Raw genomic sequence first — 57,671 nt, forward strand, 5'->3', positions numbered from 1 at the left:
CGAGGCGCACGTGCCCGAGGTGATCGGCGCCGCCCGGCCGGCCGTGGATGCGGCCACCACCGATCTCGACTTCGTCCGCCTCGACGCAGCCGCCTTCGCCGAGGCTCCCAAGATCTCGATCGACTACGCGGTGCTGGAGCGCACGACGCGCGCCGGCGTGCTGCCGGTGTCGTTCCCGTGGTCGGACCTCGGCACCTGGGACGCGGTCGGGCAGGTGCTCGACCGCGATGAGCAGGGCAACGCCTTGCGGGGCCGGGACGAGCTCGCCGGCACCTCGAACAGCCTGGGGCACAGCGAGGGCGAGGGGCTGACCACGGTGGTCGGCCTCGACGACGTGGTGGTGGTGGCGACCCCCGACGCCGTGCTGGTCGCCTCGAAGGCGCAGTCGGGCCGGGTCAAGGAACTGGTCGCCGGCCTGCGCAAGAAGGCCCACCCGGAGGCCGACGCGCACCGGCGGATGTACCGGCCCTGGGGCTGGTACCAGCGCATCGACATCGGCGAGCGCTTCCAGGTCAAGCGCATCATGGTGAAGGTCGGCGGACGGCTCTTGCTGCAGAAGCATTTCCACCGCGCCGAGCACTGGGTGGTCGTCAAGGGCACGGCCGAGGTCACGCTGAACGAGCAGATCATCCTCGTGCATGAGAACGAAGGGGTGTACCTGCCGATCGGCGCGCTGCACCGCCTGACCAACCCCGGCAAGATCCCGCTCGAGCTGATCGAGGTCCAGGTCGGCTCCTACACCGGCGAGGACGACATCGTCCGCGTCGAGGATGTCTACGGGCGGTAGCGATATCGCCGTACGTCTCGGCTGCGTGACGCCGCCAGCGGAGCGGCGACGACCGCACCACGCTCGCGATCGGGCTGCGAGCCCGTGCCACCCTTTCCGACCGCCCGTGTCGAACCACGCCGCATCACCAGCAACGAGCACGGTCTTATCTCCAAAAGAGCTACACGCTATTTGCCCGCTGGAGTGATCGGCTTGTTCCAAATAGACCGATACCCGCCCTGTCGTCCGACGATATTTGCGGACATCATTCTTTCACTTGTCGTCTTCGACGCCGCCGACGTGGCGTTGGCCTGGGTAACCTCACGAGAGGAGTCGGTACGATGCGCGTCGCCGTCATTGGATCAGGATATGTCGGTCTCGTCTCGGGCGCATGTTTCGCGGATTTCGGACACACCGTCGTCTGCGTCGATCGCGACGCCGACAAGATCTCCGCTCTGAGACGCGCCGTCCTGCCGATCTACGAGCCGCATCTGGACGGCATGGTCGCCAGCAATCTCGCGGACGAGCGCCTGAGCTTCTCGACGGATCTCGCGACGGCGGTGGCATCGGCCGAGGTGGTCTTCATCGCGGTCGGAACGCCGGCGCGCGCCAGGGACGGCCAAGCCGATCTGAGTTTCGTCTTCGATGCCGTCCGGGAAGTCGCCGTGGCGCTGAGCGGCTACGCCGTCATCGTGGTGAAGTCGACCGTGCCGGTCGGGACCGGCGACGAGGTCGAGCGCATCGTCCGGGAGCTGCGGCCGCAGCTCGATTTCGCCGTCGTCTCGAATCCGGAGTTCCTGCGGGAGGGGGCGGCGATCAACGATTTCAAGCGGCCGGACCGTATCGTCGTCGGCGCCGAAGACGAGCGCGCGCGGGCGGTGATGGAGGAGCTCTACCGGCCGCTGTTCCTCAACAAGGCTCCGATCCTGTTCATGGGCCGGCGCAGCTCGGAGATGACGAAGTACGCGGCCAATGCCTTCCTCGCCACGAAGATCGCCTTCATCAACGAGGTCGCGGACCTCTGCGAGCAGGCCGGCGCAGATGTCCAGGACGTCGCGCACGGCATCGGCCTCGACAAGAGGATCGGCGCCAAGTTCCTGCATGCCGGGCCCGGCTTCGGCGGCTCCTGCTTCCCGAAGGACACCCAGGCGATGATCGCCATGGCGCAGGCGCACGGGGCGCCCATGCGCATCGTCGAGACCGCGGCCGCCTCGAACGATCATCGCAAGCGCATCATCGCCCGAAAGGTCATCGCGGCCTGCAGCGGCGTGCGCGGGCGGACGATCGCGATCCTGGGGCTGACCTTCAAGCCGAATACCGACGACATGCGCGAATCGCCGGCGATCTCGATCATCACGGCGCTGCAGGATGCCGGCGCGCGGATCCGTGCCTACGATCCCGAAGGAATGGATCAGGCCCGCGCGATGATCGCCAACGTCTCGTACTGCCTCGACGCGTACGATTGCGTGGTCGATGCGGATGCCGTCGTGATCGTCACCGAATGGGACGTGTTCCGTGCGCTCGATCTCGATCGCCTCCGCGGCGCGATGGCCCGGCCCATCCTCGTCGACCTGCGGAACGTCTACGGCCCCGAGCGGGTCGAGAAGGCGGGCTTCCGCTACGTCGGCGTCGGGAAGGGCGATGCCGACGCCGGCAAGCCGGATCGCGTGGTCCCGCTGGCGCTTGCGGGGTGACGGCACGGCCCCGGTCGCGCGTCACGCGACCGGGGCGTCTCACGTCCGGTCGTTCCTCGTCGTGACCGAGCGGGCAACCATCCCTTCCGTTGTTCCGGCGCCCCGAGACGAGCCCGATTGTTCTTCCGAATTAACGGACCGGAGGCTGTGCGAACGGCGCAGCTACGCGGCCGTCAGTGCGATGGCCCGCTCGCGTTCTCGTCCGGAGCCGCTGCGCTGCGCACCATCGTCATGGCCTCGTTCCGTCGCCGCAGCTCGGTCGGCGACAGGCCGGTCCAGCGCCGAAACGCGACGACGACCGCGCTCGCCTCGCGATAACCCAGCAGCCACGCGATCTCCGTGATCGGCAAACCCTTGATCCGGATGTAGTAGTTGGCGAGCTCGGCCCGCAGCTCGTCCAGGACCCCGCTGAAGGTCTTGCCCTCCTCGCGAAGCCGGCGCGACAGCGTGCGGGTGCTCATCCCGAGGTCGCGCCCAATGTCGGCCATGGTCGCCGTCCGGTTCGAGAGCCTCGGCGCCATCGCCTTCTTGACGTCGGACCAGAGGAACTTCGGCTCCGCCTGCGCCGCCTCGGCCGCATGCTCGAACTGACGGACGAGCGACCCGTGGAGGTAGGGGTCGAAGCTCGGCAGGCGCGCATTCGCGATGTCGACCGCGAATGCGATCCGGTTCTCCGATGCGCCGAAGTCGACCGGTGCGGCGAACGAGGTCTCGGTGTCTTCGGCGGTCTCGGGATGGACGTGGACGAAGCTCACGCCGAGCGGCGTCGCCGGCGTGAACGACGTCACCAGTCGATAGAGCGAGAGCATCAGGAATTCCGAAAGATGCCGGCTGGGGGCCAAGCCGACGTCGAGGGGGCGCACGGCCACCGTGAGGGCGACGTCGGATTGGCGATACGAGGCGTCGAGCCCGGCATCCTGCGTGCGCACGTAGCGCTCGAAGCAGCTCAGCGCCTCGCCGACCGTTTCCGACGACGCCATCAGGTAGAAGAACAGGCCCAACCGGCGCAGCTCGTAATCCTGGGCGATGTGCAGGCCGAGCGACCGGTCCTGGAGCACGTCGGCCGCAGTATCGAGAAAGACGCCCTGCTTCTCGGCCGCGTCGCCGCGCACCGGCATGTCCGCATCCGCGCCGACGAGGCCGGCCTGACGAAGCAGCGGATCGGGCTCCAACCCGGCCAGGACGAGCCGTTCGACCGCGAGCGCGACGGCCGTGCTGCTCAGGGACGGATCTTGTGGCAGCGCTGCGCCGAGGTCCGTCATGCGACCGCTTCACGGATCGGGTTCACGAGAGGAACGAGAGCGGATGCAGCCGACGAAAAGTTCGTGGCCGGGATCGCTCGAGATCGCCGAGGCGCGACGTCGCAAATATCTGGCGCGAAAAGACAAGACAGCGAGTCCATGGCGGGCGTATCCAATGGTCAAGCCGGCTACATCGAGCGTCCGCGCAACCGCGAACGCAATACGGTTTCTCTCAGTATTGAGAGAAACTTAGACGTCGCTCGGCCTGCACGTCAACGAGAACCCTCAGCTGATCGGGAGCGCAATAGTGGCGTCACAGACCTTTGGGATTACTTCTACCAGCATGCCTGCAGGCGCCATCGTGGTGCCGGTCGGCGTGGACATCCAATCCGTCGTCGACTCCGCGCCTGCGGGATCGACCTTCTGGATCGAGGCCGGCGAGCATCGCATGCAGTCGGTCACGCCGAAGGACAACGACCACTTCATCGGTCAGGAAGGTGCGATTCTCAACGGTTCGCATCAGATCACGGATTTCACCAAGGAAGGCGCGAATTGGGTCGCGAGCGACCAGACCCAGGAGGGCATGCGTCTTTCGACCGACAAGGGCATTCCCGGTGCCGAGCGTGCGGGCTATCCCGAGACGTTCTTCATCGACGACAAACCGCTCTCGCCCGTCGATTCGCTCGGCAAGGTCGCGCCGGGCAAGTTCTACTTCGACTACGCCGCCGACAAGATCTACTTCCAGGACGATCCCGCCGGCCACAAGGTCGAGGCCGGCGTGAGCCCGTTCGCCTTCGCGGGCGGAGCCAAGGGCGTGACCGTCGAGAACCTGGTCATCGAGAAGTACGACCCGCCGGTGCAGCACGCGGCCGTGGGATGGGACCCGTCGGCCCAGGGATGGGTGGTCCAAAACAACGAGATCCGGCTGAACTACGCCCTCGGTGCCTACGTTGGAACGGACGGCAAGATCGTCGGCAACAACATCCACGACAACGGCCAGATGGGTCTCGGCGCGAATGGCACCGACATTCTCGTCCAAGGCAACGAGATCGGCCACAACGGATATTTCGCCGGCATCGATCCCGGCTTCGAGGGCGGCGGCAGCAAGTTCGCCCAGACGACCAACCTCCAGGTCTTGGGTAATTATGCCCACGACAACAACGGCTACGGCCTCTGGACCGATATCGACAATATCCACACACTCTACGACGGCAATACCGTCGTCAACAATCTCGCCGGCGGCATCAGCCACGAGATCAGCTACGACGCCACGATCCGCAACAACGTCGTGACGGGGAACGGCAGCCCGACGGCGCCCTGGCTGTGGGACGGTCAGATCCAGATCCAGAACTCGAAGAACGTCGAGGTCTACGGCAACCATGTCGACGCGACGACCGGCGGCAACGGAATCACCTTGATTCAGCAGGACCGCGGATCGGGCGCGTACGGCCCGCACACCACCACCGGCAACGCGGTCCATGACAACGTGATCGTCGACGGCACGCCGGGCGCCGGCGTCTCCGGCTCGGTCGCCGACTTCGACGAGGCCGGATTGCGCAACGGCGGAAACAGCTTCGCCAACAACGCGTACCACTACGCCGACCCCTCGGGGCAGCACTTCTCCTGGGTGAACACCGGCTACGATTTCAGCGGCTTCCAAACGACCGCCGGCGAGGATGCCGGTGCGACGATCTCGACGCAGATCCCGGTGGCGCAGACCGTGCCCGTCGGGTTCACGCCCGCCCCCGAGACGCCGGCACCAAGCGAGCCGGGATCCCAGACGCCTCCCGTCGCGGCCGACCCCGCCCTGCCCGCGACCACCGCCCCGGCGGCACCGGAGCATGCGGGATCCGCCGATCCGGCCTCGACGCCCGTCGTCTCCACCCCCGTCGCGACGGAGCCAGCGTCGCCGGCGACCGCGCAGCCGGCGGCTCCCGAGCAGACCGGCTCCACGGCTCCGGCGCCCGTGACCGCGCAGCCCGGCGCGGGGATCGGCGATGGGACGCCCCCCGTCCCGGCGGCCCCGGACGAAACATCCGCGACGGGGAGTGCGCCGCACACCGACCAGCACGACCCCGGTCGTGGCTTGGCGCACTGCCATGGGGGCACGGAGGCACGGGGCGGCGGCGCGACGCCGACGAGCCCCGTCTCGGCATCCAGCGACGCGCACCCGTCCTGGGCCGATCTGCTGGCCGACCATGGCGTCGACCCGTCCGTCGCCAGCGCCATCTCGGCTCGCCTGGACGGCCATGTCGATTGGCAGGCCGTGGCCGGCAACGCGCTGCAGCACTACGCCGGACTGGCCGAGCAGCACTGGGCGAATCACGCCGGGGCCGAGACCGCGACGCCGATCGACCACTTCCACCACGCCTCTGCGGGCGGCCATTGGGGCTGACGCCGTCGAGACGAACACGACGGGGGGCCGGTCATCGGATCGGCCCTCCCCGGCGACGCGCGCTGCATTTCCAGCGACCAAACGCCTGACCGCCCTCTCGCTCCGCTCGGGCAGAGGGGCACGGCGACGGGCGGCGCACAGCGCACCCGGCATCAGGATCGCTCCGATCCGCGGGGCGATGGCAGCTGACGCCGCCGGTCCCGCATACCCGAAATCCTCCTCCATCGACTGCAAGGACGGTGATGTGGTGTTCGTGAAACCGCAGCCTGCACATCCCCGCGCGGCGTCCCGGCTGCCGGCCGGGGGCTCCGAGATCGCCTCCGCGATCGTCGTTGCCCGCCGCGCCCTGGTCGGGCTTGCCGTGATCAGCGGCCTCGTGAACATCCTGTGCCTGACCGGATCGTTCTTCATGCTCGAGGTCTACGATCGGGTGATTCCGAGCCGCAGCATCGCGACGCTGGTGGGTCTGTGCCTGCTGGCGCTGACCCTGTTCGTGTTCCAGGGGGCCTTGGAGGTGTTGCGCGCGCGTGCGCTGGTTCGCGTCGGCGCCATGCTGGACGAGTCGCTCGGCGTCCGCGTCTTCGAGACCACCATCCGGGCGCCGCTGGTCGGGCGCATGCCCGACGACGGGCTGCTGCCGGTGCGCGATCTCGATGCCCTGCGCAGCTTCCTCAGCGGCCCGGCCCCGGGGGCATTGTTCGACCTCCCCTGGATGCCGCTCTACCTCCTGATCTGCTTCCTGTTCCATCCGCTGATCGGCCTCGCCGCCCTGTCGGGAGCCGGCGTGCTGGTGGCCCTGACCATCGTCACGGACCGCCTGATCCGGCGGCCGATGCAACGGGCGACGGAACACGCGGCCAGCCGCGGCAGCCTGGCCCAAGCCGGGCAGCGCAACGCCGAAGTGCTCGCCGCCATGGGCATGCGCGACACCTTCATCCGGCGCTGGTCCGGCGCCAACCGCCGCTTCCTCGACGCGCAGCAGGTCGTCGCCGACATCGCCACCGGCCTCGGCTCCGCATCCAAGGTCTTCCGGCTCGCGCTCCAATCCGGCGTGCTGGCGCTCGGCGCCTGCCTCGTCATCTCGGGCGAAGCCTCCTCGGGCATCATCATCGCGAGCTCGATCCTGGTTTCGCGGGCGCTGGCGCCGGCGGAACTGGCGATCGCGAACTGGCGCAGCTTCGTCGCGGCCCGGCAGAGCTGGCGCCGGCTCGACGTGCTCCTGACCGCTTTGCCCGTGATGCCGACGCCGCTGCAGCTGCCGGCGCCGCACCGGACCTTGAGCCTGCAGGCCGTCAGCGTCACGCCCCCTCAGATCCAGCGGCTGGTCCTGTCCGACATCAGCCTCGACCTGGAGGCGGGCACCTCGCTCGGCATCGTCGGGCCGAGCGCGTCCGGCAAGTCCTCGCTGGCGAGGGCGATCGTCGGCGTCTGGTCGCCGGTCAGGGGCAGCGTCCGCATCGATGGCGCCTCCCTCGACCAGTGGTCGAATTCGGCGCTCGGGCGCCACATCGGCTACCTGCCGCAGGAAGTCGAGCTCTTCGAGGGGACCATCGCCGAGAACATCGCCCGGTTCGACCCGAACGCGTCGGCGGACGCCGTGATCGAAGCGGCGCAGGCCGCCGGCTTCCACGACACCATCGTGCAGATGCCGGGCGGCTACGACGGCCCGATCGGCGAGCGCGGCGTCCGCCTGTCGGCGGGCCAGCGCCAGAGGGTCGGCCTGGCGCGGGCGCTCTACGGCAACCCGTTCCTCGTCGTGCTCGATGAGCCCAATGCCAATCTCGACGTGGCCGGCGAGACCGCGCTCGCGGCTGCATTGCACGGGGTTCGCGCGCGCGGCGGCATCTCGATCGTCGTCGCGCACCGTCCCAACGTGCTGGCGACCGTCGATCTCATTCTCGCTCTCGCGGACGGGCGCATCGCCGAGTTCGGTCCACGCGACGAGGTTCTCGGCCGGCTCCTTCGCCCGACCGCCGTCCCGACGACCGCTCCGCCGGCGAAGGTGCCCGCCCGGGCCGACGCGCCGAGGCCGGCCTTCGCCGCCGCACAGCAACGGTTCCGCGCATGATTCGGACTGTCCCAGGCCTAGCCCGCTCGCTCGAGCCGCGCCTTCGCCTCGCGCTGTCCCGTGCGCGCGCCGGCATCGGGACGGCGGCCGGACGCCTGCGCGCCCTGGCCGAGGTTTTCGTCCCGGCGCCGGGCGCCCATGGAAGCCCGAGCTACGATTCGCTGCTGCGTCAGCTGCGAGCCGCCGCGATCCTGTCCGGGATCCTCGTGTTCGGCATCGGTGGTTGGGCCTGCCTGACGTCGTTCTCGGGCGCGGTGATCGCGCCCGGGCAGGTCGTCGTCGAATCGGAGGTGAAGAAGGTCCAGCACCCGGTGGGCGGGGTCGTCGGCGCATTGAACGTCCGCGAGGGCGATCGCGTGCGATCCGGGCAGGTGCTGGTGCGCCTCGACGACACCCAGATCCGGGCCAACCTCGACATCGTCGTCAAGTCGCTCGACGAGACGACGGCGCGCCGTGCGCGCGACGAGGCGGAACAGCGCGGCGCCGACGGGCTGATCTTCCCGGCCGAGTTCCTCGAGCGCGCGAAGACCGACCCGACGGTGGCGAACCTGATCGCCGGAGAAACCGCCTTCTTCACCATCCGGCGCGCGACCCGCGGCGGCCAGAAAGCACAGCTCAACGAGCGGGTCGCCCAGCTCAACCACGAGATCACGGGCCTGAACGACCAGTCTCGGGCGAAGGAGGGTGAGATCGCGCTGATCCAGAACGAGCTTCGGGGATTGCGCGAGCTTCGCCAGAAGAACCTGATCCCCGTCTCGCGGGTGACGGCGCTGGAGCGCGAGGCGACCCGCCTCGACGGCGAGCGCGGCCAGCTCCTGGCGGCGATCGCGCAGGCGAAGGGCAAGATCAGCGAGACGGAGCTGCAGATCCTCCAGATCGACCAGGATATGCGCGCCGAGGTCGCAAAGGAACTCGCCGATATCCGTGCCAAGACCTCCGAGTACGTGGAAAAGCGAGTCGTCGCCGAGGACGCGCTGCGTCACATCGATCTGCGCGCGCCGCAGGACGGCATCGTCCACCAGATGAGCGTGCACACCATCGGCGGCCTCGTCACGCCGAGCGAGCCGGCGATGCTGATCGTGCCGCAAGCCGACGCGCTCGCCGTCGACGTGAAGATCCGCCCGGAGGACATCGACCACGTCCATGTCGGACAGCAGACCGTGCTCCGATTCACCGCCTTCGACCAGCGCACCACCCCCGAGATCAACGGCGTCGTCGACCGGCTTTCGCCCGATGTGACGAAGGACGCCAAGTCGGGCATGAACGTTTACACCGCCCGGATCGCGATCGGCGAAGAGGAGAGCAGGCGGCTCGGGAAGGCGAAGCTGCGCCCGGGCATGCCGGTCGAGAGCTTCATCAAGACGACGGAGCGCACCGTCATCTCCTTCCTGACGAAACCGCTCGCGGATCAGGTCGCCAAGGCTTGGCGCGAGAACTGAGCGCGCCCGGCCTAGGCTACGCGGATAGACCCATCGCCGGGCAGAAGAACCGGCGCGACCTGGCCGTGGCTGCCATTCGCCGCCCCTTCGAGATCGGAGGGCTCGCAGTCGGCGAGATGGTTGAGGGCCCAGATGGCGGCCTGGGTCCTGTTCTGAACGTGGGTCTTGCGAAGAATGGCCTTGACGTGAACCTTGACCGTGGCTTCGGCGATGTCGAGGTTTTGGGCGATGATTTTGTTGGACTCGCCCTGGACGAGGCATCGGAGAATGGCGAGTTCCCGAGAAGACAGATTGCAGTAGCGCGGCGCCTGCTCCGGCTTGCCGGGCTGATCGCCGTCCGGAAGAGGCGCATGAGCGGGCGTCGCCTCTCGACACTCGCCGGAACAGGCCGCGGACAGGGCGGCCGCGGGAAGCACGCGCTCTCCCAGCATCACCAGCTCGAGCGATCTGACGAAGGCGTCGGCGCCGATCGACCGCAACAGGACGCCGTCGGCGCCGGATTTCAGCAGGTCGACGCTCGCATCCGAATGATCGCCCTGGATCAGGCACACGATACGGCAATCCGGATACCGGGCCTTCAGCGCGCCGATGGTCGCGGTCGAGGGCGCGTCCACTCCCTCCATCGCCAGGATGGCCAGGCGCGGCGCCTTGTGCCCGGTCGAGGATGCCAGCAGAGCGGTGAGCGTGTCGGTCTTGGCGACGACCTGCAATCGCGTTCGAGCCAGGATGTGTTCCATCCCCTCTCGAAACAGGCTGTTCGGCTCGACCAGGGCCGTCTCGACGATCTCGTCCGTCCGACGGCGATTCACCGGCCGCGGCACGGAGGACCGCGCGCTTTTACGCTTCTCTACAGCCATGAGAGCCTGCCTAAGACAGTTTTGACATGTGACCGTCGAATATAATCAAATCGGTCCTTCTCCATATGTCTCAAAAGGCCAGCTTGGTCCTCCCAAAGTACTATGCGCCATGCAGCGCAGGCGGCGGCATCCGGATGCCGATGTCGATCCGTGTGCGATCCCGAGCACGTCCTGTGCCGAGCGTTCGATCCTGCGAATCGAGGAGGTTCGTAACTGTTGTCGAAACACTAGTTGGGGCGCCCGGGGCGACCATCATAAGTTACATTTCCGCCGCAAACGTTGTGCCCGATGCTCGGCCCTCGCTCTTCGGGGCATGCAAAAATTGCGACAACTGTTTTCTCATCCGCGATGTAGAGCCCTAATCGGATCTCGGTGGCTCCATTTTAGAATTGACTTATCCTCCAGGATTTCCATTCTCTTTCTTTATAGATGCCCGGTCTTTCAAATTCGCGAGGCGATGATGTCCGAAGGGCTACGACTCAGCCGAATCAGAGCGCCAGCAGCTGCGTCGGCACAGCGCAGGCTCAAGATCACCGACCAGCATCCAAGCCGGTCGATAGCGACGCTGATCATCGGACCGTCAGGATTTTACAGCGAAGGACTGCGTAGAATTCTCGAAGATCATCAATATCGGAACATCATTCAATTACCACACCTCGATTGCTCGAATCATCTGCAGGATACCAGCCCGAAGCTTATCATCTTCACGGATGCAGCACACGGCACCGAGCTGGCGGAGATCGTTTCGGCGTTGCGGTCCAGAAATTCGGCGGCGCGTATCGTCGTGCTAGTGGATGAGAACGATCCCGATCGCTATGCGGACGCGATGAGCATCCCGGCGCACGCCTTCCTGAGCGCCGGCATCAGCCCTTCCGCGTTGATCACGGCACTGGATGTCGTCTTCGGCGACGGTGGCGTCCTGTCGATCAACTTCGCCAAGTACTTGGCGTCGCGTCGCACGCCGTACGAGCCCAAGCCCCTGAAGGCGGCGCCGACGGAACAGCGCCTGTTCCTGTCCGGCAGGGAAGCGGACATTCTCAGATGCCTCACGGACGGCATCTCCAACAAGCACATCGCCCGGCAGTTCGGCATCGCGGAGTCGACGGTGAAGATTCACGTGAAGAGCATTCTGCGCAAGATCAACGTGCAGAACCGGACCCAGGCGGCGATCTGGGCCCTGGGCCACGCTTCCCGCCCCGAGCAGGCCGAACGGGTCGGTGCCAAGCCCGACCCGTCGCTCGCCGACGCTCACTGAGAGAGAAAGGCGCCCGCTTCAGCGGGCACCCGACCCGGCGATCATCGCCGGCACCGTGGCGAGCAGGATGTAGAAGTCGAGCCAGATCGACCAGTTGCGGATGTAGAACGTATCCTGGCTCTGCTGCACGGCCAGGTCGCCGTCACTGCGCGACGACACCTGCCAGAGCCCCGTGAGGCCCGGCGGGACGCTGCGCCGCAAAGCCTGGAAGCGGCGATCGAAACCGTCGGTGTGGTACGAAGGAAACGGCCGCGGCCCGACGAGGCTGAGCTCGCCCCGTATGACGTTCCAGAATTGCGGCAGCTCGTCGAGGCTCGCCCGCCGAATGAACTGGCCGATCCAGGGCAGGATCCTCGGATCGTGCCTCAGCTTGAAGAACCGCAGCCACTCGCTCTCGGCCTGCGGGTCGGCAGCGAGATGGTCCTTCAGTCGCTGCTCGGCATCGACGTACATGCTGCGAAGCTTGAGCACGCCGATCGGCCTGCCGTTTCGTCCGACCCGCTGCTGCACGTAGAAGGCGGGCCCCGGATCGGCCCACTTGATCAGCAGCGCGAGGAGAGCGACGACCGGTGCGATCAGAACGATGAGCGGCCAGGTCAGGACCAGATCCGCCAGGCGCTTCAGGCCGAGATTGCGCGGCCTGTAGAGATCCCGGCGGATCTCGAACCCGAAGGTGCTGCCGAGCAGCCTGGTCTGCATCCACAGGCTTTGGAGATCCTGCGATTGCTGGGCCACGACGACCCGCGGGAACGGCAGCGGGCCGGTTTGCGCCATGTCGCTCGCCGCGAAATCGGCGGAGGAGCAGAAGATCGCGACCTCGACGGACGATCGGTTCTGCACCTCCTCGATCGCGCCCAGGATCGGCAGGAGGGCGACGGCCTGCCCGGCCTGCGTCGCGTCGGTTCTCCGGGCGCCATCGACGAGGAAGCCGATCGGGTTGAAGCCGAGCTCCGGCTGCGCCAGCAGCGTCGTTGCCAAGCCGGTAGCGCACGCGTCGGTGCCGACGATCACGGTCCGCGCCCCCCAAACCCCCTTCCGGATCAGGAAGCCTCGGACGGCGACCTCCGCGTAGAAGCCCAGGGTGACCAGGAGCAGCGTCGTCACGGTCAGGCTCATCGCGGACCCTGCGGTGAGGCCGTATCCGCTCAGGAAGACCAGGGAACTCAGAGCCAGCGCGAGCACGCTGTAGGTCCGCAGGCGAAGGCGCTCGGCAGGGCTCGGGCCGTACCCGCCGTAGAGCCCCGACAGGGCGAAGATCGCGCAGGCGAGGATCGGGAGAACGATCACGTCCGAGATGCCGGCGGCATCGGCGAAGATGCTCTGCCGTGTCAGAAGCATGCCGCCGGCCACGGCCATGGCCGCCGCCGCGGCGTCCGCGGACACGAGAGCGAGCGCCACGCCGAGGCAGCGCGCCAGCGCGTCGGTCCTGCGCAGAGGTCGGCCGCTTCCCCGCAGCGTGACGAGGGGCGAGGCGGCGGCGGATTTGAGGTCGGACGTCGGGAGTGTCGTGGCCATTGAGCGCGATCTCGGTCTCGGAGAGGGGATCGACGGCAGCGCGACGAACCGGGCGGCTCGCCCGGTCCACGGCGCATGCCGATGCGGCGTGGCCGCGTGGGCATCGGGATCGATGCCCACGCGCGTTCCTCGCTACTCGGCGGCGACCGCCGGGATCGGGGCCTGCAGGCTGCTCTGAGCTTCGAGCTCGCCGGAGATCCAGCGGTAGGTCGGGACGAGCCCCTCCGCGAGGAGGATGCGAGGCTCCCAGCCGAGGACCTCCCGGAGCAGGCTGTTGTCGCTGTTGCGGCCGCGCACGCCCTGCGGGCGCGACGTGTCGTGACGCTTGGACAGCCGCTTCCCGGCGATCGACGAGACGAGATCGACGAGCCCGTCGACCGAGATCAGCTCGTCGGTTCCGAGATTGAGGGGCTTGTCGTAACCGGATCCCATGATCCGGTAGATGCCCTCGACACAATCGTCGACATGCATGAACGACCGGGTCTGGAGGCCGTCGCCCCAGATTTCGATCTCACCGCCGTCCTGGCTGAGCGCCACCTTGCGGCAGATCGCGGCCGGCGCCTTCTCGCGTCCGCCGTCATAGGTGCCGAGCGGTCCGTAGACGTTGTGGAAGCGGACAACGCGCGTCGCGAAACCATAGTCCTCGGTGAAATATTGGCACATCTTCTCCATGTACAGCTTCTCAAGCCCGTAGCCCTCCTCGGGATCGGCAGGAAACGCGTCGGCTTCCTTGAGCGGGGTCACATCGGGCTGAAGCTGCAGGTACTGCGGGTAGATGCAGGCCGACGACGAGAAGAGGAATCTTTCGACGCCGAAGTCACGAGCGGCGTCGATCATGCCGACGTTGATCTTGGTGTTGTTCAGCGTGATGCCCGCGTGGGACGAGGTGATGTAGCCGATGCCGCCCATGTCGGCGGCGAGGTGGTAGACGTCGTGGATGCCCTTGACCGCGGCTCGGCAGGCGTCGGGATCCCGCAAGTCGCGGACCTCGAATTCGTCGGCTTGCGACGTCTCGTATTCGGGCATCTTGATGTCGACGCCGCGAACCCAATAGCCCTTCGCTTTCAAGAACGTCACCAGATGGTGCCCGATGAATCCTCCGGCCCCGGTCACAAGCACGCGTCGGCTCGACATTGTCTCTTCTCCCAGCGAATGCAACGCCGAAGAGTATGTTTAACGATACGTCAACATCCATCTCTAACAGGTATTACTCCCTCTCGCCGTCCTGGAATGCTGGTACGGCAAGCGAAGATCCGCACCGCGTTGCTTGGCTTGCTATGGACGGTTTTCATGATTCATCGGGTCCGCGCGTCGCCGGACGACACCCGCGTGCGGCGACATCATCGCAGCATGGCTGCGGGCATGGTTCGGAAGTCCGAGGTGGACCAGGGCGCAGTAGCCAGGAGGGCTAGTACGAAGCGAACGCTTCTTGCTGCTTGGACGCTGCGATACAGTATCGGCAGGGAGTGTCGATCGCTCCCGTCGCGTGTCGCCGCTGCTCCGTCCGTGCTCGAGCTCCCAGCATGAACGGACGCGTTCCTGCCTGTCGATCATCATCGTCGTTCGAAGACATCACGACGCCGACCTCGGTTCGAGCCGCCCCGGACCTCGGTCGCGGGGGTCGTGACGCGGCATCGTGCCAGACCGTTCGACGGAGACGTCGAGCCGACAGGACGCCGGTCACCGCGTCCCGCACGGGTTCCAGCCATGCCGCCAGCATCCGATCCGTCCGCCTCCGCCGTCGGCGATACTTCAGCGCTTCACACCGGGCTTTCGAGGCAGACATGGCGATCGAGGATCGAGACGACCTGGATCAAGGCGCGCTCGACCGGTGCCGGATATCCTCTGATCGATCAGGCGATCGTCAGCTTGGGGACCTTCGTCCTCAACATCATGCTCGCGCGCCATCTTCCACCATCGGAGTATGGGCACGTTTCGATCCTGTTCGGCGTGCTGTTCCTGTTGCAGGTCGTGAACACGACGCTGGTCTTTTATCCGATGACCGTCAGATGCAGCGTCGCGCTCCCGGACAAGAGCAGGGCGCTGATCCATACGAGCTTGTTGATCCTCGTACCGCTCAGCATCCCGCTCTGCATCGGCCTCGCGGTCGTGAACCTCGCCAACGGACGTGCGGACCTGGCCCTGGCCGCCATCGCCTACTTCCTGTGCTGGCAGTTCCAGGAGTATTGCCGCCGCGCCCTGTTCGCCGAATTGCGGTTTCGAGACGCCATCCTCGGTGACGCGATCAGCTACCTCGGCCAAACCTTGGTGGTCGTATCGCTGTTCTGGTACGTCGAATCCCTGTCCATGTCCGCGATCTTCTGGGTGATGGCGCTGACGTCGGCCGTCGCGGCTTGCGTTCAGGCGCGCCAAGCGCGGTTGACCATGCCGAATGCAGCGGGGCTCGCCGGGACCTGGCAGGATTTCTGGCAGATCGGGCGGTATTCGCTCACCAGCAACGTGCTCGGCATCACGCGCTTTCAGATCTTGAGCTGGACGCTCGCCCTCGCCTACGGTGCCGGCTCGACGGCGTCGTATCAGGCGGCGCTCAACGTCCTGAACGTCGCAAACCCGGTCCTGTTCGCGCTGCTCAACCTGATCCCGCAACTCGCGGCGCGGGCGCACCTGTCCGGGAGATCCAGCGCCTGGAACGCGGCACGCAACTGCGCCCTCCTGGGTGCGCCCGTCATCTTCGCCTTGTACTGCAACGCGCTGATCGAGCCGCGGCTCATCCTGTCGGCGTTCTACGGTGCCGGCTCACCCTATCTCGACCTCACCGGCCCTGTGAGGGTGCTCGTCCTGGCGTTCATGGCGGGTTACGCGACCGAGGCGGTGTGCTCGTTCCTGCACGGGATCGATGCCCCGCGAACCGCTGTCGTGATCAACGGCATCGGCGTGGCGATATCGATCGTCGTCGGCCTCCCGCTGATCATCCTCTACGGCGTGATGGGTGCGGCCGCGGCGACGCTGATCTCGGCAATCGCGCGCCTGGTCGCCAGCCACATGATCCTGAAGAGGATGCTCCTCGAGGACCGTGTCGGACAGGTCATCTGACGAGACACGGGCCCCTGCCGAAGCCGGCCGAGCCGCCCCATGGGCGGTTGCGAACTTGACGCTTGCCGCGACCGGCACCGTGTCCGGCGCTCTTTGGCAACCCCGCCGCTCGCCGACGCGGTGTTGCATTGGTGCCGGCGGGGGACGCCCTTCCCGGCGGGACGCCTTCTCTCGTCCGCAGGCACCGCAGCAAGCGAGGATCGGCGCTTCCTATCCGTCGGCAAGGGTCAGACGGGGAGACGCTTCAGCTCAACGCCGTCCTCGTCGCGGATCACCAGCTCCCAGGTCTCGCTGGAAGGCGGCATCTCACCGCTCGCCCGCATCTCCTCGATCCCAGCCTCCGCCTGCTCGATCGCCTGATCGAGGCTGTCGGCTTCCACGCCGGCTTCGTCCCGGATCGCGATGTGGCTGCTCTCAAGATCGAAGCGAAAGCGTTGCGGCAAACCGACCTCCCGAGTTTCAAATTTTTTGGCCCCAGGCTCGTTACCGAGTCGTAAACAGCCGACTTTGCCGCGTTGCGCATCAGGACGGCTTAACCATGTCGCCATCCGCATTTGCACAAGCGCGCATCCGACAGCGGCCTACGTATTTTGATGAAATTTTTGCCCGCAAGTTAGCGTATCTATTGTTGCCTGCGCCGAACGGCTTAGGCCGTAGTCGTCGCGACCTGTCTCCATATGAGGACGTGAAAATCGTGCCCACTGAAGCCGCACCGCAGGATGGGCCTCGGTCAGAGGCCGACGACATCAGATGCAGACAGGTTCGAGAGCACGTTCGGGCCGTGCTTCGCAGGCTCGTTGAGTATCGCATTCGAACGGACCCGACCAAATAGGGAGAGACGGCTTCCGCGCGCGCCGGAGGCATGAATTCTGATTTGTCGAACGCGATGAGCTAGACAGAGGACCACTCTGGTACGACGCGCAATACTTACCGCAGAACGCGGAAGCGATGGAGTTGGGCTTTGGGAGTACCGCTCGACCGGATCGGCGGGCTTTTCCGGGCCGATCGAGAAGACCGGCCATGGCTCGCGGACCGGGGTACTCTGCCGAGGCGACGCGTCGACCTCGTCCGCCACGCAGGCGGGAAAGCACGGGTGGCCCTCACCGGGACGTGGGCGCCCGGCGCGACTCAGCGCGATCGGAAAGGGCTTCACATCGCCGATCGCGAGCGTGATCCGCTCGCGAACTCCTCCGGTCCCGACGTGACCCGGCAAACCTGAAGCGAGATCGCGCCCGGCGTCACAGTCGCGGTGACGCTCAACATCCCTCCCCGCCTCGAGCTTCGGCCTTTCGCATAGAGCGACCGCATGGCTCGAGCCCGAACAGCGGAACGCGGGAGGACGGCTCACACCGTGCTGTCCTGCACGCGCGAGGAGGTCGGTTTCCGTGATGGGGCAATGGCGGAAGCGTCGCCACACCGTCCGTCCGCATGCGTCGCCGAGCCACCCTTCGCCTTCGCCCGAGCTCATCCTCCGACCAGCCGAACCAAGCGGCTCCGTGCCATCCGCTCGCCCCGCCCTCGCCGCGCGACCACGAATGAGTTTTCAGCTTCCGAGTCTGTCGGGAACATCGATCGCGCAGACGGAACCGCTAGTTTGCCGATGCAACCGACGTCGAACATCCATGGGCGCCGAGCGTTGACGAGAAAATCTCAGGCGAAGGACCATCCACGATGGATGCAAGCAACATGAGACGCGCCCTATCGATCCTTTGCCTGACGCCGCTGTTCGGATCCGCGGTGAGCGCACAGCCGATCGATCAGCCTGTCGCGCGGCCCGCCCCGATCTACGCCTCGGCAGGCTGGCCGGAGCCGGGCATCATCGACCTGCGACCGCTGCAGCGTTCGTGCTGGAACGGCAGCCGATGGTACGGTCCCTACGGCTACATCTGCTATCGGACACGGACGACACGGCAGGGATTTCCTGTCGATGTCGCCCGAATCGGATACTGACGTTTCGGGCCGGAATCGGTTTCGGCCGCCCTCGTCTTCCTCGAGAGCGTGGTCGGTGGCCTCACCAACCGAACGGCGGGGGGGTCGGCCCGCGATAGGCTTGCGCCGGAAGGTCCGTCGACAGGGCGTCGCGTCGACTGGGGGGCGGTTGCGTCGCCGGGGCGCTCGAGGATGGGCGTGCCGGCGCAGGATCGGTGAGGTAGCGCGGCTGATCGAGCGCCTCGGATCCGGCAGCGCCCGGCCTCGGCACCACCGGGCGACCGGAATCGACAGCATAGTCCGCGGTGCCCCGATCCGGCGGGATGCTCACGAGGGTCCGGCTGCCATTGACGGTGACGAGCGGGCGGGCGACCGCGGGCGGCGTCATCGTGGCGACGGGGTCCGGCGTGCTGGAAACCTGCACCTTCTCCGGCGCCCGTGCTGGGCGTGCGCGTCGCGGCGCCCGGGCGAGCCGTTCGGGAAGAGCCGCGCCCAGGCGCAGGCGGGACAAGTCGCGGATCAGGGATTCGGACGAGCCGCGGCTGCAATGATGGACCCTGAGCGACGCGGAGATGCGGCCCGGCATCTCCGACGTGTCGCCCAATCCGATGCCGTGCAGGTCCTCGATCCATTGCCACGCGAACGCGCAGCGCCCGTTCAGCGCGACGCCCACCGGGCCATAGGCGTTGCGCGCCGGCTCACGCGACACGCGGTACGGCCCGTCGGGCAGCTGGGCGAGTTCGGCGGCGATTCCGAGCCGCGTCGGCTTGGCCATGCCGGAAATGCCCGAGCCGGCGGTCCCCAAGCTCAGGTCGGCCCGGCTGCTGCCATCGCGGCCGAAGACGATCTTCTGATGCAGGGCGCCACGGCCGCGGGACTCGTCGACGAGAACGGCCGACCCGGCATCGGGGAGCGACACGAGCGGCACGCGCTGGGGCGATCCTTCGCCGGAGGCGTAGGCCGTCGCGACGAACGCGACCCGCCCGCGCGCCTCCTGCGCGGTGTTGCAGGCCGCCAGAAGACCGGTCAACAGCAGGATGCTGCCGGAGCGGCGCAGAGGCCGGCCGACACCGGGGAATAAGAACGGGATCATCGGTCCAGTCCCGTGCTGCGCGAATCGGTGCGAGATCTGTCGGACGCGGCGTCGAAGGGACCGAACCGATCGCCGTCGTGCGCCTCGGCGGTGCGGGATGGGTCCCCCTGCGTCAGGTTCGGGGCATCCGCATGGGCCAGCGTGCCGGCGGGCGGCAGCGGCAGCGCAGCCTGCGATGTCGGACGGTCCATGCCGTTCCAGGCCGGCAGCAGGGTGAAGCCGTAGCGTTCGTAGGGCATCGCCGGGACACCGGGCACGCGACGAGCAATCAAAGGTTGTAGCGCCTTGGCGTCGCGCAGAAAGTCCGCTTCGCGGCCACGTTCGGACGGCTCGGGGAAGCGGAACGGATTCTCGGCGGCGACGGGCAAGGGAAACTCGCCGCGCCGCACGGGCAACGCCCGGCCGAGGACCGCCGCCGGGACCGGCTTGGGGACGCGAACCTGAGCGGCGGCGGCTGCCCGCGCGGCCGGCGGGTCGCGGACGGGGTCGCAGGGTCCCGATGCTTGGGCGTCGGGCGCCGGCAAGACCAGATCCACCACGGTTGGGAACAGGCCATCGTAGCGGTTCACCACCTCGAGGAACTCGCGGGTCTTCTTCAGGCGGCTCAGGGTGAGCGCGTAGCCCAGAACGGCGGCTTCCTGGGGCTTCCACGCGCTCGCACGCTGGAACCAGTCCGCGGCGGCCTCGAACTGGCAAGCGTTGTAGGCGTACCAGCCCAACGCCTGCGCACCCTCGCCGGAGGTCGTCATCAGAACGAGCTTGGCGAAGCGGTCGAGGCGCGCGGGATCGACGGCCGCGACCGGTGGCCGTGTCAGCCGGCGTCCCATCATGTCGAGGTAGAGCGCCGCGTTGGTCACGGACGGGCCGCGCCACGCATAGGCGACTTCCTCGGCTTCGCGCTCCTGCCCCAGCTCGCGAAGCGAGAGGGCGAGGCCGGTCGCGATCCGCGCATCGCCCCCGCGGGCGATGGCGGCCTTGAACCAGTCGAGCGCCTCGCGGAACTGGCGGCGGTGATAGGCATACCATCCGAGCAGGCTGAGCTCGGCGGGGTCCGCCGCCTTCCGCACGGCGTCGCTCAGCGCAGCGAGGTCCGCCGGTTCGATCTTCCCGGCCGGCTCCTCGTGCAGCACGGCCGCGATCCGTGCCCGCGTGACGTCGGGGCGAATCGCCTGGAACTCGCTGCTCCCGTCGGCGGCGGAATGGCCCATGGCGAGCAGCGGCTCGACCTGTGCCATCGGCAGGTTGGCCATCGCCTTCTGGATGGTGGCGAGCCGCAGGGCGGTGTCGGTTTGACCAATCAGGATGGTGCGGTAGGCGTTGACGGCCTGGGCCGTGTAGCCGGTGCGCGCGTAGGCCTCGGCGACGGTCCAGGCGATGTCGATGTCGAGGTTGCGCAGCGTGTCCGGTGCGGCGTCGACGCGGGCGCGGATCCGGTCCCAATCACCCTTCGCCTCAGCGGCCTTGACCTCGCTGCGCAGGGTCCCGCGGTTGAGCTTGCGCGCGAGGTCGTCCGAGGGACGCCATTCGGGATCGGCCGCCTGCCGCGCGGCGATCGCCGCGCGCACCTCGTTGACCCGTCCCGCGGTGAAGAGGTCCCAGAGCGGAGCCTCCTCCGGGGGGCTCGGCTTCAGCGTGTCGAGGTCGGTCGGCACGGTCCAGTTGGGATAGCGCCGCCGCAGGCGGGCGATCTCGGTCTGCACCCGCTCGTTCTGGCGCTGCGCGGCGTAGTAGCGAAGCCCACTCTCGTCGACGATCTCCGACGACGGTGCGCTGGTCGCGCCGAGGATCACCGGCGCGCGCCGGTCGTCGCGCAGGACGGTGCTCGCCGCGTCCGGCGCGCCCTGTGCCCGCGCCTGGGTCGCCGTTCCCGCCACATCGAGGCTCAGGCCCGCCAGCAGCGACAGGGCTGCGCCGCCTCGTCTCAGCGCCCGAGACATGAGCGATACCTCGTGTTGGCGGCGGCGAGCGCCAGGAGATGGAGGGTGGCGGGGTAGTAGTTTTCGGAGACGGCCGGCTCGGCGAAGCTCGGCGGCAGCGCGGCACCGGTCCCGGCGCAGGCGGCCAGGGCGGCCACGGCCGCGTAGCCGGGCTCCTGAAGCTGGCCCACCGTCTGGTCGCTGTTGATGTCGAGGATCGGCATGCCCGCGGAACCGGATGCGGACCAGAGCTTCACGAAGGGTTCGTAGGCCTTTCGGTCTTCGTATCCCGCCATCGCGAGATAGAGCGGCACACGGACCGCGTTGTAGGAGAAGGTCGCCGGAAAGCCCTCCGCCGGCTTCGGCACGCCGCCGCGCATCGCGATCCATTCGGTCGGCAGCCTCGACGTGCCGAAGCGGGCGCGCGTCATCAGGTCGAGCCCGGCGGTATTCAGGCGTGCCCAATCGAACTCCGGCGCGAGCGCGGCGAGCCGCGGAAAGGCCGGGAACACCCAGTACGACAGGTTCACGACCGGGCCGTCCGCCCGGTCCTCGGCCGAGAAGCCGGCGATGGCCGGCAGAAGCAGGGGCCCGCCTTCCGCCTTGAACAGGACGGTGCGCCGCGCGACGTCGACGGCGATGCGGCGGCCCGCGAGGCGGTACCCCTCGTCCGACCAGGCCTCGGCGGCCTCGGCCAGGGCCCAGGCGACGAGGATGTCGCCATCGGTGGCATCGTTGACGTCGGCCACGCCCGGCCGCTTGTCCGGCTCCCAGCGCCAGGCGAGCAGCGCGTCGGGACGGACCATCAGGTTGGCTCGGGTCCAGCCCCAGATGCGCTGGAAGGCGTCGCGGTCTCCGGCCGCGACGGCCAGCAGCATGCCGTAGCCCTGGCCCTCGCTGTGGCTGATGCGGCCGTTGCCGGTATCGACCACGCGGCCCTCGGGCGTGACGAAGCGGCTCCGGTAGCTGCGCCAGGCACCGATATCGCCGATCGCATTGAACATCGTCGGCGGTCCAGCCGGGCGGGACGATGCCTCACCGACGCCGTCCGGCGGCGCGGGCGCCTGCGCAGCCGCCGGCAGCGCGAGGAGAGGAACCAGGAGAAGGGCGGCGAGGCGCCGGCGCAAGGGGCTCATCGGTCGGCCTCCCGGTCGTCCCCGTCGGCGTCCCGCCGCGCGTCGGGGATCGGCTGGCTCCTGCGGCCGACTCCGCGGAGCATCGCCTGCGTGCTGAGGCCGAGAAGGACGGCCGCCGCGAGCAGGGTGAGGACGAAGGTGTTGGGATTGGTCGAGAACCACCCCGCCAGCACGAGGCGCGTGTTCTCGAAGGTCCGCGGAACGGTCTCCACGATCTGGCCCTGGCGCGCGGCGAAGGTGGTCAGGGCACCGTCGTTGGCGTCGAGGGCGGCGACGCGTCCCTCGAGCTGGTTCCACACGACGGGAGCGCTCAGGCAGATGGCGGAGGCTTGAAGGGCGGTACCGTTGGGTGCGGTGAAGACGGTGATCGCCGTGTCCGGATCGTGGCCCGCCATGCCCTGGCCGACGACGAGGGATGCTCCGATGCCGATCGTCACCGGATCCTCGCGCACCTGATCCGTGAGCCACCCCGTCGCCGCGGCCATGGTCTCGGTTGCCGCGCTGCCGAGCCTGCCCGTCGCGTTCGACAGCATGTCGCCGACGGAGTCGCGGTTGCGCACCGCGGTGCTCCAGGACGAGACGAGATCGCGGGTCTCGCCGTCGCTGTCCGCGTCCCGGGCGCGGCGCGGCATCACGAGAGCGGTCCGCGAGGCGGACGCCGGCAGGGCGCAGGCCGGCGGCACGTCGTTGCGGAGACGGTCGAGGCTGAGGCCCGGGGTCGCATCGGGCTGGGCGGGCGCCGGCAGCGCCGTCGCCCGCGTCTCCCAGATCCGCCGGATCTGCTCGGGGTCGAGCCCGACCGCGCGCAGCACCTCCGGATCGAGGGCGCGGGCCGGCGCCACGACCACCGTCGGCGCCCTGCGCAGAAGCGCGTTCTCGTTTCCGATCTCGAAGTCGATGGGGCGACCTGCGGCGAGCGCGAGACGGACCGCGATGGTGGCGGCGGCCGACATCGATTCGCGGTCCGGCGTCGGCACCACCAGCCGCGGCCGTTGCGTGGTCCGAAGGTAGGGCAATCCACCGCTGGCGGTCGCCGCGAGTTCCGGCAGGCGCAGCGCGCGCGCGAGGGGGGGAAGCGTCAACGTCGTGTCGTTGAGGAACAGGAAGCGCTTCGCCTCGACCCCGCTGTCCTCGCAGGTCCGGTCGGCCCGCGACGGCAGCCGCGCCGTGATCTCGATACGGTTCCGGCCGGGTCGCCAGCGGCCGAGCGGCAGCGGCATCGCCAAGCTGCGGAAGACCTCGCCCTCGGCGCGGGGGAGCGTGTCGCTCGCGACGTTGCGCCCGTTGACGTCGACGATGACCTGCGCGCCGGTCTCGAGGCCGGCCGCATAGCCGCCCGCCATCGACAGGATGGCCTTGCCGTAGTCGGCCGGGATGAAGTCGACGGGGAGGGTCACGTCGAAGCCCGTCCGGAACAATCGCCCGGAGAACTCGCGATTCTGCACGCCGAAGCGGGACAGGGGCACCGTGGTGCCGCCGCCGAGCTCCAAGCCGCGGGCGAGCGCGAGCTGGCGCAGGCCCTGCGGGCTGCCTTCGGCGACGCGCGAGGCGGAGGCGGTGAGCACCCCACCGGCGGATTCGATCTCGGCCGCTCCGCTTCCGGGCACGATCAGGGTCGCACCCCGCTCCGCGTTGGCCGGGAGGAAGACGAGCGCCTGCCCCGTCGCGGCTTGGGCCGCATCGATGCCGGGCAGATCCCGCAATTCGTCGGCCGAGCCGATGACCAGGTTGAGGCCCGCAGGCCCCTGGAGCGGTGCCCCGAACTCGACGGAGACGTGGGCGTAGCGGCCCGCGAGGGCGACGCGCTGCACCAGGGCGATGATCTTCTCGAAGGTCGAGAACCCCGGCTTGCTCCGGAGCACCACACGCAGCGGCACGAGGCCGCGCGCATCCGGTGCCACCGCGGGCAGGTCGCGCAGGGACCGCACGGTTTCGACGCCCGCCGGCATCACGAGACCGGTCCAGGACGGGTCGATTTGGGTCCACAACTCGTAGGTTGCGGCCAGCGAGCAATCCACACGGTGACGCTGGACCGCCGAGATCGCGATCGCATTGTACCCGGCCTTGAGCACGCCCGCGGGGATGTCGAACTCGATCACCTTGACGGCACCGGGCGCCTTGATCGGCGTACGGCCGAGGACGACGTCGTTGACCGCCGCGGTCAGGAACGAGGCTTCCGGGACCACCGAGATGGCGGCGAGGTAGCCGACGCGAAGCCGCAGCCGCTCGCGTGCCTGCTCGGCCGTGACGTAGACCGGCCATTGCAAGGCGTCCTCCTCGCCGCTGAGCCGCAGGCTCTCGCCGGTCGCGGGAAGCGGGCGCTGGGGCAGCGATACGGCGGCCTGCGACACGGGGACCGGCGTCCCGGCCTCCGGGCCGTCCGGCGACGGGCCCTCGGCCCGGCGCGGGGGGCGTGCCGCCTCGTCCGCTCCGGGAATCGTCAGGGCGTGCGGAGCCCCGCGACCGAGGAAGCTCTGCGCCCCGGCGCAGGGGGCCAGGAGCAGGCCGGTCGCCAGCACCATCGCGGCCCGGAGGCCGCGGAGCGAACGCGCTGCGATCGCACGGGCGGAGGGGAGATCAATCTGAGCCATGTCTCAGCCGGCGCTTGGGTGGGGCGAGTCCGAATTGCGCCGGCGGTCGCGGACGAGCGCGGCGTTCTCGGCGTCCAGCATCATCTGGAGCCAGCCCGGCGTCGCATCCTCGACCTTCGGCACCGGCTTCGCGCTCCGGACGGTGATCTCCGACGATCCGACGTTGGCGGCCGGCTCGGCGCGGGCGCCGTCGACGAGCCGGCGATGCATCGTCACCGTGCGGGGAAGCGGCACCTCGACCTGGGGTGCTGCGGCGGGGACCGGTGCCGGGTTGCCCTTGAGCAGGTACGCCGCCGCGCGCACCGGGCCGACGACTCCCCACCAGACGAACTGCAGGATCCCGGCGAGGAGGTTCTTGTGACCGCGCCGGCGCTGCTGGAACCGGGCCATCGCGTCCGCGTCGCCGTACATGAGGTCGGCGAGGACGAAGTACGCCTCGGGCGGCAGGGTCTCGAAGTCGAGCCGCCACACGGATTCCTCGCCGGACGCCGTCATCGCCGTGAGCCGCACCGGGATCGCGGCCCGGACGGCCTCCGCGGACAGCCCGTCGCGCGGCGGGACCGAAAGCAGGCCCGCGTTGGTGTCGGTGCTCCGCTGCATCGGAACCACGGCATCCATGCGGACTTGGCAGCCGGCGCTCGAGATGCGCTCGGCGGCCACGTCGACCGCCATTCCGTTGAGGGTGAGGACGGCGCGGCGGTCGACGGCCAGCGACGGGCTGGTCTCAGTCTGGCGCCGCTCGGCCGCAACGCCCAGAGCGGCACCGGCGGTGATCAGGTTGAAGCCGTTCCACAGGCCGACCACGAGCATCAGGTTGGTGACGCCCGGCTCGAACAGGTAGCGATAGCTCGCCACGCAACAGCCCGTCAGCAGGACCGCGAACACCAGGAAGAAGGGCAGCGCCAGGGGGGAGAGCTGGTCGCGGTCCAGCGTCACGTTCTTGGCCGTCACCTTGAACTGAGGCCTGCGCGGCGACAGGATCACCGCCGCCGTCGCCCGGATCAGGAACAGGCCCTGGACGTATTCGTACAGCTCCGACACGAACGGCCAGCGCACGCGGCCATAGAGATAGTTCTGCATCATCAAATTGACGAGGATGTAGGTCGCCGTATAGGCCACCGCCTCGTCCACGTTCGCGATGACGATCTTCATATCGAGGAAGATGTACAGCAGCGGCGCGATCATGAAGATCAGGCGCGGAATTGGGAAGAACCAGAACGTCATGCTCGACAGGTAGCACAGGCGCTGGATCGGCTTGAGGCCGCGCTTGAACATCGGGTTCTTCAGAAGCATGATCTGGAGCATGCCCTGGCACCAGCGCGAGCGCTGGCCGATGAAGTCCGAGAGCGTCGCCGGCTGAAGCCCGGCGATCAGCGTCTTGTCGACGTAGACGCTGGTCCAACCGCGCGAATGGAGCTCGAAGGCGGTCTCGCAATCCTCGGTGATGGTCACGCCCGAGAAGCCGCCGGCCTCCTCCAGGGCGGTCCGGCGAAGGAGCGCGGCCGAGCCGCAGAAGAACGAGCCGTTCCACTTGTCGAGGCCGCGCTGGCCGATCGCGTAGAACATCTCGTTCTCCGACGGCATGCGATCGAAGGTGGCGAGGTTCCGTTCCACCGGGTCGGGATTGAGGAAGGCGTGCGGCGTCTGCACGAGGAACAGCTTCGGATCCTCGGCGAAGTGGCCGACGGTGTCGCGCAGGAAGGAGCGGAACGGCACGTGGTCGGCGTCGAGCACCACCACGACCTCGCCGCTGGAATTCTGGAGACCGTTGTTGAGGTTGCCCGCTTTCGCGTGCAGGTTGCGCCGCCGGGTCAGGTAGGAGACGCCGAGCTCCGCACAGAGCGTCTGCAGGTCCGCCCTGCGCGTGCGCGCCTCCTGCGCGGCCGCCAGATCGGAATCGGTGCATTTCTGATCGGTCCCGCCGTCGTCCAGAAGCCAGACCGTGAGCTTGCCGGCCGGGTAATCGAGGGAGCGGGCCGCCGCCAGCGTCGTGGCGAGGATGTGCCGGTCCTCGTTGTAGCTCGGCACGAAGATGTCGACGGTCGGCAGGTCCGCATCGTCATCCGCCGGCACGAGGGCGCGCGTCAGCGGATCGGCGTTCACGATCAGGCTGACCATGAGGATGTAGAAGCAATAGACCTCGGCCAGCGCCAGCGTCACGCCCGCGGCGAAGCCGAACGGATCGGTCGTTGGCGGCAGCGTGCTCGACAGGCGCCAGTAGAGGTAGCGCAGCACGATGAGGCTGCCGACCGCCAGGAACACCGAACGCCCGACCTGGCCCCGCGCGAACAGCCAGAGGAGGATCATCAGACCGATCGCGCCGAGGCTCATCTCCAGCTGGATCGAGGTTCCGACCGGCTGTGCCAGCAGAAGCAGCACCACGGCAGCACTCACAAGCCAGACTGCACGCACGAGGACGGATGTCACGGGCTCGATTCCTCGAATCAAAGAATGTCGCGCATCGCGGAAGTCTCGGATGCAGGCACGGTTACTGCCGGATTGCGGCGCTCAACGGTTGTCTTTCGGCCGGAGGTTCATCAGAAGGCTGCTCGACCTTCGACGCTGGTGTAATAACCACCCTTTTGGATCCGATCATATGCGTAGCCGGCGCCAACGGAGAACTTCATTGGCCCGATGGTGAATCCGGTAAGATGAGCGCCCAATCGCCACTGGTTGAAGAACGCATCACCCAGCAGCGTCGCCTCCGGGCCGACGAAGACACCATCGGCCACGGCAAAACCCGCCCGCATGCGGACATAGTAGGCGCTGAACAGCGTCGAATAAGAGGCGTTGGCGGCGAACAGAGTGTTCGCCGTCGGATTGAGATAGAGATCGGCGGCGACCTTCGCGCCGATGCCGGTTCCGAGCACGGGATTGTTCGGATCGATGACGGACAGCGAATTGCTGCGGATGTTCACGCCGACGTAACCGGCGAGCGCGGCCTGCTGCCAGATCCATTCATAGCCCAGCATGGCGGTGCCCTCCTCCTGCTCGCCGCGCACGGTGCGGCCGGTGGAGGACGGATAGGAATACGTACCGGCCACGCCCTGCAGCCGGATGCGCGGACCGCTCTCGTTGAGCGGGGTCACGGGCGCGATCGTCGCGGTGACGACACCGAACGCCGAGCTGTTCGAGGTCACGGTGGCTGCGGAGTCGATCGCGACGATGTAGTCGTCCTGCACGGATTCCCGTTCCGCGCCGGTGTACCAGTCGGCCGCCGCGACGACGTTCGGCGTAGCCAACGTCGCAATTGCTCCGAAGACACAGAGACCAGCGCGAATTTTCGTCATGATTTCGTCCGAGGGTGCAGGCGGATCATCGCGGCGCGCCGATGTCCCGCGGCACAAAGAGCTTCATAAGGATTAAAGGATGGTTAACGCCCAATATCTGGGACCTCTAAATGTGCTTTGATTATTCAACCATTGGTTGTAGTGGCGATATATTGCCCAGATCTGCAGTCTAAATTTGCTGACTTTGTAGGCTTTCTGCGCGGATCACGCTGCTGAATTGAGGCCGTGCTGCCTATAGAATGTCTCAGGCGATCAGGTGCAACGTTTCAGACGGGAAGCTGTCGGTAAGTCAATCTTCGAGCTGGAACACGCACAGGTAAGACCTGCCCGGAGATCCGGAACCAAGAGCTGGCGACACCGGTCGCAATCGACTCCGTGACATCGGTGCGCTCGTCGGCGGTGACGACGCCGATAGAAGGTTGGACGCCGATCCGGACGGGCTCACGATCCAAAGCTCCGACGGCAATACGCTATGTCGCCCCCCCTGATCGACGAGAGAGGGACGATGTTTCCTTCCGGCTGGTCCGCGACAGGATGCGCGTCGCGAATCTGCGCCGGCCGGGCAGGACGCCCTGTGGCCTTTTTCCTACACTTAGGAAATTCCGTGCAACACGGCGCTTCGACGCGGCGAAGGGAACCTCGCGCCGAAGCGGAGATCAAGACCCTCCACGCGCTCGATCAATGAACGGGCGTGAAAAGGATCGATCGCCTTCATTCGGCGCGATAGATCGACGTCGTCAGGAACCGAAGACCGTGCAGCCCGCCGCAACGCGGAGCTGTGTTCCGGTCGGGAGACGGACAACTCCAGATCAGCGCAAGCGATCGGGACGTCGACTTCGAGCGAACCGGCGTCCCCGTGCCCGGTCAGGCATCACGCTGCATCGGCGCGGCGCGACGGCTTGGTCGCGCCGGCGAGGGCATCGACGAGATCCTGCGAGCTGAACGGCTTGCGCAGTGTTTGGACCGCAGCGTCGCCCCGGAGAGGGATCGCGTCGGGTGCCATCAGCACGATGGCCGTCGCCGGATGCGTGCGCGACACGACGTCGGCCAGAAAGACCCCGTCCACCGCCGGCATCGCGTGCGCGCACAGCAGGACCGCGTAGGCGCGGGACTCGGCGAGAGCCTCGCTCGCCTCCTCCGTTGACGCCACGGGCGTCACCGCATAGCCGCGACCGATCAGGCTCTCGGCCGTCGAGGCGCGAAGGACGGCATCGGGCTCGACGAGCAGGACCTGTTCCGCCTCACGGGCGGGATCGGATGGCACAAGGCTCTCCCGTGCGATCGGGAACGTCAGGGTGATGGTGATGCCCGCGTTCGCAGTCGCGACGCCGATGGCCCCACCGATCGCGTCCATCTGGCCCCGGACCGCGGCGACGCCACGATCGGCCCGGAAGCCGTCCGGGGCCGAGAATCGGGCCCGCAGGCCGATCTGGGCGTCGCCGTGATCAGACGCCTCCTCGACCGAAAGCGTCACGATCGCATCGGTCGGGAGGGAGGCGCGTGCATCGCTGGCGACGTTGAGCAGGGCGACTTCCAATTCGCGAATGCCGCATGCGAGCTTCGGCAGGGTGCCCGCCCACGGCGTCAGCACGAGCCCGGGCAAGATCGCCGCGCGGATGAAGTCGACGGTCTCGGTCACGACGCGCGCGGCGTCGCCGTTCTGCACGACCGGGCTGTCGGGTTGGACGAGCGCCAACATGCGCTTCAAGAGTGCGGAACCACGGGCGACATCGCGCCGTGCGGTCTCCATCGCGTTGTCATCCGCGAAGGCGGCATCGTTTTCGATGTTGCGCAGGTCGGCCCAGATCGCGTCGAGGGCGCCGCCGATGTCGTGCGCGATCCCCGCGACGATCGCCTGTGCCGGGAAGGCGGCCGGCGGTTCACCGACCTCCGCCAGCACGGCCCCCGGCGCGACCGATCCGGTGGACGGCGCGGGAAGGGCGACCTGGGCGATCTCACGCGTCAAGGCGTGGAGACGGACCGGTTGCCCGTTGAGCGCGACGGCGGTGAGGCGCAGGACCAGGCGGCGGCCTGCACTGTCATCGGGACCGGCGAAAGAACGAATGACCGCCTCTCGGATGGAGCCGGGCTCCTCGCACACGGCGCGCATCGTGTTCTTGAGCAGCGCGCGGTCGTCGACCTCGATCCGCGCGAGCATCTCCTCGAGCGTACACGCCCGCTCGGCGGCATTCTCGACCGCGGCGGCCGCGCCGTCTGCCCAGGTCACCTGCCCGTTCCGCAGGTCGACCTCCCAACTCGTGAAGCCCCCGAGCAGCCTCGCCGAGCGGACGCGGTCGCGGCTGCGTGCCAGGGCTCCCCGGGACTCCCCGAGCAGGCGCTCCCGTCCTTGGCTCCGTCCGATGCAGGCGCCGACGGCATCGGCCAGGTTGGCGAGATCGGCGGTGGGCACATCACGACGGAGCAGATCCACCCGGTCCTGACGGGCCGCGTCGGCGATCCGTTGCACGTTGCGGCCGAGCCGTCCCCCGACCGCGCCGCCGATATAAGCCGCGCCGAGGGCCGCCGCGGCGAGGGCGAGGAACGTGGCGGGGCCTGCGCCCGCGGCGTCCTCGACGGGATCGCGCTGTTTGACCGAAACGATCCACCCGAGCCCGGCGCCTTCGGCGATGGCTGCGGTGGCCTCATGGGTTCGACCCACCTGCGCCAAGCCGGTCGACCGATGAAGCGTACGCCCGCCGGCATTCATGACTTGAATGGCGGAGTCGCGTGCCGCACCCCCGAGGTTGCGGCGCAGGGCGGCGACCACCTCCTGGATCCAGTCCGGCTTGAGCTGGACCGCGAGGACGCCGATCTCCGTTGTGCCGCCGGCGCGAACGGGCGCGCCGATGATCACGTTCGGCGGGACGTCGCCGCCCGTGCGGGTGCGATCGCTCGCGTCGCCGATCACGATCCCGGATAGGCCGCGCGAAAACCAGGTCGTCCCGGACACGTCGGCGCCGGCGAGCGATCCGCTCGCGGTGACCAGCACGCGACCGCTCCTGTCGGCGACGAGGATGTCGGCATATCCCGGATGAAGAGCACGCCAGCGTCCGAGGACTTGCTGGACCGTCGTCCCGTTCCCATCGCGCCCGAGCACCGTGTTTTCCGCAGCAAGGCTGACATCACGCCCGACCGTCGCCAATTCCTCGCTCAGCCTTTCGGAAATCAGGTTCGCCGTACGACGGACGTCCGCTTCGCTCCTGCGCGCAGTCTCCGCAGCATCTTCAGAGCCGACGAGCAGCACGCAGGCACCGCCGGCAAGCACCGCGACCACGAGGATCGCGGCCAGCAGGACCCGAAGCGAAATCGATCGTCCCATATGCATCATCTGCGCCCAAAGAGGCTTGTCGCCATCCGGTCAAGCAGATCAGCAATTCGATAGACATGGTTAAAGAACGGTTAATGATCTCCCACATCTAAGAAAATAGACCTTTCGGCAAAAGTTCCGATCGGCGCGCCCCTGGGTTGCAAAGTTGCGGCAGCAATCCGGTCCATCGCAGTGACGATGGCCGAAACCCTTTTCTGCCGATCCAAATCCAGCAGCCCGAACGATGAGCGGATCAATTCACCCTCGGCAGGATCGCGATACCGAAATGTGAAGGCCAAGCCCATGCTGCTCAGAGGATCACCGCGTGACATCACCGGCCTCGCGTGGATGGCCAGAGGTCGACCGGCAGGCGAGATCCGAGTGACGCCGTAGGACCTGGCGAGCATTCTCAGCGCTCTCTTCATGGGACGGAATCAGGTGACTGATTGGCTCCGTCGGGGCGGCACTTCCATGGGAACCTGGCACAGAACGCGGCCTTCGCAGCGCAGCATTTCCAAACATTATCAAAATCTTGAATAAAATCATGTCGCGCGCGCAGACGCTTGGGCTCTCACCGCGTCGCCGCAGCCTCGATCAAGCGCCGGCTCTTGCTTGATCGGACATCTCGACGACGATTGTGAAACCCTCGGACGTGGCGTCGAACCAAAAGACGAACCTCTTCGAGCCGGTGAACCAAGCTGAGAGACGGCTGCTCCCGACAATCTGCTCGGCGGCAATTTCGCGCCAGTTTCCATTCGGCTCCGAAGCGCGGACCTACAACCAAAGCGCTCCCCCAAATCGCCATTGAGCCCGCAGATGATCCGTACGACAACACCCGCAACGAGATAAGATCTATTCCAAAAGGGCATGTGAGGAAGGCGAATATTGTCATGCCGGATCGGACTGCAAACAATCTTGCGACGGATAGCGATCTCGCCAAAATCGATGCGGGATTACCACAGCGCTTGCATGCTCTCGACGCGGTTCGTGGCCTTGCAGCCGCCATCGTGCTCAATCATCACTGCCTTACGATCATTCCCGCTTACAGCGACTATTTCTACTCCGACTGGACAACGGAAGCGAGATCCGTCACGGAATATATCCTGTTCTATACCCCGGCGAGGATTTTTTGGTCGGGCTATGAAGCGGTCACGCTCTTCTATGTCCTGAGTGGCTTGGTGCTGGCTTTGCCTTGGATCGAAGGACACCCTCCGCAGTATCGCGCATTCTTGGTCAAGCGCATCTCCCGAATTTATCTTCCGTATGTTGCGATTATTGCGATTGCGGCCGTTGCAGTCTATTTTCTTCAGCCGATTTTTCATATTTCCGGGGGCAGCAATTGGATCAATACCGAAACGTGGTCGGCACCTGTTACGATCGAAAACCTCGTGCAGCATGCACTGATGCTGGGGCAGACGAACTTCCGCCTCAACGGAGCTGTTCATTCCCTTGCTTGGGAAATGCGTGTCTCGCTCCTGTTTCCTCTGCTTATGATACCCATGATCTCATGGAAATGGAGAGCATCATTAATTCTTATCATGGGATGCTTTCTCATCGTCGCAGCAATACACGTCCTCCTCAGATCCGTGTCTGAGAATTCATTGACCGGAACCATTTTGTGGGAACTCCAACATACTGCCTATTACACGATATTTTTTGTCATCGGCGCCTCGATGGCCCTCAATCTGGATAGAATCCGGCGGTTCTTCGAGACGACCTCAAAATACCACGCTGGCGAGTTCGTGATGTGTGCCGGCCTGCTTATGGTTCAAACTCATTGGTCGCAGACACACGCCTTTCACAATATTGGCGTCGCAACCGGATCGGTTTTCGTCATATCCGCAGCACTCGCGCCAAATCGGATCGAACGCTTTTTATTGGCTCCGCCGCTACAATTCCTGGGAAGGATTTCATACAGCGTCTACCTCGTGCAAGTGCCAATCCTGGCGGCCGTCACGTTTTTTCTCCAAAACATCCTTCCCCTTTGGTCCATGATAATTATTGTCTATCCCTTAGTATTGACGAGTGGCTGGGCCTTTCATGTTCTGATTGCCGAACCGTGCGCGCGGCTTGGAAAGCGCATCACGAGGCTGCAACAGCAAAATCCGCAACGTCCGATATCGATCAAACAAATTGCGTCGAGTCGCGTCCAATCATGAAGCGACGGCCGAATCGTTTTGTATCCTGCGGCATTGCTGCTGTTTCGACATCCTAGCGGTGTGAAGCGGGCGGATGCTCGCCGGATGGCGGTTCAGGGATTTTGGACGGTACGGGCAGCCGTCACGTCCGCCCGCGACTGTTCAGCCGCGCGCAGCGCCGCCTTTTACGGGTGATGCCTTGCCGGGCGAAGATTCGAGCCAGCGCGCCTGTGCTGGTTGCCACGCCCTGCACGGCCCGGGCATCGCGCAGTTCGTCCAGACAGATCGCAGGATGCGCTTCGTAAGTTGCTTGGATCGGATCGGCTTGGACCTCGATGGCCTGCGAGCGCCGATCGCTGCGCTGCGCCCACGATGCGATCTGTCCCTCCTCCCGCACGCGCTTCGCCCAGCGGCTGGCACGCGACACGCTGACTTCGAAGCGGGCGGCGGAGCCATGGCAGGTCGCGCCTCCCCGTCAGGGTCGCAACAACCCGCTCGCGCAGATTGATCAACAGGGATGACGGCATCGGAAACGCTCCTCAGCCCATCAACGCCTTACCCAAAAACCCGCCGCCAACCGACGGGGCGTAGATCACAGCTCCAGCAGGCAACAACAAATAAAACCGATTGTCGATGGGCATATTTCTATATCCCAAGATCGAACACGCCGTATTATATTTATACTCCATCTGAAAAATAAATAATATCGTTGAAAGCACTGACTTGACCTTAAGTATCGAATCAATAAATTCACAGATAGTTTTGTTAGACGGTGTTTGATTGTTAATAATTTTTAATTAGGAACGATCTCAGTCTATTGGAGATTTGTAATAAAAATCAACTGTGCTGGTCGGAAAGTATGATATCCTTAAGTCTTGGCGATAACGATGTCGCGTTGTGTATTTCGATTCTCGATCCCGAATTGGGTTGGGATCACTTCCAAGCACGAATTTTCCATTGGGCGATCGGTTGAAAAGTCTCGCAAGCATTTCGAGAACGAGAAATGATCCGCAGCCCCTGACGTTATCATCCGAGGCGCCGTCCATGTAGAAATCCAAAGCACCGAACTGGATCCCGCTAAAGGTCGCCTTATTCGATTTATTGATTTGCAATCTAGCGCTATACGAATTGTTTCCAGAACTCAGCAATCGAGTAAGGTACATCCTTACCATCCCATAAGGACTGCACTTGACCGACTTTCTTCGATACATCTTGTATCGACTGAAAACCAGAGACGGAATATGGCGTATGAATTGTATACCAGTGTTTATTTCTATATCATAATTTTGAGTATTTTCTGCAAAATATTGAATGTTCCTTCGGATGTTGTTGCTAAGTTTTTTTACATAATGATTCCACGTCGGCCATTGAGAAAAATCCACCGCTTCGACGACATGGTCATGGACTTCGATAATATAAGCTCCTCGAATACACTCAATCTCGTCTTCGCGCGGATCTTCTAGATTGAAACGTGACCCATAAACGTATCGTCCGTCACCCAGAGCTTCAAGAGCCATTCTCATAGCCTCACTCCAAAGATGCTCATGACCTTGAAGGAGACAAATTCCTGGGTGAAACTTTAGGTTCCTAAAACCTTTTGTGATCAAAAATTGTCCGATTTTCTTTTTCGTTCCTGATTCATCGTTGGTCCAAATATCAAATCTTCGAATACGAAAAACTCCCTGCTCCAATGCTGCCGTGACTCGTGCGTGCCGAATGGTTGCCTGATAGGTCGCCCCGCACGCCATTGCGAACTCGTCGAACAGGTCTTCGGTCACGGTTGATTTTACAACAAAGATGTCAGGTTTTTTATTATAGACTCTATGGTACATATCGCACCTCATTTATCGATTTACATGCGATCGACTAAACTGCCACAGTGGTTGACAGCTAAATAGATCCTTGATAATAAGTCGAACTCCTGAAGCCCAATTTTCAGCTCAATAGTTTTGGTAAAATTATTTTTAGCTGACGCTGGAACTGCGTCGAATCTTTTGATGTGCTAGAATGCGTTCAAATACGCGCCCAATACAGTATTCACAACCAAAGCAAACAGGCTATTTGTAGATTGCTTGGCCGTTGGTGGATTTCCAGATCCGCAATCGGAGCGCTCTTTGTGGGATGCCTTCAATTTTCCCGTTGAGGTATAACGCAATCTTCAGAGCGGCGTAAACAGTTTAAGGCATCTTCGCAGTGAACTAACGCCGCATGGAGATCTCGGATTTGCCCTTTCATAGGGGGGCAGCTTCGTCAATCACCCGACGCCAGCAATGCAGGAAAGGCTCGAATGAAGCATCCAGGGTTTACGATCTGATTGAACCATACTTGTATCTGTCGGAGAACGGCGACCCGCGGGTGAAGCTCGCTTCCTGGATAGAATTCGAAATTTGGCCTGTCCCCTGAATGTCCATCTTCCTCAAGGTATGGCTTAAGCCATGCGGAAGCGAATTTGCACCCACGGCTGCCGCTCGGCCGAACGGGACGCAGATCGGGAAGTTGACGTCCCAGGTATAGGGCAAATTAGGCTCGTTCGATGCATGCGTCATCGACTCGTGCAACGAGACTTCGTCCCGACGCGAGAAAATGGTTCGCTCAGAGAAAACGCTGACGAAGACCGTCAATCCTTCATGTTGTCTCAGCTCTGGAGCTTGGTGGCTTGCATGGCCTCCGCCAGCCGCCCGACCGGGGCGCAGTCGTCGGCGTCGGCGGGCGTGACGCGCAGGGCCAGAAGGTGGCCAAGCGTCTCGACGGCCAAGCGGATCATGGAGCTTTTCTTGCGCTTGGCTTCATCGTAGCCGGCCCGCGCGCCACTCTCGAGCATCGAGCGCAGGGTCCGGCCGTCGAGAATGGCGGCACTTGGTTCTGAATTGGGGCCGGTGACGAGGCGCGGCAGCGTACGGGATTCGTCGGCGAGTTGCTCGAAGCAGCCGGCCGCCAGCCAGCGCCGCGCTTGCTGGTAGACGGCTTACCAAAGTGGCAGATCGTGGGGCATCCACCGCCACGGTGCCCCTTGTCTTCATCACGTGGCGCAGGCCGTCGAACACCTCGCGCAAGCCGTGCTCGCCTTGCCCCGCATCCTCACGCAACAGCGTCGGTACGAGACGACCAGCGCCCATTCGTCATCGGAGACATCGGATGGGTAGGATCTGCGTGAAGAGGTCATGCCCCTTCATCTGGTATTTCCGAATGACGGTCCATAACAGCCTCCAGACACTCTAAGCTGCTGCTATGATGACAGATTTCTTGCGAGGGAGTTTCGCGAACGCCTCGTCGGGAAGGCCGAGATTATTGGCCAGAAGATGTGCCGGGACACGTTGCACCCAGTCCGACAGCGACGTTTCCTGATAGGACCCGCTGTCGAGCACGCCTACGACTTCGCATTCCTCCTTGCCGATATTCTGCACCGTGTGACCACACCCGCGTGGCAAGTAAGCACAATCTCCGGCGGAAAGTTCGGCGACAGAGAGCCGCTTGTCCGGGGCAAAGAGCGTCACGCGCGTCCGTCCGCGAGAAACGTAATGCCATTCATTTGCGTTTGGATGCCAGTGCGGCTCGTGCAGAGCGCCGGGCTGGAGCCTCAACAACATACCCGTCATGCCCGCGGACATTGGATATTCTTCGGCAGAGGCAATCGCCAGCGATCCGCCGTCCGAGCTCGTCTGGGGACCGGCTGCCAGCATCGGGTATCGGTGCGTGCGGGATCGGCTGAGCACCTTGGTGGCCCGGGATTGCGGCCCGCCGAGAGGCATCAGAGCGCCCTGACGAATATAGACCTCGCCGGATGGGATGCCTGCGATCGAGTCCTCGGGCATCCCGAAGACCTGCGCCATCATCGCAGGGTCTAGCCGGCTCGCCCAATCGCTGAGACCGAAGGTTCCATGCTCTCCATAGAGACCGTCGTTGAAGGCGAGAATGGCGTGGCAGGGTTCAGCCCCCAGGGTCTGAATGGCGTGGCTGTGACCTTTTGGGAAATACCACAGGTCGCCCGGCCCATAATTCGCGACCTCCATCTCCCCGCTCGGGTCCACCACGGTCACTTGGCAGCGACCGGCAAGGATATACGCCCATTCATCCGACGTGTGCCAATGCATCTCGCGGACGCCGCCAGCGTTGAGATAAAGATGTGCTCCGGCGATGTCCGTTGCGATAGGAAGTATTCTCGCTGTCACGTCTCGCGCCCAGCCGCCCGATGTCGCTTTGAGCAAGCCTTTGTCGAGCGAGGTCGTGAAACTGACGGCATCGCCCACCTTGCGTGGGATCGTCGATGCGAATTTTGAAGCAGGGGCCACATCGTACCCGGCCGCATGTCCGTCTGCTTCGGCGGCCGACGAAGTCCGCACTGAGAGCGCACCGGCCGCCAGAGTGATGCCGCCGAGGATCGCCCGACGCGTGCCGTCCACCATCGCCAAGAATCCCTTCGACAACCAGGAGAGGAGAATCACGGTATTTCAAGCATTCGATCTATATGATTGGCTTATTCGCGCAAGTGATTGTCTTGATTTATGAGTACCTCAACTCAAATATTGATCACTGTTCGGGAATAATAATGCAAATTGAATGACAGAATTACTATCTCGCCATCCCGTTTTTTGTATTGGATCGATTGCAGCGGTCCATCGCCGCAAGTGCGACCTCGATACCCGAAACGTCGAAATCAGCATCTCCCTCGGGAAACCGCACGAAAACCGTCCGGCTCAGCGACAGCTTGCGGACTTCCCTGTCGAGTATACGACAGTACAGGATCGTCCCCTTGCCGATCCAGGTTGGGACGGGGCTGATCGTTTCGTTTCCGGTGATCAGATCTGATTTGAGACTTTCACCCTCGGACCAATTCCATCTTTCATAAGACAGCATGAATACGATTTGCCCGTCCGATCTCGTAATCCCGACCGAATTTTGGGCTCCCCCGTCCGTCATGTCGCGATAGGAATGGGTCATTTGACAGGGAAGCGGATCGTTGTTTCGAAGTGTCTTATTGATGTCCCAGCCTTCGACGGTTTCGATGAACATCTCCTCCCGTGAAGCGACGGGAGCCGAAGACAGCAACAATCCTGCGGACAATATCAATGTAATTTTGTGACGATATTGAAATTGCATATCCATCATTCCGAATCGTAACGGGGACGCCGACCTAGGGTGCGTTCCACGACCCGGCCATAGAGCGGGCGGAGGATGTCGTGACCGGTGGCGAGGGTGTCGCTGTCGCCCGGTCGGTCCCGCGCGGCCCCTCGGCACCGATCGGGGGGCTGGCCGATCGTGTCCCGTCCCTGGGCGGACCGTCCAAAAGGCCCACCCAGCGGCCGTCCAAGCCCCGAGCCAGCAGGCTTAACGCGAGGACGGCGAGGAGGAGGCCGGCGGCCTTGTTCATCCGGCCGAGAACATGATTGGTGACACAGCGCCGGAACAGGGACACGGCGGTGTTGAGCACGACCCACCAGCTGAGCGAGCCCAGGAAGACGCCGACCGCCAGCGCCGGAAGCGGCGCGGCCGCGCGCGCAAGGAGGGCCGGCATGGCGGCCAGGAACAGCACGGGGGTGATGGGATTCGCCAGGGCCAGCACGACCGCGCTGCCGTAGCTCGCGGCGAGGGTGTGGCGGCGCTCGCCGCTCACGTGCAGGACCGAAACGCTGCGAAGCACCCGGATTGCGAGGCCGAGCAGCACCGTCCCCGAGACCAGGGAGAGCACGGCCCCGTTCGAGAACGCCGCAGCCAAGTCCGCGCTCCAGCGCACCATCAGCCCCCCGTATGTCAGATGCACGGTGGCGACGCCGAGCCCGGTGGCGACGCCCGTCGACAGGCCCCCTGCCAGCGTGCGCTGGACGCAAAGCAGGCTCGTCGGCCCGATCGGCGCGGCGATGGTCAGCCCAAGGCTCGCGCCGGCGAGCAGGGCCGTGGCGATGACGCCCATGGCGGCGGGACTGCGTTCAGTCGTCTTCCCGGCGGTCGAGGGGCGAGGCCACCGCCCGGGGCTCGGCGGCCGCATTGTCGGCGTCCGGGCACCCGATTTGCGCGCGCTCCAGGGCCGAGGATGCTTGGGCGCAGGCGATATCCGGCATGTCGTTCAACTCGTCGGCCCGGATCCCGGTGCAGGACAAGACGACGATGAGGCTGGCGACGATTGTTCTCATGGCTGATCCTTCCGCGAGCCGACAATCTAGGGATGGTTGAACCCCGAGCATCCTCCGTCTGGCGGATGGCACCACCTGCGCCGCCGCAGGGCCGCCGCGCACCTCCCGGCCGAACAGGAAAGCTCCGCCACGTCAGGCCTTTGCACGGCTTCACCCACGACGCTGGATGCCGCGTTGTCGCCGCCCCCGGCGAGGCGACGCACCGGCGAACCTGCCGGAAGCGGGCTCGCGGCGCCGTCCCTCGTCGCCGGCATCATCCGTTTGAGGGATACCGCCGTCGATTTTGGACTGATATTGGTCTTATTGCGATCAGCGGGATCACCGTGGGGCGTGCTGATGCGGGAAGCTCTCATCGACCGGATCTGCGAGGCTGCAGGCACTCCCGAGCTCTGGCCGGAGGTCCTTCAATCTCTTGGCGATACGGCGAACTCGGATGGTGCCGTGCTCATGGTGCTGCCCCCCGTCGGCATGCCCCGGTGGATCGCCTCACCGACTTTGGAGCAGCGCCTGCGTCATCACACAACCACGGCTTCCTGGCGCGGCAGCGGGCGCACGGCGCAGTGGCGCACCCTGGCTCATGCGGGCTTCATGCGCGACGTCGACCTCGTGCCGGGCTCCCATGACGGGCGGCCCTGCGAGGTCGACGCGCCGTTCTGGCAGGTGGGGACGACGATTCCCCTGGCGACCGGCGACGTCGCGATCATCACCGCCGAACGCCGGGCCCGGACCGGCCCCCATGAGGCCGCCATCCTGCCTCGGCTCGACGCCCTGCGGCCCCATCTCGCGCGCGCGTGCCAGCTCGGCGCCCAGTTCGGCTGCGAGCGCACCCGCGTCGCCACCATGACGCTCAACCAGATCGGGCTTCCCGCGGCGGTCCTGTCGGCCTCGGGGCGGGTGCTGACCATGAATGCCCGCATGCAGGAGCGGGAGGAGGTCCTGCCGCCGGGCCAGCACGGCGGCCTGCTGTTCAAGAGCCTGATCAACAGCAAGCTGCTGCAGGATGCGATCGGCAACGTCGTCAGCGGCCGGCATGCGACGCAGAGCATGCCGGTGCGCGGCTATTCCGACCACCGCCCTCAGATCGCTCACGTCATGCGCCTGGACCGGCACCCCGGCGACGTCTTCGGTGCCTCGGCGGTGCTGCTCGTCCTCGTGCACGTCGGCGCGTGGGCCGTTCCGGACGACGGCCTCCTGAACCTGCTGTTCGACCTCACCCCGGCGGAAGCGCGCCTGCTCCAGGCGCTGGCCGGGGGCTCGCGCCTGCAGAGCTACGCCGAGAGCGTCGGCGTCCAGACAAGCACCGTTCGCACCCAGCTCACCTCGATCTTCAACAAGACCGGGACCAAGCGGCAGGCGGAGCTGCTGAGCATCGTCGCCTCGCTCTCGATGTTCAGCGGGCAGACGGCGCCGTGCCTGGATGCGGCCTGAGGCGAGGTCCGGCTTCGTCCAGGAAGGCGGCCAACGCCTGCGCGGTCGGAAAGGCGTCGAAGGCCCCAAACCGGCGGGTCGTGAGGGCGCCGCAGGCCGCGGCCTGCCGCAGGGTCGCGTCGAGGGGCTGTTGTGCGAGCAGGCCCGCCATCAGCCCGGCCGCGAAGGCGTCCCCCGCCCCGACCGTATCGACCGCCGACACGGCGAAGGCCGGCTGGCGCAGGGGCGGCACTCCGCGGCGGAACGCGATCGCGCCGCACTGCCCCAGGGTCACCACCAGGAGCTCGAGGCCGCCGTCCAGCAGGGCGGCGATGGCCGGCGTCGCGGCCCGGGCCTCGGCGATGGCGTCGGGAGCGCCGAGGCCCAGATCGGCCGCCTCCACCGCATTGACGACGAGGATCGCAGTGTCGGCTAGGATCGCCGGGTCGAGGGCACGCACCGGCGAGGGATTCAGCAGGGTGGGAAGACCCCGCGTCCGAGCCAGGGCGAAGGCCTCGCGGATGGGGGCGTCCGGCGACTCGAACGTCGCCGCCACGAGGTCCGCCTGCCCGACGCGGGCGGCAGCGGCTCGGACGTCCTCCGCAGCGAGGGCGAGGTTGGCGCCGAGGCAGACCGCCAGGCAGTTCTCGCCGGCTGCATCGACGAAGGCGACGCCGGCGCCCGTCGAGCCGGCATGCGGCACCAGCATGGCCTCGGAGAACCCGACCTGCGCGAAGGTCGCGCGGACCACCGGGGAGAACACGTCCGTGCCCACGGCAAAGAGCCCGTCAACCGTGACGCCGAGCCGGTGCGCGGCGAACGCGAGGTTGAAGCCCTTGCCGCCGGGCTCGGCCACGAAGGCCGAGCCGTCGAGGGACTCGCCCGCCTGCGGCAGCCGCGCGACCTTGACCGAGCAGGCGATCACGAAGCTTCCGATGACAAAGACACGCATGGAGCGCTCCGAGCCGATCCGATATAAGCCTCTGTACCGGAGGTCGATCGGACGTGCGCCCCAAAAATCGGACGATGCAGGGGGAGGTCGACCGGGACATCGCGAGCGGCGAGCGTCCCTCGGTGCTGTCTCTGTTGCGCCTGCGCGGCGACACCGCGATGCCGCTCTACCGGCAGATCGAGGGCCAGCTGCGCGAGCTGATCCTCTCGGGCTCGCTGCCGCCGGGCGTCATCCTGCCGGCCGAGCGCCAGCTCGCCGACAGCCTCGGGGTCAGCCGCGTCACGGTCCAGCGCGCCTATGCCGAGCTCAGCGACGACGAGTTTCTCGTGCCGCGCGGGCGCTCCGGCTTCCTCGTGCGCCGTCCCCCCGAGCCCGTGCGCCCGGGCATGGACCGGCTCAAGGGCTTCACGGAGGAGATGCGGGAGCTGGGGAAGATCCCGTCCTCGCGCATTCTGGAGCGGACGGTCACAGAGGACCGCTCGATCGCCTCGATCTTCGGCCTCCCCTCGACGGCCCCGTTCCTGCGCCTGACGCGCGTCCGGTCGGGCGACGGCGTGCCGATGTCGCGCGAGGTCGCCTGGTACAACATCCGCGCGGTGCCCGCCCTCGAGACCGGCGACCTTTCCGGCTCGGTCTACGCGTTCCTGGGCGAGCATCCGGGCGGCCGCCTCGTGCGCTGCGAGCAGACGGTGGAGGCGACCATGCCGACGGCGGACGAATGCGAGATCTTCGCCTTCGAACGGCCCCTCCCGTGCCTGCTGATCAAGCGCCACAGCTACAACCAGGACTCGGTCATGATCGAGTACGTCGAGGGCTTGTTCCGGGGCGATGCCTATCGCTACCGGCTGAATCTGAGCGCGTAGCGATTGAGATCCGACGTCTGATCCCTCCTCGCGAAACCCGCTTCGGATGGATGAACCCATCTGCTTGGGCTGGATGGATAGGAGCTTCGATGCTTACGGCTTTGGCTCGAAGGTCCGTGCCTGCTTTACCGGTCAGCGCGCAGTGACTCGCCGGCTCCGGCCGGCCCCGAAGCTACTCCGCCGGTGGTTCTGCCCAGTCGGCGGACCTGGGACGGAGTCAGGGCGAAGCGCTTGCGGAAGGTCCGATTGACATAGGACAGCTCTCCGAAAGCGACATCGAAGGTGATCGCACTCACTGGGCGGGTATCCTCGGCATCGATGAGGCGCTGCATGGCGCGGTTGAGGCGTCGGTCGAGGACGAAGCCCGGCAAGGTCTGGCCCTCCGCCTGGAACATCGGCTGGACTTGGCGGCTGGAGACGCGCTGGGCCTGTGTGCCACGGTCGCCAGGCTGAGGTCCGGATTGCCAAGGCCTTGCCGCCGCGTTGGAAGGGCGCCAGCGAGGCGCGGATGGCCTCGGCGGGCGCGAGGTCCGAGACCGGCAGGATGACGTAGACGGAGGCGAACATGATGGGTCGACCTGGGCCTCGGGCGGGAGCCGCGCGGCTCCGAGAGTAACGCACACCGCGTCACGGCATCCGATACGGGTCACGGATTTTTCGGATGCTCGGGTCCGGCCGTGGTCGATCAGCCGATCAGGACGACGGCCTTTCGCACGTAGGTCGGCTGGTCGACCTGTCCGACGATGAAGTGGGCGACGTCGGCCCGCGCGATCAGGCCGTTCCGCCACTTTGAGGGCTCGGTGAGAACCTTGTAGCGGCCGGTCGCCGATCCGGGCGTGAGAACCCCTGGCCGAACGAACGTCCAGTCGAGGCCGCTCTTGCGGATGCGCATCTCCTGCGCATCCTTGTCGTCGTAGGCGCGACCGAAGACGAGGCGGAACGGGACGCGCTGAAGCAGGCCGATGGAGTCTCTGCTATCGCCAGTGCCGAAGCCGGTGACGGCCAGGAGGCGCTTGACACCGGCTTTCTCCATGGCCGGTACCAGCATGTTGGTCGCGTCCGAGAACAGCGTCACCGGGCCGAGCAGATCCTTGACCGGCACCCCGAGCGCCTGGACGACGACGTCCACGCCGTCAAGGGCGGCGGCGACATCTCCAGCCTTCAGCGCGTCACCCGTGAAACGCTCCAGACCCGCACCGGACAGGGTCATGGTCGTGGCCGAACGCGCGAAAGCCCGGACGCGATGTCCGGCCGCGAGCGACGCTTTCACGGTCTCCAGGCCGATACCTTTGCTGGCGCCGATGACGAGGGCGTGGGCCATGGTCGTTTCCCGGTTGGTTGAATGCGCGACGAGACCCAATCAACCGCGGACGCGCCATGCGGTCGCTTGACCAGCCTCTCTACGGTTCGGTGATCGAGCTGTCCTGAAAGCCCGAGATCTCGTTGGCATGCCCCCGGGCATTGCAGGTGTGCCCCTGATCGGACGCGGCTAGGCGGAAAGTCTCAGGATTACTGCGGAGGACCCAACGATGTGAGCCAGGGTCACCAGGACCGATCCGGTATGAAGGATGCCGAAGCGAGCGCGATTACACATGTCGGTCGCGCCATTGATGGCCGGCATGAGTATCTGGCGCGCGAGGAGCGCCGTGACGGCGATCAGTCCCAGTATGAGTGCCGATGCCCTATCGGTGGTGGCTGTCAGCGCCGCGCCACCGAGGGCGCACACCATGACGAAGATGTAGAAATGCGGGAAGGCGCGGCGCAGCAGTGGGCCTGCCGCGTCGGCGGGCAGCGCGCTGAACAGAAACGAAGCGAAACCGAACGAGTACAGGACCATCCCGCCGAAGAGGAGGGCCGTCACGAGAATAGCCGCTTGCGAGAGCATCGGTTCCAAACCTCAATGGCTTTCAGATCGCCCTCGTGGGCGGCATCTGTTTCTCTCGTCTGATAGCCGTCCCCTTCGTCTTGAAACGCCTCTCCGCTTCACGCGCGAGGTCAGGGGATGGTCGGCACTCAGATCGAGTCTTCCGATGCCTGCTTGGCACAGGCCCTGAACACATCGCCGATCGCCAAGTCGGCATGCGCATTCATGCTCGCGGCGTCATTGAGGCAGGACAGCACATCCTTGCGCGGAACACCTTTTGCACTGGATTTCTCCAGCTGCTGCAGCAGACGATCACGGTCCGCGCCCGTTGCGGCACTCCAGTCCCGCAGGGTGTCCTGCGGTTGCAAGGCCAAGGCTGGCGTCGCGATCGATCCCAGCATCAATATCACGAAAGCGCGAACCGGCATCTTTGATTTCCCCCATTAAAGTGGTCCTGGAACAGTCGCCGGCTACTTGTTCGCATCGCCTCAAGGCGCTTGGTGAACGAGCACAAGAACGGTGGTCCGCTTCGGCAACCGTAGTTTTTATGCTTGCACCGACTGGTAGAAAGGCGCGACTTCCCGTGGACTTCCCCAGTCGGCGGGCCCTGTCCCAGGTCGCGCCGCCCTTGCCTGCATCACGCCTCCCCATGGCCTTGTCGACGAGGGGCTTGGCACCAACCTTGACGTCGAGGGCGCCCTACTTGGCGTCCGCGACGGCCTCCACGACATCCCGCGTGCTGTAGGGCTTGGACACGAAGTGGCCGTGATCGGGGACCTCCTCATCCGCCAAGCGGTGTCGCCCGGAGGTCAGGACCAATCGGATATCCGGCCACGAGGCGTAGACGCGCTCCGCCAGCGTCTTGCCGCACATCGAGCCGGGCATGTCGATGTCGGTGAACAGCACCCCGACATCCGAGCGCCGTTCGAGGATGTCCCAAGCCTCATCGGCGTTGCCGGCCTCGATCACCGTCAGGCCTGCGTCCTCAAGCATCTCGGCGGCGCATAGGCGAACGCGATCGTCGTCCTCGACCACGAGGATCACCGAGGCATCCAAGGGGCGCTTCGCGGACATGGGCGATCAACGAGCCATCCGCACGTTTGTTGCAGCCGAGGCATCCCTGGGCTGAAGCGTCGCGCATGCCGGTCTCGACCTGAAGAGATCGGGGAAAGCGCGACCGGAGCCGGGACGACCTTGGCGGGTTATGTCCCGGGACCTCGCCTGGCGCCTCGGCCCGGACGACCAGGTCACGGACGGCGACAAGCGCCAGACGGAAATCCGCAACTTCATCGAGGCCATGGCAGTCCCGAGGCGGAGCGAGAGACGCTGACCGGAGGCCCATGTCACGGGCGGACATGATCGCCCGGTGACGTCGGACGCATGACGGATCGGCCAAAAAGCCGCGTATCGATTCATCGCGGAGGACGTTGCGTCTACGTCGAACCATCCGAAGCAGCTGAAAACAGCGCGTCCGCCGAGTGCGGCGGGATGGGGGAACGGAAGGAAACAAAATGTCCGAACATACGTTCGACGAAACCAACATCACCTGGCGGACCCTGGACTGGCTGCCGCACATCGCCTTCTTCGTCTACAAGGTCGACGAGGAGAACCGCATCGTCGACGTCGTGTTCAAGTTCGCCGCCAACCAGCGGGTGATGCTACACCGGCACAAGAGCCCCTACGTGACGCTGGTGATGCAAGGTGAGTTGAGGTTCTACCGCGAGGACGGAACCCTGAAGGAGACCCGTCCGACGGGCAGCTACGTCTCGGGCGTCGCGAACGCCGACCCCCACATGGAGGGTGGCGGCGACGAGGATGCGATCGTCTTCTTCAGCAACCGCAATATCGAGGATGCGCTCTACGAGTTTCTCGACGATGCGGGCAATCCCGTTCAGGTCCTCGGCATCGCGGACTTCAAGGCGCAGCTCCAAGAGCAGATCGCGACCGGCACCTTCGCGAAGGTCGCCGCTCGAGTGGCATGACCCCATCGAGCGCCGGGAAAGCGAGCTGCATTCCCGGCGAGGCAGCGTTCCAAACCGCGAAAAACCGTTGGCCCAACCGCAACTTCGCGTGGCCGGAGCGTCGTAGCGAGGGCGTGGTTCCGCCACCGCGCGGCTGCGACGTTCGGCCTTCTGCCCTGCCGTCAGCTTGTCCTTGTCGGTGACTCTCGCCTGCAGATGGGCTTGGAGTCCCGCTCTGCCGCGAATTCGAACCGCTTCCCGCGGCCGACGGTCGGAAATCGACGATAGTTTGTGGTGGCCCCGCAGGTCGCCAGGGTCGCAGAGGAGCCGGTATCGGGAACGTGACCGCACCTGGGACGGTTCGCCCTGAAATGGAAACCTATGTCCTCGTCGTCGCCGGGTTCGGTGTCCTGGTGCTTCTGACGGCATGGCTGCCGATGGTGCTCCGGGTCCTGCCCCTGTCCTTGCCGATCTGCTGCGTCGGCATCGGTGCCGCCCTGTCGCTCGTCCCTGCCATCGGCGAGCTCACCCCGCATCCCGGCACGCACCCCACGCTCGTCGAGCACGCGACCGAGGCGGTGGTCGTCATCTCGCTGATGGGAGCTGGTCTGAAGATCGACCGTTTCATCGGCTGGAAGCGCTGGTCGATGACTTGGCGTCTGCTCGGCATCGGCATGCCGCTCACCATCCTGGCCCTGACCCTCCTTGGGTCGGCCCTGCTCGGGTTGGGCGCTGCGGGAGCCCTGCTTCTCGCCTCGGCGCTGGCACCCACCGACCCGGTGCTCGCTTCCGACGTCCAAGTCGGAGAGCCTGCCGAGGACAACGAGGACGAGCCCCGCTTCGCCCTGACCTCCGAGGCCGGCCTCAACGACGGGCTTGCCTTCCCCTTCGTGAACCTCGCCATCGCCCTTGCGGGGACGAGTGGCTTTGCCGGCGTACCCTGGTCACACTGGTTCGCGATCGACGTCCTTTGGAAGATCCTCGTCGGCGCCGTCCTCGGGGCGCTGATCGGGCGGGCCTTGGGATGGTTGACCTTCCATCTGCCCAACGTCTCGAAGCTGTCCCGGACCGGCGACGGCTTCGTCGCCCTCGGGGTGACCTGCATCGCCTATGGCTGCGTCCAGGCCGTCGACGGTTACGGCTTCGTCGGCGTCTTCGCGGCGGCCCTGGCCCTGCGCGCCTCCAGCCACGGGCATGACTATCACCGCAAGATGCACAGCTATGCCGAGGAGCTCGAGCGCCTGCTGATGATGGTGCTTCTCGTGGGCTTCGGAGCCATGCTGGCCGCCGGAGGGCTGCTCCAGGCCCTCACATGGACAGCCGCCGCCTTCGCCTTGATCGCGATACTGGTCGTTCGACCCCTCGCGTGCTGGCTCGGTCTTCTCGGTAGCGGTCGATCCCGCGAGGATCGTGCGGTAATCAGCTTCTTCGGCATCCGCGGCCTTGGGACGGTCTACTACCTGTCCTTCGCCATGGGCCACGCGACGTTCGCACAGGCGGACCTTCTCTGGGCCACGGCCAGCCTGACCGTGCTGATCTCCATCCTCATGCATGGGGTCTCGGTCACGCCGGTCCTGCGAGCGCTGGATCGGCGGATGGGACGGGATACCGAAAGCGCGCAGCTCGACCTGACCCTGTCCCACCCCTGAGACGCGGGTGCCAGCGAGGGTTCCGGACGCCAGAACATTTTGCGTGATCCCTGGATCACGCAAAATGCTCTATCTTGTTGTGGGATCGCATTCTCTTCACGCGAGCCGCGATCCACCTCACTCGATAATACTCTAGGTCTTGTCGACATCGACGTCGCGCTCGACGCCGCCCGTCTTGACACTGAGACCTGGCACTTCGTCGAGCTGCCGCAGACTGGTGAAACGGCCACGCTCCTCACGGTACCGCACGATCTCGAAGCCGTGGCCCCTCAACGCCGCTACGGTGTCGAGTTCTTCAGCGGTCGCGGTGTTCAGGTCGATCATCTCACGCCTTTCTGTGGAATGGGGAAAGCCGGAAGGGGAGCCATGGGTTTCAGGCTCGGGTGACGCACCGGTCCCGATCCCGAGGAATCGAGAGAGGCCGTTCGAATCGGCCGAAACCACCGGCAGGATCTGCATCACGTCCCCATGCTCCGCGAGCTGGCTGCGCGCGCCGGGGCGGGAGATGTCCATGGCCACATCGGCGTGCGTTCGTCCGCCGGGTCGGCACGACGCCGGGCGGATACCGGCGCCAGCAGGCGGGGACCTGACCGACGGCCTTGAAAGGCTTGTCCGGGCGACGGGTCGGAGAGGCCGCCGTCGGCCGAGCACCGCATCGCGCGTGGCCCTTGGACCAGTCACAACCGCCTCGCCCCACGCAACGTCTTCGCGCCGCGTGCGCGTCACCTGTCTAGGATCGACACAACGCCCCATGCGGCATCTGTCGTGCTGGTCGAACGTTTAGGATCGCGCGGTTTGAACGACTTTGTAGACAAACTGCGCAAATAGTGCAGAATGAATGCGCCGCATGACCTCGTTGTGGGTTTGATCGGCGCAAGAATGAAAAAATCTGCGCAAAATGCGCAGGGAGGAGCCCGAGATGCAGATCCCGATCAAGCGGGCGATCGAAGCCGTGCCCGGCGGCATGATGGTGGTTCCGTTGCTCGCCGGGGCGCTCATCGCCACCTTCTTCCCCGGCACGCCGAAGCTTTTCGGCTCGTTCACGGGCGCCCTGTTCTCCGGGGCGCTGACGATCCTGGCCGTCTTCTACGTGTGCATGGGGGCGAGCATCGATTTCCGCGCGACGCCGTACATCGCCAGGAAGGGCGGCACCCTGCTGCTCGTGAAGGTCGGCATCGCCGTGCTTCTGGGCCTGGTCTTCGGACGCGTCCTGGGCGAGGCGCCGGTCGCCGCAGGCATGTTCGCGGGCCTGTCCACCCTGGCCGTGGTCGCCGCGATGAACGACACGAACGGCGGCCTCTACATGGCGCTGATGGGCCAGTACGGCCGCCCGCGCGACGTGGGCGCCTACACGGTCATGTCGCTGGAGAGCGGGCCGTTCCTCACCATGGTCACGCTCGGGGTCGCGGGACTCTCGGCCTTTCCCTGGCAGACGCTGGTCGGCGCCATCCTGCCGCTCCTCGTCGGCATGATCATCGGCAACCTCGACCGCGAGATGCGCGCCTTCCTCGGCCGCGCCATCCCGGTGATGATCCCGTTCTTCGCCTTCGCGCTCGGTGCGGGGCTCGACCTCACCAAGGTCTGGCAGGCGGGCCTCCTCGGCCTCGCCATGGGCGTCGCCGTGGTGGTCGTGACGGGCATCCCGCTCTTCTTCGCGGACCGGCTCACCGGCGGGACCGGGGTCGCGGGGATCGCCGCCGCCTCGACGGCCGGCAACGCCGCGGCGGTGCCCGCGATCGTGGCCTCGGCCAACCCGGCCTATGCCGACGCCGCAGGTCCGGCGACGATCCTGGTGGCCGCCTGCGTCGTCGTCACGGCCATCCTCGTCCCCGTGGCGACCGCCTGGGCCGCGCGGCGGTTCGGCGATCCCGTGGGGGCCGACGGCGAAATCGCGGAGGTCACGGGGAGCGCGCCTGCCGGCCGCACGGCCGAGCCGGACCGCGTCGTCGCCGGGCGCTGACATGGCCGAGCGCTGGCTCATCCTCGCCGACGACCTGACCGGCGCCGCCGATTGCGCCATCGCCTTCGGTCGTCGCGGCCGAGCGGCGGCGGTGACGTGGGGAACCGCGACGGGATGCGGGTCGGCGGATCTCCCGGTGCTGTCCTACGATGCCGACAGCCGGGGCCTCTCCGCCGCGGCTGCCGCGCAGCGGCACGCCCAATGCCTGAGGCGCCTCCATGATCCGGACCGGATCCTCTTCAAGAAGATCGACTCGACCCTGCGCGGCCAGCCCGCCGCAGAGACCGCCGCCGCGCTCCGTCACCTGAAGGGCCGCGCCGAGGCCGGCTTCGCCGGAACCGTGCTCGGGATCTGCGCCCCGGCCTTTCCGGCCACCGGGCGGACGACCGTCGGCGGGCGCGTCCAGGTCGACGGGCGCCCCCTCGAGGAGGCCGAGGTCTGGGCACGGGACCACAGCTACGCCAACGCCGACCTAGCTTTCGTGCTGGGCACGGCCGGGATCCGGACGACGGCCGTGCCGCTGGTCACGGTGCGCGGCCCGGGCTTCGCGTCGGCGCTCGGGCAGGTCGCCGCCACGGGCGACGTCGTCGCCGTCTGCGATGCCGAGACCCAGGCGGATCTCGATCGCATCGCCGCCGCGGGCCTGCGCATCGCCGCCGAGGGCCTGCGCATCGCCGCCGCGGGCCCGTCGGGCGGGCTGGCGCCGTTCTTCGTCGGCAGCGCCGGCCTCGCCCACGCCCTCGCAGCGGTCGAGGCGAGACCGGCGCTTGCGCCCTTGCGGATCGCGTCGCGCCGGGGCGGCAGCTTGATCGTGGTGGGATCGCTTGCGACGACCTCCCGGGCGGCCACCCGCAAGCTCGCGGCGCTCGACGGCGTCGTCCACCTGCCCGTTTCGTCCGAGACCCTTCTCGGCGATCCGGGCGAGTTGGCCGCTGCGGTCGCACGCGTCGCGATCGCGATCGCCGCCGGGCACGACGTCCTGGTCGAGATCGCGATGGCGGGCGTTCCCGACATGGCCCTCGGCCCTCGCCTCGTGCATGCCCTCGCCGACGCGCTCGCGCCGTTGGGCGCCGCGATCGGCGCGTTCGCGGCCACCGGGGGCGAGACCGCCTCCGCCCTCCTCTCGCGCTTCGGCGTCGACGGGATTCGACTCGTCGACGAGATCGAGCCCGGCGTGTCCCTCGGCCTCACGCTCGGCCGCCTCGCCATCCCCGTCGCGACGAAGGCGGGCGCCTTCGGCGACGCCGACAGCCTCATCCGCATCCGCGAGCGCTTGCGTGCGGTCCGCATCGAAGGAAGCTTCTCATGACACGTCCGACCATCGCCATCACCATGGGTGACCCGGCCGGCATCGGCCCCGAGATCATCATGAAGGCGCTTGCCCATGCCGAGGTCCAGGCCCTGTGCCGTCCGCTGGTCGTCGGCGATGCCGGGCGCCTGCGGCAGGCGGGCGAGATCGTCGGATCGCGGGTGCCGGTCGATGCCCTGGCCGATGTCGGCGAAGCCGACTTCGACACGGGGGCGGTGCAATGCATCGACCTCAAGGTCGTCCCCGCCGACCTGCCGTTCGGGCAGGTGTCGCCGGTCGGCGGCGAGGCGGCCTACCGCTTCATCGCCAAGGCCGTCGAGCTGGTGCAGGCGGGCGAGGCCGGCGGGATCTGCACCGCGCCCTTGTCCAAGGAGGCGCTTCATGCCGCCGGCCACAAGTTCCCCGGTCATACCGAGATGCTGGCCCACCTGACCGGCACGCCGGAGGTCTCGATGATGCTGGTCTCGCCCAAACTTCGGGTGATCCACGTCACGACCCATATCGGCCTCGTCGACGCGATCGCGAAGATCGAGCCCGGCTTGGTCGAGCGCGTGATCGCGCGGGGGCACGCGGTGCTGGTGAAGGCCGGGATCGCGAACCCGAAGATCGGCGTCTGCGCGATCAACCCGCACGCGGGCGAGAACGGGCTGTTCGGCCACGGCGAGGAGGCGGAGAAGATCACGCCGGCGGTCGAGGCCTGTCGGGCCCGGGGGTGGGACGTGCGCGGCCCGCTGCCGGCCGACACGCTGTTCTTCCTCGCCGGACGCGGCGACTACGACATGGTCGTCGCGATGTACCACGATCAGGGTCACGGCCCGATCAAGGTGCTCGGTCTCGAGGCCGGCGTGAACATCACCGTGGGCCTTCCCGTGATCCGCACCTCGGTCGACCACGGGACCGCCTTCGACATCGCCGGCAAGGGCGTCGCCGACGAGCGCAGCCTGATGGAGGCCCTGCGACAGGCGGTCGACCTCGCGCCGAAGGCGGCACCGGCTTCCGCATAGCCAGCCGGCCCGACCTTCGGCATGATGCGCCCTCCCCTCGATCGGAGCGGAGAGCGGATCGGGCGAGCCCGTGCCGCGCCCGGATCCGCCGTCCCGAAGGGATCGTCCGGGTCGGATCGGGCGCACCGGATCATCTCGGTAGGGTCGTCGTCCTCATGTCGATGCGGAGCAAGGCGCGTCAGGCGCTGCTGCTGGAGGCGCTGAAGCTCGGCGAGATCGACGTCGACGACGTCGCCGCCCGCCTGGACGTCTCCGCCTCCACGGTCCGGCGCGACCTCCAGGTCCTCTCCGCCACCCGGGCCGTCCGCCGGACCTACGGCGGCGCGATCCTCGCCGGCCACCCGGTCGAGACGACCTTGGCCGAGCGGATGGCCGTAAACGGGCCCGAGAAGCTCGCCATCGCCCGCAAGGCGATCACGCTGGTCGAGGACGGCGACACGCTGATCCTCGATGCCGGCTCCACGGTCGCCGCATTCGGGCAGCTCCTCGCCAAGCGCCGCCTGCGCATCGTCACCAACAACCTCGCCCTGCTCCCCGCCCTCGCCGAGGCGCCGGGGATCGAGCTCGTGGTCCTGGGAGGCGCCTTGCGGGCCACCAGCATGAGCACGGTCGGCCCCCTCGCCGTCGAGGCGCTTCGCCTCATGACCGCGGATCACGTCGTCCTCAGCGCCGACGGGGTGGTGGCGGGGCGCGGCCTCTGCGAGGCGAGCCTCGATCAGGTGGCGCTCAAATCCCTGATGATGCGCCAGGCGAACGGGGTGATCGTGCTCGCCGACGCGAGCAAGCTCGGCCGGGCCGAGCAGAACGCCTGGGCGGCTCTGCCGCATCGCTGGACGCTGGTCACGAATTCGGACGCGCCGAAGGATCAGATGCAGCGTCTCGCGGATGCCGGCGCCGCCGTCCTCGTCGGCCATGGCGCATCGCGCAAGATCTGACCCTCCCGCCGCCTCGCCCTCACGGCATGACGGGCGGATGGTAGGTCAACGTGAAGGCCAGGGCCCAGAGCAGGAACAGCACCAGCGGCAGGTGCACGATGAGCTGGAGGAAGCTGAAGCCGACGATGTCCCGCGCCTTCAGGCCGATGATGCCGACCAGCGGCAGCATCCAGAACGGGTTGATCAGGTTCGGCAGCGCCTCGGCGGCGTTGTAGATCATCACCGCCCAGCCGAGGTGGACCTTCAGCTCGTTGGCTGCCTGGAGCACGTAGGGCGCCTCGAGCAGCCACTTGCCGCCGCCCGAGGGCACGAAGAAGCCGAGGATCGCCGAGTAGACGCCCATCGTCAGCGGGAAGGTGCCGGCGGTGTTGAGGTTGACGAAGGCATGGGTGATCGCATCGGACGCCGAGGCGCCGGCCGCGTTCTTCGGCACGGTCAGCATCCCGCTGATCGCCGCGTAGAGCGGATACTGGATCAGGATGCCCGCGATCGCCGGCACCGACTTCGAGACGGCCACGAGGAAGCGCTTCGGCCGCCAGTGCAGCAGCAGGCCCAGGGTGAGGAACAGCAGGTTGTAGGTGTTGAGGTTCGAGATCGCGACGATCCACGACTGACGGGCGAATTCCTGCACGATCCAGCCGCCGGCGATCACCACGAGGAGAATCGTCAGGAGCGGCGAATGCTCCAGCCACTCCCCGGGCTGGCGCGGCGGCGGGATGTCGGTCGACTCGCGGCTCACGTCGACGCCCAGGGTCTCGGCGGTGACGGCCGTCGCCCCGCGCGGCGCCGAGGCGTAGGCGATCGCCACCGAGACGACGAACAGGATCGCCGCGATCAGCATCGACTGCCACAGGAAGATGGTCTCGCTGAACGGGATCACGCCGGAGATCGCGAGCAGGCTCTTGGTCAGGCTCGCAGGGTTGGCCTGGAGCTGCGCCGCCGAGGAGCTGAGACCGAGCGCCCAGGTCGCGCCGAGCCCGAGATAGGCCGCCGCGCCCGCGGCCCGGTAATCCATCCGGAGGTCCGTCCGCCGGGCGAGCGCCCGGACCAGCAGGCCGCCGAAGATCAGGCTGAGGCCCCAGCTGAGGAACGACGAGAGCATCGTCGCGCCCGCCACGAAGCCGACCGCCCCGCGCCCGGTCCGGGGCACCTGCGCCATGCGCTCGATCAGCGCCCGCACCGGCGGCGAGACCGCCACGACGTAGCCGCCGATGGTGACGAAGGCCATCTGCATGGTGAAGGGGATCAGGCTCCAGAACCCGTCCCCGAAGCTCTTGGCGACGGACGCCGCCGGCGCGCCGTTGGCCAGGACGCCGAGGGCGACGACGACCACCGCGATGGCGACGAAGATGAAGGCGTCCGGAAACCAGCGCTCCGCCCAGGCGGTGAATCGGATGCCGAGGCGCTCGAGCGTGCCGGCCGCCGGCACGGTTCCGGGATCCGTTGCCGGCGCGGGCTTGGACGGCACAGGCTTGGAGGGGCGGGGCTTGGACGGGGCCGGATCAATGGGCGCGATCGCCATGGATGTCCTCTGGGCTTCGGCTCTTCGCGGCCGGAGCCGCATGGATGACACGCCCTCGCTCGACCTCGACGGCGTGCCCCGATCAAGATCGTGACAGGCGGCCGCGATCGTGGAGGCGGCCGATTCGTCTGCGGCCCGCCGCATCCCCGCAGGCCACGTCGCCCGCGGCCTGTCGCGGGCGACGTGGCGGCCCCGGGTTCAGCGCGCGAGATGCCGGTCGAGGAAGGACGCGATCTCTTCGAACGCCTCCTTCACCTCCGGCACGCGATCGTCCCGGTAGAACTGCGCGTGCGACTGCCCCTCGAAGACCTGGAGCGCGGCCTCGACCCCGGCCTGCCGAAGCTTGCGGTGCATCCGGACGGTGTTCGACAGGAGGAGGTCGCGCGTGCCCGTCGTCAGGATCGTCGGCGGGAACCCGCGCACGTCGCCGTTGATCGGCGAAAGCAGGGGATCGGAGAGATCGTGCCCCGCGGCGTAGAATTTCGTGGCCGCGTCGCAGAATCCGGCCGGCGAGACCAGCACGTTGTCCACCCTCGCGTTGGTCTGGAACGAGTCGCCGCGTTGCGTCGCGTCCGACATCGGCGTGCCGGGTGCGATGGCCCCGGGCAGCGGCAGGCCTTCCGCCTTCGCCCGCAGCATCATCGCGAGGGTCAACGCGCCGCCGGCCGAGCTTCCGAAGACCGCGATCCGGCCGGGGGCGGTGGTCCGAAGCACGGCCTTGAAGACCGTCATGCCGTCGTCGAGCGCCGCCGGAAAGAACGCCTCCGGCGGCATCCGGTAGTCGACCGCGATCACTTTCATCCGGCCGAAGCCGGCCAGTAGCATGGCCTCCGGCAGGGCGGCCTCGCGGGGGTTGAGGACGTAGCAGCCGCCGTGGACGTGGATCGCGATCCGCTCCCGGTTCGCGGCGGGGATGTCGGTCGGGGTGATCGTGTACGCCCGCACGCCGTCGATCGTCGTGGGCGCCACGGTCACCCGCAGACGCTCGGACATCGGCCCGATCTGCGGGGCGGCAAGCGTCGCGAAGCCGTCCGAGAGCTGCTTCCAGCCGTCCGGGGTCGTCGGCGGCTTGTCCCAGTTCGTCCGCAGCGGCTGGGCGATGATCGCCTGCAGGGCCGGGCTCACGGTGTCCGGTACAGGAATCGTCTTGGCCGGCACCTCGCGGGGCGAGGGCGGCGCCGCCTGCGCCAACGCCGCGGACGGGCCCGCGAGGCAGGCGAGGAGGATGGCGGTCACGATGCGCATGCGGTGCGTCCTCCGATGGAACAGGGTCAGGCTCTCGCATCCGCACGCGAGCCGGCTTCCATCGCGCGCGAGGATGCGAGGGCCGGCTCGATCCGCAAGCCGGTCGCCTCGTCGAAGACGTGGATATGGGCTGCGGGAAACGACACCCGGATGGCGTCGCCCACGGGCGCGCCGTTGGCGATCTTGAGCGTGAGCGACGCCCCGCCCGGGCGTCCGGCATGCACCAGCATCTCGGACCCGAGCAGTTCCACGACCTCGACCGGCCAGGTCCAGCCCGATGCGTCGAGCACGACATGCTCCGGCCGGATGCCCAGGACCACCCGGTGGCCGTCGGGCCGGTCGAACCGCCAGGCCCCGAGCGCGACGTCCGCGTCCGCCACCCGCACCGACGTCCCGTCGCGACCGAGGGTGCCGGGAAGCAGGTTCATCGCCGGCGAGCCGATGAAGCCCGCGACGTAGGTGTCAGCCGGGCGCTCGAACACCTCCGTCGGCGTCGCCAGCTGCACCGGCACGCCCTGGTGCATCACGAGCAGCCGGTCGCCGAGCGTCATCGCCTCGACCTGATCGTGCGTGACGTAGAGGCTCGTCACCTTCAGCCGGCGCTGGAGGCGGCGGATCTCGCCGCGCATCTGCACCCTGAGCTTCGCGTCGAGGTTCGACAGCGGCTCGTCGAACAGGAACAGCTTCGGGTCGCGGACGATGGCGCGCCCCATGGCGACCCGCTGGCGCTGGCCGCCGGACAGCTGGCGCGGCTTGCGCTCGAGCAGCGCCTCCAGGCCCAGGAGGGCCGAGGCCGCATCGACCTTAGCCCGGATCTCGGAGCGGGGAAGGCCGCGGATCTTCAGCGCGTAGGCCATGTTCTCGAACACGCTCATGTGCGGGTACAGGGCGTAGTTCGGGAACACCATGGCGATGTCGCGCGCCGACGGGTCGAGGTTGGTGACGTCGCGCCCGTCGATCAGGACGCGCCCGGCGGTCGGCGTCTCGAGCCCCGCCACGATGCGCAGGAGGGTGGATTTCCCGCAGCCCGACGCGCCGACGATGACCAGCATCTCGCCGTCCGCCAGGGCGAGGTCGACGCCCTTCAGGATCTCGTTGTTGCCGAAGCGCTTGCGCAGGCCGTCGAGTTTCAGGCCCGCCATCACTTGTCGCCCTCCGTCAGGCCCTTCACGAACCAGCGCTGCATGA

The 57,671-nt window shown here is 66.6% G+C and carries 47 protein-coding genes and 1 pseudogene (1 of these 48 running past the window's edge); 17 read left to right on the top strand and 31 right to left on the bottom strand.

Annotated elements, in window-relative coordinates; all coding sequences use genetic code 11:
* Together MKK70_RS04265 and MKK70_RS04270 are read left to right on the top strand one after the other, a co-directional pair.
* Window positions 1–787 (top strand): cupin domain-containing protein (locus MKK70_RS04265; RefSeq protein ID WP_243945971.1); only part of this gene is annotated, 787 nt, incomplete at its 5' end.
* A gap of 320 nt (window positions 788–1,107) precedes the next feature.
* On the top strand, window positions 1,108–2,460 hold the full coding sequence (locus tag MKK70_RS04270; protein ID WP_147858475.1) for a UDP-glucose dehydrogenase family protein: 1,353 nt from the start codon (window positions 1,108–1,110) through the stop codon (window positions 2,458–2,460).
* A 173-nt stretch (window positions 2,461–2,633) separates the two neighbouring features.
* Here the strand turns inward: MKK70_RS04270 and MKK70_RS04275 are convergent, their stop codons facing one another.
* Complete coding sequence (locus MKK70_RS04275; RefSeq protein WP_147840778.1) at window positions 2,634–3,722, bottom strand: AraC family transcriptional regulator; 1,089 nt, start codon at window positions 3,720–3,722, stop codon at window positions 2,634–2,636.
* 322 nt (window positions 3,723–4,044) lie between these two features.
* On the opposite strand from MKK70_RS04275, the gene MKK70_RS04280 reads away from it, so the two are divergent.
* The 3 genes from MKK70_RS04280 (at window position 4,045) to MKK70_RS04290 (ending at window position 9,603) form a co-directional block, all read left to right on the top strand.
* Window positions 4,045–6,096, top strand: a complete 2,052-nt coding sequence (locus MKK70_RS04280) for a right-handed parallel beta-helix repeat-containing protein (RefSeq protein WP_243945973.1) — start codon at window positions 4,045–4,047, stop codon at window positions 6,094–6,096.
* A 178-nt stretch (window positions 6,097–6,274) separates the two neighbouring features.
* Entirely contained in the window at window positions 6,275–8,164 is a 1,890-nt protein-coding gene (locus MKK70_RS04285; protein WP_243945974.1) for a type I secretion system permease/ATPase, read from the top strand.
* On the top strand, window positions 8,161–9,603 hold the full coding sequence (locus tag MKK70_RS04290; RefSeq protein ID WP_243945976.1) for an HlyD family type I secretion periplasmic adaptor subunit: 1,443 nt from the start codon (window positions 8,161–8,163) through the stop codon (window positions 9,601–9,603). Before MKK70_RS04285 ends, MKK70_RS04290 begins: the two co-directional genes overlap by 4 nt.
* Before the next feature lie 11 nt (window positions 9,604–9,614).
* Here the strand turns inward: MKK70_RS04290 and MKK70_RS04295 are convergent, their stop codons facing one another.
* Window positions 9,615–10,460: a LuxR C-terminal-related transcriptional regulator gene (locus MKK70_RS04295; protein WP_147858479.1), complete on the bottom strand. Its 846-nt coding sequence runs from the start codon at window positions 10,458–10,460 to the stop codon at window positions 9,615–9,617.
* 457 nt (window positions 10,461–10,917) lie between these two features.
* Here MKK70_RS04295 and MKK70_RS04300 point away from each other — a divergent pair, with 457 nt between their 5' ends.
* The gene (locus MKK70_RS04300; protein ID WP_210246700.1) at window positions 10,918–11,715 is read left to right on the top strand and encodes a response regulator transcription factor; all 798 of its coding nucleotides are present in this window, start codon (window positions 10,918–10,920) and stop codon (window positions 11,713–11,715) included.
* A gap of 18 nt (window positions 11,716–11,733) precedes the next feature.
* On the opposite strand, the gene MKK70_RS04305 is transcribed toward MKK70_RS04300, so the two are convergent.
* Window positions 11,734–13,230, bottom strand: coding sequence for an exopolysaccharide biosynthesis polyprenyl glycosylphosphotransferase (locus tag MKK70_RS04305; protein WP_243945979.1), 1,497 nt, complete (start codon window positions 13,228–13,230; stop codon window positions 11,734–11,736).
* 132 nt (window positions 13,231–13,362) lie between these two features.
* A complete protein-coding gene (locus tag MKK70_RS04310) occupies window positions 13,363–14,364 on the bottom strand; it encodes an NAD-dependent epimerase/dehydratase family protein (protein ID WP_147858481.1) in 1,002 nt (333 codons plus the stop codon).
* A 489-nt stretch (window positions 14,365–14,853) separates the two neighbouring features.
* On the opposite strand from MKK70_RS04310, the gene MKK70_RS30795 reads away from it, so the two are divergent.
* Window positions 14,854–16,284, top strand: a complete 1,431-nt coding sequence (locus MKK70_RS30795; protein ID WP_243945981.1) for a lipopolysaccharide biosynthesis protein — start codon at window positions 14,854–14,856, stop codon at window positions 16,282–16,284.
* A gap of 227 nt (window positions 16,285–16,511) precedes the next feature.
* Here the strand turns inward: MKK70_RS30795 and MKK70_RS04320 are convergent, their stop codons facing one another.
* On the bottom strand, window positions 16,512–16,838 hold the full coding sequence (locus MKK70_RS04320) for a DUF6894 family protein (RefSeq protein ID WP_243938700.1): 327 nt from the start codon (window positions 16,836–16,838) through the stop codon (window positions 16,512–16,514).
* A gap of 1,117 nt (window positions 16,839–17,955) precedes the next feature.
* Here MKK70_RS04320 and MKK70_RS04325 point away from each other — a divergent pair.
* Window positions 17,956–18,234 (top strand): hypothetical protein, encoded by a 279-nt coding sequence (locus tag MKK70_RS04325; protein ID WP_243945983.1) that lies wholly within the window; start codon window positions 17,956–17,958, stop codon window positions 18,232–18,234.
* Window positions 18,235–18,295: 61 nt separating this feature from the next.
* On the opposite strand, the gene bcsN is transcribed toward MKK70_RS04325, so the two are convergent.
* The 8 genes from bcsN to MKK70_RS04365 all read right to left on the bottom strand — a co-directional run bounded on the left by bcsN (window position 18,296) and on the right by MKK70_RS04365 (window position 31,878).
* Window positions 18,296–19,141, bottom strand: a complete 846-nt coding sequence (bcsN, locus tag MKK70_RS04330; protein WP_147858484.1) for a cellulose biosynthesis protein BcsN — start codon at window positions 19,139–19,141, stop codon at window positions 18,296–18,298.
* A 161-nt stretch (window positions 19,142–19,302) separates the two neighbouring features.
* Window positions 19,303–21,243 carry a hypothetical protein gene (locus MKK70_RS04335; RefSeq protein ID WP_243945985.1) on the bottom strand — a complete coding sequence of 647 codons (1,941 nt, stop codon included), beginning with the start codon at window positions 21,241–21,243 and terminating at the stop codon, window positions 19,303–19,305.
* Window positions 21,228–22,358 carry a glycosyl hydrolase family 8 gene (locus MKK70_RS04340; protein ID WP_147727198.1) on the bottom strand — a complete coding sequence of 377 codons (1,131 nt, stop codon included), beginning with the start codon at window positions 22,356–22,358 and terminating at the stop codon, window positions 21,228–21,230. Before MKK70_RS04340 ends, MKK70_RS04335 begins: the two co-directional genes overlap by 16 nt.
* On the bottom strand, window positions 22,355–24,949 hold the full coding sequence (locus MKK70_RS04345; protein WP_243945987.1) for a cellulose biosynthesis cyclic di-GMP-binding regulatory protein BcsB: 2,595 nt from the start codon (window positions 24,947–24,949) through the stop codon (window positions 22,355–22,357). Before MKK70_RS04345 ends, MKK70_RS04340 begins: the two co-directional genes overlap by 4 nt.
* Window positions 24,950–24,952: 3 nt before the next feature.
* The gene (bcsA, locus tag MKK70_RS04350; protein WP_243945989.1) at window positions 24,953–27,376 is read right to left on the bottom strand and encodes a UDP-forming cellulose synthase catalytic subunit; all 2,424 of its coding nucleotides are present in this window, start codon (window positions 27,374–27,376) and stop codon (window positions 24,953–24,955) included.
* Window positions 27,377–27,486: 110 nt separating this feature from the next.
* Complete coding sequence (bcsS, locus tag MKK70_RS04355) at window positions 27,487–28,239, bottom strand: cellulose biosynthesis protein BcsS (protein WP_147725596.1); 753 nt, start codon at window positions 28,237–28,239, stop codon at window positions 27,487–27,489.
* 871 nt (window positions 28,240–29,110) lie between these two features.
* Window positions 29,111–31,558 (bottom strand): hypothetical protein, encoded by a 2,448-nt coding sequence (locus tag MKK70_RS04360; RefSeq protein ID WP_243945991.1) that lies wholly within the window; start codon window positions 31,556–31,558, stop codon window positions 29,111–29,113.
* 80 nt (window positions 31,559–31,638) lie between these two features.
* Window positions 31,639–31,878: a hypothetical protein gene (locus MKK70_RS04365; protein WP_243945993.1), complete on the bottom strand. Its 240-nt coding sequence runs from the start codon at window positions 31,876–31,878 to the stop codon at window positions 31,639–31,641.
* A gap of 558 nt (window positions 31,879–32,436) precedes the next feature.
* Here MKK70_RS04365 and MKK70_RS04370 point away from each other — a divergent pair.
* Window positions 32,437–33,705 (top strand): acyltransferase family protein, encoded by a 1,269-nt coding sequence (locus tag MKK70_RS04370; RefSeq protein ID WP_243945995.1) that lies wholly within the window; start codon window positions 32,437–32,439, stop codon window positions 33,703–33,705.
* A gap of 121 nt (window positions 33,706–33,826) precedes the next feature.
* Here MKK70_RS04370 and MKK70_RS04375 read toward each other — a convergent pair whose 3' ends face one another.
* The 7 genes and pseudogenes from MKK70_RS04375 to MKK70_RS04405 all read right to left on the bottom strand — a co-directional run bounded on the left by MKK70_RS04375 (window position 33,827) and on the right by MKK70_RS04405 (window position 39,812).
* Window positions 33,827–34,111, bottom strand: a complete 285-nt coding sequence (locus tag MKK70_RS04375; protein WP_147858491.1) for a hypothetical protein — start codon at window positions 34,109–34,111, stop codon at window positions 33,827–33,829.
* A 382-nt stretch (window positions 34,112–34,493) separates the two neighbouring features.
* Window positions 34,494–35,462, bottom strand: a complete 969-nt coding sequence (locus MKK70_RS04380) for a hypothetical protein (protein ID WP_243945997.1) — start codon at window positions 35,460–35,462, stop codon at window positions 34,494–34,496.
* Window positions 35,463–36,337: 875 nt separating this feature from the next.
* Window positions 36,338–36,847: pseudogene (locus MKK70_RS04385) on the bottom strand (transposase); the annotation flags it as partial.
* A gap of 52 nt (window positions 36,848–36,899) precedes the next feature.
* Window positions 36,900–38,087, bottom strand: a complete 1,188-nt coding sequence (locus tag MKK70_RS04390) for a cupin domain-containing protein (RefSeq protein WP_243945999.1) — start codon at window positions 38,085–38,087, stop codon at window positions 36,900–36,902.
* A 166-nt stretch (window positions 38,088–38,253) separates the two neighbouring features.
* Complete coding sequence (locus tag MKK70_RS04395; RefSeq protein ID WP_147725590.1) at window positions 38,254–38,694, bottom strand: hypothetical protein; 441 nt, start codon at window positions 38,692–38,694, stop codon at window positions 38,254–38,256.
* A 121-nt stretch (window positions 38,695–38,815) separates the two neighbouring features.
* Window positions 38,816–39,592 carry a LysE family transporter gene (locus MKK70_RS04400; protein WP_243946001.1) on the bottom strand — a complete coding sequence of 259 codons (777 nt, stop codon included), beginning with the start codon at window positions 39,590–39,592 and terminating at the stop codon, window positions 38,816–38,818.
* 16 nt (window positions 39,593–39,608) lie between these two features.
* Window positions 39,609–39,812: a hypothetical protein gene (locus MKK70_RS04405; protein WP_243946003.1), complete on the bottom strand. Its 204-nt coding sequence runs from the start codon at window positions 39,810–39,812 to the stop codon at window positions 39,609–39,611.
* A gap of 447 nt (window positions 39,813–40,259) precedes the next feature.
* Here MKK70_RS04405 and MKK70_RS04410 point away from each other — a divergent pair, with 447 nt between their 5' ends.
* Window positions 40,260–41,240, top strand: a complete 981-nt coding sequence (locus tag MKK70_RS04410; RefSeq protein ID WP_243946005.1) for a helix-turn-helix transcriptional regulator — start codon at window positions 40,260–40,262, stop codon at window positions 41,238–41,240.
* Here the strand turns inward: MKK70_RS04410 and MKK70_RS04415 are convergent.
* Window positions 41,203–42,171 (bottom strand): PfkB family carbohydrate kinase, encoded by a 969-nt coding sequence (locus tag MKK70_RS04415; RefSeq protein ID WP_243946007.1) that lies wholly within the window; start codon window positions 42,169–42,171, stop codon window positions 41,203–41,205. The two genes, MKK70_RS04410 and MKK70_RS04415, sit on opposite strands and share 38 nt — an antisense overlap.
* A gap of 53 nt (window positions 42,172–42,224) precedes the next feature.
* Here MKK70_RS04415 and MKK70_RS04420 point away from each other — a divergent pair, with 53 nt between their 5' ends.
* Entirely contained in the window at window positions 42,225–43,034 is an 810-nt protein-coding gene (locus MKK70_RS04420) for a GntR family transcriptional regulator (RefSeq protein WP_243946009.1), read from the top strand.
* 125 nt (window positions 43,035–43,159) lie between these two features.
* Here the strand turns inward: MKK70_RS04420 and MKK70_RS30525 are convergent, their stop codons facing one another.
* The 5 genes from MKK70_RS30525 to MKK70_RS04445 all read right to left on the bottom strand — a co-directional run bounded on the left by MKK70_RS30525 (window position 43,160) and on the right by MKK70_RS04445 (window position 45,972).
* Complete coding sequence (locus MKK70_RS30525; protein WP_313899072.1) at window positions 43,160–43,822, bottom strand: helix-turn-helix domain-containing protein; 663 nt, start codon at window positions 43,820–43,822, stop codon at window positions 43,160–43,162.
* Window positions 43,720–44,355 (bottom strand): NAD(P)-dependent oxidoreductase, encoded by a 636-nt coding sequence (locus MKK70_RS04430; protein ID WP_147858499.1) that lies wholly within the window; start codon window positions 44,353–44,355, stop codon window positions 43,720–43,722. Before MKK70_RS04430 ends, MKK70_RS30525 begins: the two co-directional genes overlap by 103 nt.
* A gap of 168 nt (window positions 44,356–44,523) precedes the next feature.
* Window positions 44,524–44,919, bottom strand: coding sequence for a DUF4149 domain-containing protein (locus MKK70_RS04435; RefSeq protein WP_243946013.1), 396 nt, complete (start codon window positions 44,917–44,919; stop codon window positions 44,524–44,526).
* 128 nt (window positions 44,920–45,047) lie between these two features.
* Complete coding sequence (locus MKK70_RS04440) at window positions 45,048–45,326, bottom strand: hypothetical protein (RefSeq protein ID WP_243946014.1); 279 nt, start codon at window positions 45,324–45,326, stop codon at window positions 45,048–45,050.
* Window positions 45,327–45,597: 271 nt separating this feature from the next.
* A complete protein-coding gene (locus tag MKK70_RS04445; RefSeq protein WP_147858502.1) occupies window positions 45,598–45,972 on the bottom strand; it encodes a response regulator in 375 nt (124 codons plus the stop codon).
* 437 nt (window positions 45,973–46,409) lie between these two features.
* Here MKK70_RS04445 and MKK70_RS04450 point away from each other — a divergent pair, with 437 nt between their 5' ends.
* Both MKK70_RS04450 and MKK70_RS04455 read left to right on the top strand, forming a co-directional pair.
* Window positions 46,410–46,880, top strand: coding sequence for a regulator (locus tag MKK70_RS04450; RefSeq protein ID WP_243946016.1), 471 nt, complete (start codon window positions 46,410–46,412; stop codon window positions 46,878–46,880).
* 350 nt (window positions 46,881–47,230) lie between these two features.
* Entirely contained in the window at window positions 47,231–48,508 is a 1,278-nt protein-coding gene (locus MKK70_RS04455; protein ID WP_243946018.1) for a cation:proton antiporter, read from the top strand.
* Window positions 48,509–48,640: 132 nt separating this feature from the next.
* Here the strand turns inward: MKK70_RS04455 and MKK70_RS04460 are convergent, their stop codons facing one another.
* Entirely contained in the window at window positions 48,641–49,021 is a 381-nt protein-coding gene (locus MKK70_RS04460; protein ID WP_243946020.1) for a ComEA family DNA-binding protein, read from the bottom strand.
* A gap of 406 nt (window positions 49,022–49,427) precedes the next feature.
* On the opposite strand from MKK70_RS04460, the gene MKK70_RS04465 reads away from it, so the two are divergent.
* From MKK70_RS04465 to MKK70_RS04480, 4 genes are all read left to right on the top strand, one after another.
* Window positions 49,428–50,468, top strand: coding sequence for a 2-keto-3-deoxygluconate permease (locus MKK70_RS04465; protein ID WP_279593283.1), 1,041 nt, complete (start codon window positions 49,428–49,430; stop codon window positions 50,466–50,468).
* A 1-nt stretch (window position 50,469) separates the two neighbouring features.
* Window positions 50,470–51,777: a four-carbon acid sugar kinase family protein gene (locus MKK70_RS04470; protein ID WP_243946022.1), complete on the top strand. Its 1,308-nt coding sequence runs from the start codon at window positions 50,470–50,472 to the stop codon at window positions 51,775–51,777.
* Complete coding sequence (pdxA, locus tag MKK70_RS04475; RefSeq protein ID WP_147726469.1) at window positions 51,774–52,781, top strand: 4-hydroxythreonine-4-phosphate dehydrogenase PdxA; 1,008 nt, start codon at window positions 51,774–51,776, stop codon at window positions 52,779–52,781. The genes MKK70_RS04470 and pdxA overlap by 4 nt, the downstream gene beginning before the upstream one ends.
* A gap of 155 nt (window positions 52,782–52,936) precedes the next feature.
* Window positions 52,937–53,716 (top strand): DeoR/GlpR family DNA-binding transcription regulator, encoded by a 780-nt coding sequence (locus tag MKK70_RS04480; RefSeq protein ID WP_243946024.1) that lies wholly within the window; start codon window positions 52,937–52,939, stop codon window positions 53,714–53,716.
* A gap of 19 nt (window positions 53,717–53,735) precedes the next feature.
* On the opposite strand, the gene MKK70_RS04485 is transcribed toward MKK70_RS04480, so the two are convergent.
* The 4 genes from MKK70_RS04485 to ugpE form a co-directional block, all read right to left on the bottom strand.
* Window positions 53,736–55,238, bottom strand: coding sequence for a short-chain fatty acid transporter (locus MKK70_RS04485; protein ID WP_243946026.1), 1,503 nt, complete (start codon window positions 55,236–55,238; stop codon window positions 53,736–53,738).
* Window positions 55,239–55,436: 198 nt separating this feature from the next.
* A complete protein-coding gene (locus tag MKK70_RS04490) occupies window positions 55,437–56,483 on the bottom strand; it encodes an alpha/beta hydrolase (protein WP_243946028.1) in 1,047 nt (348 codons plus the stop codon).
* Between the two features lie 26 nt (window positions 56,484–56,509).
* Complete coding sequence (locus MKK70_RS04495; protein WP_243946030.1) at window positions 56,510–57,625, bottom strand: ABC transporter ATP-binding protein; 1,116 nt, start codon at window positions 57,623–57,625, stop codon at window positions 56,510–56,512.
* On the bottom strand, window positions 57,625–57,671 hold the end of the coding sequence (ugpE, locus tag MKK70_RS04500) for a sn-glycerol-3-phosphate ABC transporter permease UgpE (protein ID WP_243946032.1). The gene runs 775 nt beyond the window's last position; only the last 47 of its 822 coding nucleotides appear in the window; its start codon lies off the right edge, out of view — the gene reads right to left on this strand; the stop codon is at window positions 57,625–57,627. Before ugpE ends, MKK70_RS04495 begins: the two co-directional genes overlap by 1 nt.

Origin of the sequence: Methylobacterium sp. E-041 (genome assembly GCF_022829665.1) — a bacterium.
GTDB lineage: Bacteria > Pseudomonadota > Alphaproteobacteria > Rhizobiales > Beijerinckiaceae > Methylobacterium.

What these genes read in the sequence shown, in the direction of transcription:
- MKK70_RS04340 (WP_147727198.1), bottom strand. Translation starts at nt 22,358, where the DNA reads ATGAGCCCCTTGCGCCGGCGCCTCGCCGCCCTTCTCCTGGTTCCTCTC.
- MKK70_RS04290 (WP_243945976.1), top strand. Translation starts at nt 8,161, where the DNA reads ATGATTCGGACTGTCCCAGGCCTAGCCCGCTCGCTCGAGCCGCGCCTT.
- MKK70_RS04445 (WP_147858502.1), bottom strand. Translation starts at nt 45,972, where the DNA reads ATGTCCGCGAAGCGCCCCTTGGATGCCTCGGTGATCCTCGTGGTCGAG.
- MKK70_RS04400 (WP_243946001.1), bottom strand. Translation starts at nt 39,592, where the DNA reads ATGGGCGTCATCGCCACGGCCCTGCTCGCCGGCGCGAGCCTTGGGCTG.
- MKK70_RS04325 (WP_243945983.1), top strand. Translation starts at nt 17,956, where the DNA reads ATGGATGCAAGCAACATGAGACGCGCCCTATCGATCCTTTGCCTGACG.
- MKK70_RS04305 (WP_243945979.1), bottom strand. Translation starts at nt 13,230, where the DNA reads ATGGCCACGACACTCCCGACGTCCGACCTCAAATCCGCCGCCGCCTCG.
- MKK70_RS04415 (WP_243946007.1), bottom strand. Translation starts at nt 42,171, where the DNA reads ATGCGTGTCTTTGTCATCGGAAGCTTCGTGATCGCCTGCTCGGTCAAG.
- MKK70_RS04480 (WP_243946024.1), top strand. Translation starts at nt 52,937, where the DNA reads ATGTCGATGCGGAGCAAGGCGCGTCAGGCGCTGCTGCTGGAGGCGCTG.
- MKK70_RS04450 (WP_243946016.1), top strand. Translation starts at nt 46,410, where the DNA reads ATGTCCGAACATACGTTCGACGAAACCAACATCACCTGGCGGACCCTG.
- pdxA (WP_147726469.1), top strand. Translation starts at nt 51,774, where the DNA reads ATGACACGTCCGACCATCGCCATCACCATGGGTGACCCGGCCGGCATC.
- MKK70_RS04470 (WP_243946022.1), top strand. Translation starts at nt 50,470, where the DNA reads ATGGCCGAGCGCTGGCTCATCCTCGCCGACGACCTGACCGGCGCCGCC.
- MKK70_RS04370 (WP_243945995.1), top strand. Translation starts at nt 32,437, where the DNA reads ATGCCGGATCGGACTGCAAACAATCTTGCGACGGATAGCGATCTCGCC.
- MKK70_RS04365 (WP_243945993.1), bottom strand. Translation starts at nt 31,878, where the DNA reads ATGTCACGCGGTGATCCTCTGAGCAGCATGGGCTTGGCCTTCACATTT.
- MKK70_RS04465 (WP_279593283.1), top strand. Translation starts at nt 49,428, where the DNA reads ATGCAGATCCCGATCAAGCGGGCGATCGAAGCCGTGCCCGGCGGCATG.
- MKK70_RS04395 (WP_147725590.1), bottom strand. Translation starts at nt 38,694, where the DNA reads ATGTTCATCGAAACCGTCGAAGGCTGGGACATCAATAAGACACTTCGA.
- MKK70_RS04360 (WP_243945991.1), bottom strand. Translation starts at nt 31,558, where the DNA reads ATGGGACGATCGATTTCGCTTCGGGTCCTGCTGGCCGCGATCCTCGTG.
- MKK70_RS04285 (WP_243945974.1), top strand. Translation starts at nt 6,275, where the DNA reads ATGGCAGCTGACGCCGCCGGTCCCGCATACCCGAAATCCTCCTCCATC.
- bcsS (WP_147725596.1), bottom strand. Translation starts at nt 28,239, where the DNA reads ATGACGAAAATTCGCGCTGGTCTCTGTGTCTTCGGAGCAATTGCGACG.
- MKK70_RS04435 (WP_243946013.1), bottom strand. Translation starts at nt 44,919, where the DNA reads ATGCTCTCGCAAGCGGCTATTCTCGTGACGGCCCTCCTCTTCGGCGGG.
- MKK70_RS04335 (WP_243945985.1), bottom strand. Translation starts at nt 21,243, where the DNA reads ATGTCTCGGGCGCTGAGACGAGGCGGCGCAGCCCTGTCGCTGCTGGCG.
- MKK70_RS04490 (WP_243946028.1), bottom strand. Translation starts at nt 56,483, where the DNA reads ATGCGCATCGTGACCGCCATCCTCCTCGCCTGCCTCGCGGGCCCGTCC.
- MKK70_RS04405 (WP_243946003.1), bottom strand. Translation starts at nt 39,812, where the DNA reads ATGAGAACAATCGTCGCCAGCCTCATCGTCGTCTTGTCCTGCACCGGG.
- MKK70_RS04310 (WP_147858481.1), bottom strand. Translation starts at nt 14,364, where the DNA reads ATGTCGAGCCGACGCGTGCTTGTGACCGGGGCCGGAGGATTCATCGGG.
- MKK70_RS04345 (WP_243945987.1), bottom strand. Translation starts at nt 24,949, where the DNA reads ATGGCTCAGATTGATCTCCCCTCCGCCCGTGCGATCGCAGCGCGTTCG.
- MKK70_RS04410 (WP_243946005.1), top strand. Translation starts at nt 40,260, where the DNA reads ATGGTGCTGCCCCCCGTCGGCATGCCCCGGTGGATCGCCTCACCGACT.
- MKK70_RS04430 (WP_147858499.1), bottom strand. Translation starts at nt 44,355, where the DNA reads ATGGCCCACGCCCTCGTCATCGGCGCCAGCAAAGGTATCGGCCTGGAG.
- MKK70_RS04270 (WP_147858475.1), top strand. Translation starts at nt 1,108, where the DNA reads ATGCGCGTCGCCGTCATTGGATCAGGATATGTCGGTCTCGTCTCGGGC.
- MKK70_RS04495 (WP_243946030.1), bottom strand. Translation starts at nt 57,625, where the DNA reads ATGGCGGGCCTGAAACTCGACGGCCTGCGCAAGCGCTTCGGCAACAAC.
- MKK70_RS04280 (WP_243945973.1), top strand. Translation starts at nt 4,045, where the DNA reads ATGCCTGCAGGCGCCATCGTGGTGCCGGTCGGCGTGGACATCCAATCC.
- MKK70_RS04440 (WP_243946014.1), bottom strand. Translation starts at nt 45,326, where the DNA reads ATGCCGGTTCGCGCTTTCGTGATATTGATGCTGGGATCGATCGCGACG.
- MKK70_RS04295 (WP_147858479.1), bottom strand. Translation starts at nt 10,460, where the DNA reads ATGGCTGTAGAGAAGCGTAAAAGCGCGCGGTCCTCCGTGCCGCGGCCG.
- MKK70_RS04485 (WP_243946026.1), bottom strand. Translation starts at nt 55,238, where the DNA reads ATGGCGATCGCGCCCATTGATCCGGCCCCGTCCAAGCCCCGCCCCTCC.
- MKK70_RS04460 (WP_243946020.1), bottom strand. Translation starts at nt 49,021, where the DNA reads ATGGACATCTCCCGCCCCGGCGCGCGCAGCCAGCTCGCGGAGCATGGG.
- MKK70_RS04455 (WP_243946018.1), top strand. Translation starts at nt 47,231, where the DNA reads ATGGAAACCTATGTCCTCGTCGTCGCCGGGTTCGGTGTCCTGGTGCTT.
- MKK70_RS04275 (WP_147840778.1), bottom strand. Translation starts at nt 3,722, where the DNA reads ATGACGGACCTCGGCGCAGCGCTGCCACAAGATCCGTCCCTGAGCAGC.
- MKK70_RS04390 (WP_243945999.1), bottom strand. Translation starts at nt 38,087, where the DNA reads ATGGTGGACGGCACGCGTCGGGCGATCCTCGGCGGCATCACTCTGGCG.
- MKK70_RS04320 (WP_243938700.1), bottom strand. Translation starts at nt 16,838, where the DNA reads ATGCGGATGGCGACATGGTTAAGCCGTCCTGATGCGCAACGCGGCAAA.
- MKK70_RS04300 (WP_210246700.1), top strand. Translation starts at nt 10,918, where the DNA reads ATGATGTCCGAAGGGCTACGACTCAGCCGAATCAGAGCGCCAGCAGCT.